At 45.7% G+C, this 50995-nt stretch carries 30 protein-coding genes and 1 pseudogene; 17 read left to right on the plus strand and 14 right to left on the minus strand.

The features are described 5' to 3' along the window. Positions 1–139: 139 nt before the first annotated feature. From RIG66_RS19530 to ppk1, 5 genes and pseudogenes are all read left to right on the plus strand, one after another. Positions 140–571 (plus strand): annotated as a pseudogene (locus RIG66_RS19530) (transposase); the annotation flags it as partial. Positions 572–1186: 615 nt separating this feature from the next. Next, complete coding sequence (locus RIG66_RS19535; RefSeq protein WP_446380409.1) at positions 1187–2293, plus strand: RRXRR domain-containing protein; 1107 nt, start codon at positions 1187–1189, stop codon at positions 2291–2293. Between the two features lie 80 nt (positions 2294–2373). After that, complete coding sequence (locus tag RIG66_RS19540) at positions 2374–7203, plus strand: tetratricopeptide repeat protein (RefSeq protein WP_446380410.1); 4830 nt, start codon at positions 2374–2376, stop codon at positions 7201–7203. A 215-nt stretch (positions 7204–7418) separates the two neighbouring features. After that, positions 7419–8459, plus strand: a complete 1041-nt coding sequence (locus RIG66_RS19545; RefSeq protein ID WP_446380411.1) for an L-histidine N(alpha)-methyltransferase — start codon at positions 7419–7421, stop codon at positions 8457–8459. 316 nt (positions 8460–8775) lie between these two features. Beyond that, entirely contained in the window at positions 8776–10923 is a 2148-nt protein-coding gene (gene ppk1, locus RIG66_RS19550; protein ID WP_446380412.1) for a polyphosphate kinase 1, read from the plus strand. Between the two features lie 147 nt (positions 10924–11070). Here ppk1 and RIG66_RS19555 read toward each other — a convergent pair whose 3' ends face one another. From RIG66_RS19555 to RIG66_RS19570, 4 genes are all read right to left on the minus strand, one after another. Beyond that, a complete protein-coding gene (locus RIG66_RS19555; protein ID WP_446380413.1) occupies positions 11071–12375 on the minus strand; it encodes a pentapeptide repeat-containing protein in 1305 nt (434 codons plus the stop codon). A 216-nt stretch (positions 12376–12591) separates the two neighbouring features. Next, positions 12592–12942, minus strand: a complete 351-nt coding sequence (locus RIG66_RS19560) for a ribulose bisphosphate carboxylase small subunit (protein WP_446380414.1) — start codon at positions 12940–12942, stop codon at positions 12592–12594. Positions 12943–13020: 78 nt separating this feature from the next. Next, on the minus strand, positions 13021–13407 hold the full coding sequence (gene rcbX, locus RIG66_RS19565) for a RuBisCO chaperone RbcX (RefSeq protein WP_446380415.1): 387 nt from the start codon (positions 13405–13407) through the stop codon (positions 13021–13023). 85 nt (positions 13408–13492) lie between these two features. Beyond that, a complete protein-coding gene (locus tag RIG66_RS19570) occupies positions 13493–14923 on the minus strand; it encodes a form I ribulose bisphosphate carboxylase large subunit (protein ID WP_446380416.1) in 1431 nt (476 codons plus the stop codon). A 639-nt stretch (positions 14924–15562) separates the two neighbouring features. Between RIG66_RS19570 and RIG66_RS19575 the strand changes: the two genes are divergently transcribed. Beyond that, the gene (locus RIG66_RS19575; RefSeq protein WP_446380417.1) at positions 15563–16690 is read left to right on the plus strand and encodes a ligand-binding sensor domain-containing protein; all 1128 of its coding nucleotides are present in this window, start codon (positions 15563–15565) and stop codon (positions 16688–16690) included. 194 nt (positions 16691–16884) lie between these two features. Then, positions 16885–17664: a 3-methyl-2-oxobutanoate hydroxymethyltransferase gene (gene panB, locus RIG66_RS19580; protein WP_446380418.1), complete on the plus strand. Its 780-nt coding sequence runs from the start codon at positions 16885–16887 to the stop codon at positions 17662–17664. A gap of 547 nt (positions 17665–18211) precedes the next feature. On the opposite strand, the gene RIG66_RS19585 is transcribed toward panB, so the two are convergent. From RIG66_RS19585 to RIG66_RS19595, 3 genes are all read right to left on the minus strand, one after another. Then, a complete protein-coding gene (locus RIG66_RS19585) occupies positions 18212–19507 on the minus strand; it encodes a hypothetical protein (RefSeq protein WP_446380419.1) in 1296 nt (431 codons plus the stop codon). A gap of 62 nt (positions 19508–19569) precedes the next feature. Next, a complete protein-coding gene (locus tag RIG66_RS19590; RefSeq protein ID WP_446380420.1) occupies positions 19570–19701 on the minus strand; it encodes a hypothetical protein in 132 nt (43 codons plus the stop codon). Between the two features lie 609 nt (positions 19702–20310). After that, entirely contained in the window at positions 20311–21063 is a 753-nt protein-coding gene (locus RIG66_RS19595; RefSeq protein ID WP_446380421.1) for a cistern family PEP-CTERM protein, read from the minus strand. A gap of 558 nt (positions 21064–21621) precedes the next feature. Between RIG66_RS19595 and RIG66_RS19600 the strand changes: the two genes are divergently transcribed. Next, positions 21622–23994, plus strand: a complete 2373-nt coding sequence (locus RIG66_RS19600; protein ID WP_446380422.1) for a zinc metalloprotease HtpX — start codon at positions 21622–21624, stop codon at positions 23992–23994. Between the two features lie 316 nt (positions 23995–24310). On the opposite strand, the gene RIG66_RS19605 is transcribed toward RIG66_RS19600, so the two are convergent. The 3 genes from RIG66_RS19605 to RIG66_RS19615 form a co-directional block, all read right to left on the minus strand. Next, positions 24311–24646: an element excision factor XisI family protein gene (locus RIG66_RS19605; RefSeq protein WP_446380423.1), complete on the minus strand. Its 336-nt coding sequence runs from the start codon at positions 24644–24646 to the stop codon at positions 24311–24313. Positions 24647–24929: 283 nt separating this feature from the next. After that, positions 24930–25313 carry a hypothetical protein gene (locus tag RIG66_RS19610; protein ID WP_446380424.1) on the minus strand — a complete coding sequence of 128 codons (384 nt, stop codon included), beginning with the start codon at positions 25311–25313 and terminating at the stop codon, positions 24930–24932. A 183-nt stretch (positions 25314–25496) separates the two neighbouring features. Next, positions 25497–29348, minus strand: a complete 3852-nt coding sequence (locus tag RIG66_RS19615) for a HEAT repeat domain-containing protein (protein ID WP_446380425.1) — start codon at positions 29346–29348, stop codon at positions 25497–25499. Positions 29349–29521: 173 nt separating this feature from the next. On the opposite strand from RIG66_RS19615, the gene RIG66_RS19620 reads away from it, so the two are divergent. After that, positions 29522–29809, plus strand: coding sequence for a hypothetical protein (locus RIG66_RS19620; protein WP_446380426.1), 288 nt, complete (start codon positions 29522–29524; stop codon positions 29807–29809). 224 nt (positions 29810–30033) lie between these two features. Here the strand turns inward: RIG66_RS19620 and RIG66_RS19625 are convergent, their stop codons facing one another. The 4 genes from RIG66_RS19625 to RIG66_RS19640 form a co-directional block, all read right to left on the minus strand. After that, positions 30034–30606, minus strand: coding sequence for a CAP family protein (locus RIG66_RS19625; RefSeq protein WP_446380427.1), 573 nt, complete (start codon positions 30604–30606; stop codon positions 30034–30036). A 182-nt stretch (positions 30607–30788) separates the two neighbouring features. Further along, on the minus strand, positions 30789–32174 hold the full coding sequence (locus RIG66_RS19630) for an HlyD family secretion protein (protein ID WP_446380428.1): 1386 nt from the start codon (positions 32172–32174) through the stop codon (positions 30789–30791). Positions 32175–32354: 180 nt separating this feature from the next. Further along, positions 32355–33794, minus strand: coding sequence for a hypothetical protein (locus RIG66_RS19635; RefSeq protein WP_446380429.1), 1440 nt, complete (start codon positions 33792–33794; stop codon positions 32355–32357). Positions 33795–34467: 673 nt separating this feature from the next. Next, positions 34468–37863 carry a S8 family serine peptidase gene (locus RIG66_RS19640; RefSeq protein WP_446380430.1) on the minus strand — a complete coding sequence of 1132 codons (3396 nt, stop codon included), beginning with the start codon at positions 37861–37863 and terminating at the stop codon, positions 34468–34470. 195 nt (positions 37864–38058) lie between these two features. Between RIG66_RS19640 and RIG66_RS19645 the strand changes: the two genes are divergently transcribed. The 8 genes from RIG66_RS19645 to RIG66_RS19680 all read left to right on the plus strand — a co-directional run bounded on the left by RIG66_RS19645 (position 38059) and on the right by RIG66_RS19680 (position 50883). Further along, a complete protein-coding gene (locus tag RIG66_RS19645) occupies positions 38059–38778 on the plus strand; it encodes a sigma-70 family RNA polymerase sigma factor (protein WP_446380431.1) in 720 nt (239 codons plus the stop codon). Positions 38779–38938: 160 nt separating this feature from the next. Beyond that, positions 38939–40057 carry a DUF1822 family protein gene (locus RIG66_RS19650; protein ID WP_446380432.1) on the plus strand — a complete coding sequence of 373 codons (1119 nt, stop codon included), beginning with the start codon at positions 38939–38941 and terminating at the stop codon, positions 40055–40057. Positions 40058–40077: 20 nt separating this feature from the next. Then, the gene (locus RIG66_RS19655) at positions 40078–41910 is read left to right on the plus strand and encodes a CHAT domain-containing tetratricopeptide repeat protein (protein ID WP_446380433.1); all 1833 of its coding nucleotides are present in this window, start codon (positions 40078–40080) and stop codon (positions 41908–41910) included. After that, positions 41910–43043, plus strand: coding sequence for a hypothetical protein (locus RIG66_RS19660; protein ID WP_446380434.1), 1134 nt, complete (start codon positions 41910–41912; stop codon positions 43041–43043). Before RIG66_RS19655 ends, RIG66_RS19660 begins: the two co-directional genes overlap by 1 nt. A gap of 268 nt (positions 43044–43311) precedes the next feature. Next, entirely contained in the window at positions 43312–48153 is a 4842-nt protein-coding gene (locus tag RIG66_RS19665) for a CHAT domain-containing protein (protein ID WP_446380435.1), read from the plus strand. 398 nt (positions 48154–48551) lie between these two features. Continuing rightward, positions 48552–49793, plus strand: a complete 1242-nt coding sequence (argJ, locus tag RIG66_RS19670; RefSeq protein ID WP_446380436.1) for a bifunctional ornithine acetyltransferase/N-acetylglutamate synthase — start codon at positions 48552–48554, stop codon at positions 49791–49793. Between the two features lie 140 nt (positions 49794–49933). After that, positions 49934–50347: an IS200/IS605 family transposase gene (tnpA, locus tag RIG66_RS19675; RefSeq protein ID WP_446380437.1), complete on the plus strand. Its 414-nt coding sequence runs from the start codon at positions 49934–49936 to the stop codon at positions 50345–50347. A 260-nt stretch (positions 50348–50607) separates the two neighbouring features. Continuing rightward, a complete protein-coding gene (locus RIG66_RS19680) occupies positions 50608–50883 on the plus strand; it encodes a hypothetical protein (RefSeq protein ID WP_446380438.1) in 276 nt (91 codons plus the stop codon). Positions 50884–50995: the final 112 nt, after the last annotated feature.

The following is a 50995-nucleotide window of genomic DNA, read 5'->3' on the forward strand; positions in this document are numbered from 1 at the left end:
GTTGAGAAAAATGATTATTCAGAGGCTTGAAGGCGCAACACACTGTTCTGTGCAACTAGGGGTGAATAAATGGGCTTAAATCCTTGTCTGGTAAGGTTTCTGCTATTCGCAATCGCGCCTTTCGTGAGAAATGCGGGATTACTACCTGACCAATGTGCAAGACCCCCAATTGCTTTCCCCTCAACAGGTTTGTGAGCTTTACCGCCGTCGTTGGCGAGTGGAGGAGGCTTTTTTATTAACTAAGCGTTTGCTGGGATTAGCTTACTTGTGGGTAGGTGGCTCTAATGGAGTCCAGATTCAAATTTTTGCCACCTGGATATTTTATGCCGTTCTTAATGAATTGTGTTCTCAAGTCGCGGTAGCTCTCAATCAACCCAAAGAGCGTATCTCAGTCGAGATGGTGTTTCGAGGCTTATATCATTTTTCTCGCGCTGTGCTCTGCGGAGCGAGTACCGATGTCGTGAGTTATTTGGTTGATCATTACAAGCTCTTAGGTTTAGTCAAAACTGAGCGCAAGCGGCATCGAGACAATGCCGCTCGCTCAAAAGAAATCTGGGCTTCTTCTGGTTAAGTTGACACCAATGACCGACGTGCGCCCTATCACCAACGTGCGCTTACCCGTTTGTATCATCAGGGATTTTGTTGGGTTTCCTTGCGTTTTCCCAAACTAATATCGCATTAATGTTAAGGTCAGGGCGGGTTTTGTTGAAACGTTATCAGTAATCCAAAAATTAAGCGTCTAAACCCGCCCCTACATCGGATAAAATCGGATAAAACATCGCACAAAAACAGAGAATCAATCGAATTACCAATCCACTCATAATCTTCCCATTATTGCCCAATCCGTTAAATCACTCTGCGCCCCTCTGCGCCAACCTCTGCGTCCTCTGCGTTAAAAAAACATAACACCCCAACACCTCAAAATCATCTACAATCAGACTAAGCATCAGGACGGATTGACCTTCAACAACCCTAATCTAGCTATCGCTTGAGATTAGGGATTGCCAGAGACAGGACTGGCAACGCAAGCGTTGAATAGACCGCGCTCGCCGTTAACTGATACGCACTTCCGAATACTTCCCCAGTTCGGATCAACTGCAAGCCTACTTGTTTAGGCGCTTTAAGAGAGGACATTTTGTTAACGGTGGTCGAGGGGACGTACAACTTACACGAGAGGCTTATATCCATGATTCGTGTACCAGTTTTATCGCCAGACGGTAAACCATTAATGCCAGCTAAAGCTAGCCGCGTTCGGCGGTGGCTAAAAGCTGGTAAAGCTAAAGTCACCCATAACGACTTAGGCATCTTTCAAGTCCAGTTAGTTAACCCGCCATCGGGGGAGGAAACCCAAGATATTGTGGCTGGAATTGATCCGGGAAAGCTATTCACGGGGATTGCGATTCAATCAGCCAAAGCTACTCTGTTTTTAGCCCACCTAAATTTGCCCTTTAAAAACGTGACCAAGCGGATGACCCAACGGGTAATGATGCGGCGCGGGAGACGAGGGCGACGGATTAACCGTAAGGTTTCCTTTGATCAACGCAATCACCGCCAGCACCGATTCGATAACCGCAAAGGTCATAAGATACCCCCCAGCATCCGGGCTAATAAACAGTTGGCGTTGAGGGTAGTACAAGAGTTATCAAAGGTCTACCCATTCACAGATGTGGTGGTTGAGACGATTAAAGCCAAAGGCGACAAAGGGTTTAGCCCCGCTATGGTTGGTCAATACTGGCAGATTGAGCAGTTAGAAGCTAACGGCTATACCGTCCACACGCAGGAGGGATGGCACACATCCAACCTGAGACAGTACCTCGGTTTACCTAAATCCAAGAATAAGGCTGAGTCCTCACCCGCCGCCCATGCCGTTGATGGTATCTGCACAGCCGCGTCTCAGTTTATGCGGTATCGCCAGATCCAGGGCATAAGTGGCACCTTCTTAGGGTCTATCGAAGTTACACCGTGCCAGTTTGCGGTGATTAGTCGCCCTCCAGTGTGTCGCCGCCAACTACACCTAATGATTCCCGGCAAGGGAGGGAAGCGGCGCAGTTACGGTGGCACAGTTACCCGCCACGGGTTCAGGAAGGGCGATTATGTCAAAGCGGTTAAAGCAGATATCACTTACTACGGTTACGTTTCCGGTGACACCAAAACCCAAGTTTCGGTTAGTGACGCTAATTGGAAACGGATAGGAAGGTTCACCACCTCCAAAGTTCAATTGTTGCAGCGAAATACCGGATTGGTGTCAACAGTTGGATTGTCAAACCTTACTACATCGAGTAGCGTGGTTTGACCTCTATCCCCCTCCGGGTTGCTTACGCGCTACGCGCACGCTTTTCGATCGCTGAACCCGGAGTCCCACGAGGTAAAGCGATGGCAATCGACATTCCCCCCATAAACAATCTAAATCAACCTGACCAGGAAACCTTAGACGATTTAGCCACCACCCTAGAATTATCCGACGGGACAACCATTGTCTTTGCCATCGCCCCCGAAAGCGCACCCAATCATCCCGTCGTCGAACAATTAAAATCCGTCCTCAACCCCGATGAATTTCAGGTTGAGAACTTCTTTTATAGTCAAGAGTCTCTGATTGCGTTTCTCTATGCTTTAGACAAGAGAATCCCCGTTAACCCAGACGCAAAAAACGAATCCAAACGTCCAGTCATCATGGCGTTTGGGATTGAACAATTACCTCGCCCCCGGATACTGAAGGAACTGAAACGATTGAATCTGGGGCGAGAGGCGCTGTTTTCACGGGAGATTGTCCTAATATTTTGGCTGAATAAGCGGGATTTTATCGAGACGTTTCGCAGTTATGCGCCGGATTTTTGGGATTGGCGGGAAAAGGTGGTGAAATTTACAACTCGTCCGCCGTTGAATTCCCTACTTTATCCCTATTTAGAAAATTTAATTGCCGAGAATTCCTATCTGAAAATGAGTGGCGTGATGCAAGTACAGCGCCAGGTTGATATTTTTTTAGACCAAGTTTATGTGTCCCTGCGGGCAGAACGTCAGCAGCAGGTGACAGAAATGAAGGGGGGGAGTAAGTTAAGTTTTGAAACACAGAAGTACGCCGAGATTGGCGCAGAGAGTCGCAAGGGGATGGAGTTTGCGCCGTCGGAAATGACGACAAAGACGGTGACACATAAGGTGGATTTGGCGGAGGCGGTGGGGAGGTGTCACTATGGTGTGATTTTAGGTGATCCGGGGGCGGGAAAAACCACGCTTTTGCGATATCTGGCGCTGCATTTTGCCATGGCGCAACGGGATGGGAAGGAGAGGGTTTTGGTGGAAAATGTAGAGACGTACCATGGTACGTCTGGGAATGCAGGAAATCAGGAAGAATTGTCCCAATCTTCAGTCATCAATCCTGAATCATTGGGGAATACTCGTTTCCCGGTGTTTTTACGAGTTGCGGATTATGCGGAACGGTTGGTGAAACAGCCAGAGTTAAGTTTGTTAGCGTTTCTGGAAGAATTTTATCAGCAGTGGGAAGCGGATGTTCGGGATGTGAACGATGAATGTAGAGACGCGCCATGCTACGTCTCTACGCTGCTGTGTGAAAAGATGCGTCAGGGTGAATGTTTGGTGCTGCTGGATGGATTGGATGAGGTTTTTAATCAGACTAGCCGTCAGCAGATTGTTAAACAAATTGAGGCGTTTGTTACCGATTATCCCGATAACAACTATGTGATTACCAGCCGGATTGCTGGCTATCAGGATGTTAAATTAGGCAGTCGCTTTACCCAGTTTACCATTACTCAGATGGAATTTGAGCAGGTGGAGCGATTCCTGCGTCGCTGGTGTCTGGCGATAGAAAAAGCGCAGAAACCGGATGAAACAGAGGAGGTATGGCGACGAGAGGCGGAGAAAGAAGCTGAGGAACTGCTGGAGGCGATTCAAGAGAATGAAGGGGTCAAACGCCTCACCGGAAATCCCCTATTATTAACCATTTTGGCATTAATTCATCGCAATGGGTCGCGCCTCCCGAATCGGCGGGTGGAACTGTATGCGTTGGCGGTGAAAACGTTGATTGAAGATTGGCAATTGAGTAAGAATTTACCGGATGCGTCGCAGGTAGTGCTGCGGGAAAGTGAGGTCATTGAACTTTTAGCACCCCTGGCGTATTGGATGCATGAAGAGAAACCATCCGGGTTAATTACCCAAGCGGAAGCGGAAGCACAGTTAGCGGAAAAATTGGCAGAGTTAAATGATGAAGACGCGGAAGCGGATAGTGTGAAAAAAACCGTACAGGAATTTTTGCGGCGGGTACGGGAAACCACTGGGTTATTTGTCGAACGTGCGCCCAATGTTTATGGGTTTATGCATTTAACCTTTGAGGAGTATTTTGCCGCGCGGTATATTGCTGATAATGACGTGAGTGAGATTTTGGAGATTATCCAGAAACACCAGGATGATCCGCGTTGGCAAGAACCAATTTTATTGGCGTTGGGGTATTTGGGAATTCATAGTCCTAAGCAGGCTAATAAGTTAATCAATATGATTTTTGCAGACATAATTAATTTTCCTGATCTTTTTAACAAATGGTGGAGAATAATCATGAATTTGTCTGCTAATGTTTTTTTTGATAAGAGAGGTAATAGCAGAGAAAAAGTATTGCTTCTTGTGCGTACATTGATATTGCCCTTTATGTTAACTTTAATAAAAAGTGAAAATTATTTATCTTCTAACTATTTAATGTTGGCTTGTCAAAGCTTATCAGAAATAAAATTAAATCCAAAAAATAGTGAAAATATAATCCGAAAGATCGTATTAATTTATTTATTTTTTGGGGGTACTAAATATAACTACAAACAGAAAAAGCGGCTACCGAAAAAAATAATTAAAATAGCTGATAATATTTTTAATGATAATTCGATTTTAATGAATGCCGATCAATTTACGTATTTTTTAAAGCAAAAACCGATCAATGAAATAAGACAGAAGATATTGAAATACATACGAAAAATCGCAGTAGACACTGGAATACCAAAAACCATAAGAAATAGAGCACAAGTCTGTCTAGTAAATATTGCATTTGACAAAAGCGGCATAAACTTAGATGACTATGAACTAAATAATAAAAACTTGTTTTCCGATGAGGACTTTGGATTAATTTATTCCACATTGGGTGAAAATTATTATAAAGCAAATCAATATAAAGAAGCAATACTGTATCATGACCAAAGCCTTAAACTAAATGAGCAATTAGACAAACAGCAGAACGTTGCCACTCAGTGGTACAACTTAGCTGATTGCTATAGAGCTTGGGGACAATATGCGAAAGCAATAGAGTGTCAACAGAAGTGTTTAGCCATTTGCCAGCAGCTAGATGACCAACCCAGAATCGCTTTAGCCTACTGTCAGCTAGGTTTGATGTATCAAAGTTGGAAAAAATATGAGGATGCGATCGCACATCACCAACAAAGCCTTGAACTCTATGAACAATTAGACAAACAGCAGGATGTCGCTAATCAATGGTTTATACTAGCTATTTGCTATCAAAACTGGGGACAGGATGAGAAAGCCATAGAGTGTGAACTAAAAGATTTAGCCATTCGCCAGCAGCTAGATGACCAACCCAGCATTGCTTTAGCCTACTGTCAGCTAGGTTTGATGTATCAAAGTTGGAAAAAATATGAGGATGCGATCGCACATCACCAACAAAGCCTTGAACTTTATAAGCATTTAGACAAACAGCAAAATGTCGCTGATTTGTGGTTATGGTTAGCTGATTGCTATCGAGACTGGGGCAAATATGAACAAGCTTTTGATCATGGTAATAAAGGTTTAGAAATACGTCAGCATCTTGATGAGCAACCGAGTATAGCTAATGCTTACTATCGAATGGGTAGAATATATCAGGATTGGGGTAAATATGAAGAAGGGATCGCACATTACCAACAAAGCCTTGCACTCTATGAGCAATTAGACAAACAGAAGAATGTCGCTAATCAGTGGTACAGGTTAGCTGATTGCTATCGAGACTGGGGACAATATGAGAAAGCGATTGAGTGTGAACACAAGGATTTAGCCATTCGCCAACAGCTAGATGACCAACCTCGTATCGCTTTAGCCTATTATCAGTTGGGTAGAATCTATCAGGATTGGGGCAAATATGAAGACGCGATCGCACATCACAACCAAAGCCGTGAACTCTATGAGCAATTAGACAAGCGAAAGGATGTGGCTGATTCGTGGTACTGGCTAGCCGCTTGCTATCGAGACTGGGGACAATATGAGAAAGCCATAGAGTGTGAACAAAAGGATTTAGCCATTCGCCAGCAGTTAGATGATCCATCAGATATCGCTTTAGCCTACTATCAATTTGGTAGAATCTATCAGGATTGGGGAAAATATAGAGATGCGATCGTACATTACCAAGAAAGCCTTTCACTCTATGAGCAATTAGACAAACAGCAGAATGTCGCTAATCAGTGGAACTGGCTAGCTGTTTGCTATCGAGACTGGGGACAATATGAGAAAGCCATAGAGTGTGAACTAAAAGATTTAGCCATTCGCCAGCAGCTAAATGACCAACCCAGAATTGCTTTAGCCTACTATCAATTGGGTAGAATATATCAAGATTGGGGCAAATATGAAGACGCGATCGCACATCACCAACAAAGCCGTGATTTATACCAGCAAATCGGTCACAATGAACGCACAGCTAGAAGTTACAGATACATTGGCAAAACCCAACGCCTCCTCGCCCAGACTACCCCCGACACCACCGCCGCCCTCACCCTCCTCAGCCAAGCGGAAGAAAACATACGCCAAAGCATACAAATTAATACCAAAAACGACTACAAAAAGAACCTGGGGTATGATTACACCGCCCTCGCCCTCGTCTACGCTGAACGCTTCCATCAACTCCCGGCGGACGATTCTAACTTATCAGAACAAATCAGCCAATTTCAAACCAACTACACCCTCGGTTTAACCCACTTCCGCCAACTCGGACAAACGGTTGATAGTGCGGAAGAAACCCTAGATATCGCCCGCGCTTACTTACGAATTAACCCGATAAAATGGACAGGATGCACCGAATCTAGAGACGAGACATCGCACATCTGGGAACCCCTAAACCAAGCCGAAACTCTCACCCGCGCCGCCCTGGAAACATTCCAAGCTTATAATCGTGGTAAACTGCAAGCCGCCGCGCAGCAACTCCTGGAGGAAATCCACCAGCGAATTTAGTTTGTAGTTGCGCTTTAGCGCCATAAACCTCTGCCGCAACACCTCCCAACCCCAATTGAAGTTCGTAGTCAGAGCTTTAGCCCTTAATTTAAAATAAGGGTGCGTTAGCGAAGCGTAACGCACCCTACGTATCATTGAAATTTTGCTTGCTATTTAATGGTGCAAGTTGTAACGTTGATGCACTAAAGTGCTTACTACAAACCAGGGAAACATCAATGTCTAACTCTCAGCAAAATCCTATCCTTCACACAGCCCAGCCTAGTGCCGAATTTTACTCGATTTTCTCAGATGCCGAAATTTTAGATATCATTCAAACATTAGCCACCCGACGCGAAATTAGCCTCAAATATTCCTACAAAGGTCAAGGCGCAACCATCTGGGATAAATTTTATCTCAACTATCTGCGTCCGCGCTGGTATCGCCCCGTTAATCGGGAAATTGCCCTGTTAAACGATAATTTTGAAATCATCACCCGCAAAATCCCAGCCGTCAACATCACTAATCTCATTGATGTCGGCGCGGGCAATTCCTATCCCGTCAAACAATTTATCCGTCGGCTGCATCGCTTCGGCAAAAACACTCGATATATTGCCTTAGACATTAGCGATGACTTACTCAAACTATCCCAGCGAAATATCAAAAAATGGTTTCCTAATATCGAGTTTATCAGCGACAGGATTGACATCGAAAGTAATTCATTATCCCAAACCTTGTCAAACCATCAGGTTAACCTAAAAACTGATGACACCGCCCAAATCATTTTACATTTAGGTGTAACCATGGGTAATCATCACAATAGAACCGCCGTCCTGCAAAATTTTAGAGATAGCATGGGCAAACATGATATCCTCGTCTTCACTAACGAAATTGGTTCTAACTGCCAATGGGATGGAACGGTGAGAGGGGGATTAAAGTATCATGTGGATCAAGTTTATGCTTGGGTGAAAACTGCGCTGGGGATTCAAGCTGAAGATTGTGAACTGGTGCGAAAGTATGACCCTAAAACTGATAGTATTGTGGCGACGATTAAATTTCGTCAGAACTATCGGATAAATTTTAGGTTAATGGGAGAGGATAAATGTCTTGAAATTGCTGAAGGTGAAGAGATTACGATTTGGGGACAGCATAAGGTTGAAATCCCTGAATTGGTGCGAGAAATAGAACAGGCTGGACTCCAACTTATCCACTACAAAACTGACAAATATTCATCGAATATTATGGTAGTTTGTGAGATTGATAAGCTGTCATGCCTTTAAATTGGGTATTATAGCGCTACGCGCTAGGCTTTCTTGCAATAGGCAATAGTGAAGAAAAACACTGCTCATCAAGGGATTGACCCTTCGACTTCGCTCAGGGTCAAGCGATTTAAATTTTTCTTCTTTTGTCCTAACCTTAGAGCAAGATGCTCAATGTAGTGAGCAAGATGCTCACACTACGTCCTGGCGATTCATCTGGTCGGTCAATCAGAGATTCGACCGTGAGGCTTAGATCCGATAAGCTGATAGTATTTATACTGACATCCTACCCGCGCCAGAAAAGGCGAACGGATGGTGCGCCGTTTCCCTAATAATCATGGCTAAGAAATCGAAGACAACGACCGAGGTTAGTCTGAGAGACCCTAAATACTACTTCAACCGGGAACTCAGTTGGTTGGAATTTAACGATCGCGTCTTGCATGAAGCCCTCGATTCCCGAACCCCACTGCTGGAACGCTTGAAGTTTCTGGCGATCTTTAGTTCAAACCTGGATGAATTTTTTATGGTTCGGGTGGCGGGTTTGAAGCAGCAGGTGGAGGCGGGGGTGACATCCCTAACTGCCGATGGTCGCACACCTAGCGATCAATTGGATGGGATTAACCAACGGTTACTCCCCATGGTTAAGGAACAACATGAACATTTTGAACAAATCCTGCGACCATTATTGGCAAAACAGGGGATTTACCTGCTGGAGTACATGGATTTGAACTCCGAACAGCGGACTTATTTGCAAAACTACTTTGAGGAGCAAATTTTTCCGGTTCTGACACCGCTAGCGGTTGACCCTAGCCACCCGTTCCCCTATATTTCCAACCTGAGTCTGAATCTAGCGGTGGTGGTCAAAGATCCTGAGCAGGGCGAGGAATTTTTTGCCCGGGTGAAAGTTCCTAAAGTCTTACCTCGATTTGTCGCCCTTCCCGAACCGTTGCGAGAACGGCAAAAGGGAAAACCTGCCCTCTGGATGGGCGTTCCCCTAGAACAGGTAATTGCCCATAATTTAGAGTTTCTGTTTCCAGGGATGAATATCCAAGAATATCATCCGTTTCGGATTACTCGCAATGCCGACTTAGCCGTCGAGGAAGATGAAGCAGATGACCTACTTTTAGCCATTGAAGAGGGACTGCGGAAGCGACGCCTAGGGGGTTCAGCCGTCCGCATGGAAATTCATGCGACTGTACCCGGAACCTTACGGGAAACGCTGATGCGGGAGATGGGACTCCAAGACAGTGATGTCTACGAAATAGACGGCTTATTGGGACTAGGGGATCTGATGTCGTTTATGGGATTACCCCTACCGGAACTCAAAGACACACACTGGACACCCGTCATGCCTGTCGAGTTGCGATCGCTCTCTGGGGAAGACGATAGCGAGGACTTCTTTAGTATTATTCGCCAACGGGATTTATTTGTCCACCATCCCTACCATTCCTTTAGCGGTACAGTACAGCGATTTATTACCCAGGCGGCGGATGACCCAAACGTACTGGCGATTAAAATGACACTCTATCGCACCTCTGGCGATTCCCCAATTGTCAATGCTTTGATTAAAGCGGCTGAAAATGGCAAGCAGGTGGCAGTTTTGGTGGAATTAAAAGCCCGTTTTGATGAAGAGAATAATATTCTCTGGGCGCGTAAGCTAGAACAAGCTGGGGTTCATGTGGTGTATGGGATTATTAAGTTAAAAACCCATACCAAAATCGTACTGGTGGTGCGTCAAGACGAGAAGAGGATTCGCCGCTATGTTCATATTGGCACGGGAAACTATAACCCGAAAACAGCCAGAATTTACACGGATTTAGGACTCCTAAGCTGTCGTGAGGATTTAGGGGCAGATTTAACCGATTTATTTAATTTTCTGACGGGATACTCTCGCCAGCGCTCCTATCGCAAGTTATTAGTCGCTCCCGTGAATTTACGCGATCGCATGACGACGATGATTCAGCGGGAAATCGAGCATTGTCGCCAGGGAAACACAGGGCGCATTGTTGCTAAAATGAATTCTTTAGTCGATCCTAAGATTATCGCTACCCTCTACGAAGCCTCCCAAGCTGGCGTACAAATTGATTTAATTGTCAGGGGAATTTGCTGTTTGCGTCCTGGTGTCGTAGGCGTTAGCGATAATATTCGCGTAATTAGTATTGTCGGTCGCTTTTTAGAACATTCGCGGATTTATTACTTCTATAATCAGGGTGATGAAGAAGTTTATATTGGCAGCGCTGACTGGATGCGTCGCAACTTAGATCGACGAGTTGAGGCGATTACACCGATAGAAGATCCAGAGATTATCAAAGATTTGCAAGAAATCCTAGCCATTATGATGGCAGATAATCGCCAAGCTTGGGAATTACAACCGGATGGACGTTATATCCAACGTCAACCGGAGGATGCGAAAGAGCAATGCGCTCAAAAGATTTTCATGGAGATGGCGAAGGAATCAGCAAAGGAGGCGGCGGGAATGGCTTAGTTAAGTAGGTCGGTGGAAATAAACCAAACTATGTTAATTTATGTGAATGTTACTCAAACCCTTACGAATGACGAATGACGAATGACGAATGACGATCTCCGCCGTTAACTTTAATTGTCCCCACCTACTTAGCTTAGTTTTAGTTCTTCAATTCCAGTCTTCAATCGCAGGCAGTAAAATCTTGCTCAGAGGATGCTCAATGTACTCTTGCAGTCTGGTAATTCCGGCGCTTTGTACCGCTTCTATCACCTTAGATTTTAGAGAACGATTACTCTCAATCTGTTTAATCGCGGCGGCGACAGCAATTACTTTTTCTAATGGTGTACTTGTCGGACAAGTTTGGCTCAATTCCTGCAAAAGTTGCTGAATTTCTGCGGCGACTTCTAACCATTTAGGTTGGGAAAGATTCTGATCCAGTTGTTCTAGAATTCGGTGAACTTCCGATACCGCCTGTTGTAGATTCGGTGGGATAGTCGGGCTTTCACTTTGGGAAGGAGACGGGGGACTTGGGTCTGTTCCCTGGGAAAGGCTAGGCGTTACGGTATCATAAACTGGCGGTTGAATGTCTACTTTGATCGGCGGTGCGCCAGTCGTTGCGGTGTAATTGACAGGCGGTTGGTGGGGCTGTTGGATTTCAACTTTTACCTCGGGTGTACTAGCGGATACATTCGGGTTTGGGATTGGAGAAGCTTGAACTGGAGCAACCTCTGGACTAACTTTGACTTGAACAGTGTTAAGATGCTGACGCCATAACTGAGTAAACTCTCCCGGAGCAAAACTACCCTGATTGGGATGGCGTTGTTGTTGACCCGTTTGCAAGTAAATATAATCACAAATTACTTCGTCCAAGTTGGTAGCGCTGTTGATTTGCCAGTCCTGCAAACAGGTTCCCGTTAAGATAGCTTTGTTAAAGTTTGCCGATAAGACTTGGGTTTTTTCTAAATTGGCTTCACTGAGATTTGCCATCCGCAGATTCGCTTCACTTAAATTTGCCACTTGCAGATTCGCTTCACTCAAATTAGCACCACTGAGGTTAGCCATCCGCAGATTCGCTTCACTTAAATTTGCCCCACTGAGGTTAGCAATTCTCAGATTCGCTTCACTCAGGTTAACCGCCGTAAGATTAGCATCAATAAAGTTGACTAAGGTTAAATAAGCTCCGTTTAAATCCGTACCCGTCAGGTTAGCTAGATTTAGGTTAACCCCTCTCAGGTTAGCCCCCCGGAGATCGGCGCTCCTGAGATCTGCACCCTGGAGATTTGCATCACTGAGATTTGCCATCCTCAAGTCAGCATTCTGAAGGTTCACCCCACTCAAGTTTGCTTCATTGAGATTCGCTCTACTTAGCTGTGACTGACTCAAATCGGGTACGAGTTGTGGATTCTCTTCCCGCCACTGATTCCAGGTTTCTACGCCTTGTTTGAGCAAAGCCGCATGTTCTTCATTTGCCATTGACTGTAACCTCTTCACTTGCCCTTTTGTCGCAGCTTAGCTCAAGAAAACAGTAACCTACAAGAGTCTATAGACGCGCCATGGCGCGTCGTTGTGACGTACCCAACGCTGAGCGAAGCCGAAGCGTGGGCTTCTGATGCCTTGAATAAGACGCTAAAAAAAGAGAGGTAATCAAACCTCTCCTTCCTATCTCAGCAGATTTTAAGCCTTTGCGACTTAGTAGTAACCTCGGCTACGACCACTTTCACCGGGCTTATAGATAATAAAGCTCAAAACTTGGCACTGCTTAATGTTATCAAAACCCACAACGCGGATAAAATTGTCGCGATAGTCAGAGCGACAAGCATCTACCTCAGCCATAACTTCTTTAGGCGAAGTGGCGTTGAACAGGGGCAGCTTCCACATTGTCCAGTAGTGCTGTTCGGGTTCAGAGGTTTCGCTAAATTCGATCGCGGGAATATAACCCTGATCCAAAATGTATTCAATTTGGCGGACAATTTGCTGATCGCTCAGAGGCGGCAAATAGGACAAAGTTTCGTAACGACGCTCTTTCGGTAACGTTTGCATGGGGTTTTTCTGTAATGGTTGTGTTTTTGACGTCCGGGTATGCCAACAGGTGACAGAAGTACCCGGTTTAATGGTTAACTAGGTGTCCGAATCAGCTTGCTGTTCGGGTGAGGCTGGGTCAGATAGACTGAGTTGCGTGATTCGTTCCAGATACTGACGGCGATATTCCATATTCGACTGCTGAATGTTACTGCGAACTATTTCTGGTAAGAAGTCTGTCACTTCCTCAGCTAGAAGCTGTCGCACCGTCATAATCCGAAACGCCAGTTCTTGTTTTTCCACCAGGAGTGCTTGGAGATAGGCATCTCCATCTTGAACTCCTTGGTTTGCCGAAAAAGAATGCAGCCACAGCGCCTGGGGGGGGTCAGTTTCACCCAATTGATCCAGGACAATCCGCAGTGCTTGGTATGTCATGTAATTGGTAAGCACTTTGGCTGTATCTTTGGCAACTCGTTTTAGATCCATAGTCTGATCCCAGCCCTCTAACAGTTTGAAGTATCAATGATGAAGTATGAAGTTCTACACTTCATACTTCACACTTCATCAGGTATCAGACGGTATCAACCGCTTCATACTCGAACTTGATTTCTTTCCAAAGTTCGCAAGCGGCGGCTAATTCAGGACTCCATTTAGCGGCTTCGCGGATCACGTCGCCACCTTCACGCATCAGGTTGCGTCCTTCATTTCGGGCTTGGATGCAGGCTTCTAATGCCACACGGTTAGCCGTTGCACCAGGAGCATTACCCCAAGGGTGACCCAGAGTACCACCACCAAATTGCAGGCAGGAATCATCACCAAAGATTTCCACCAGCGCTGGCATGTGCCAAACGTGGATACCACCAGATGCCACGGGCATTACACCGGGCATTGATGCCCAGTTTTGGGTGAAGTAAATACCGCGTTCGCGATCGCGCTCGATATGATCTTCCCGCATTAGGTCAACAAAACCCATGGTGATGCCTTTTTCACCTTCGAGCTTACCCACAACGGTACCAGAGTGGAGGTGGTCACCACCGGACATACGTAAGCACTTAGCCAGCACCCGGAAGTGAATACCGTGGATCTTCTGACGGTCAATTACTGCGTGCATCGCCCGGTGGATGTGCAGCAGTACACCGTTGCTACGGCACCATTTTGCCAAGGTGGTGTTCGCGGTGAAGCCACCCGTCAGGTAATCATGCATGATGATTGGCGTACCCAGTTCTTTCGCGAACTCAGCCCGCTCCATCATTTGCTCACAGGTGGGGGCGGTGACATTCAGGTAGTGACCTTTCACTTCACCAGTTTCGGCTTGGGCTTTTTCAATTGCCTCTTGCACAAACAGGAAGCGATCGCGCCAGCGCATGAAGGGCTGGGAGTTGATGTTTTCGTCGTCTTTGGTGAAGTCTAGACCGCCGCGCAGACACTCATAAACGGCACGACCATAGTTCTTCGCTGACAGACCTAACTTGGGCTTAATCGTGCAACCCAACAAGGGACGCCCATACTTGTTCAACTTATCGCGCTCAACCACGATACCGTGAGGCGGTCCTTGGAACGTCTTCAGATAAGCCACGGGAATCCGCATATCTTCTAGACGCAGGGCTTTGAGAGCTTTAAATCCAAACACGTTCCCCACGATGGAGGTCAGCATGTTGGTAACCGAACCCTCTTCAAACAGATCCAAGGGGTAGGCGACGTAGCAGATATACTGATTATCTTCGCCACGAACTGGCTCTACTTCATAGCAACGACCTTTGTAGCGATCGAGGTCAGTCAACAAGTCTGTCCAAACCGTTGTCCATGTCCCGGTGGAAGACTCTGCTGCTACCGCCGCACCCGCTTCTTCCGGGGGAACTCCTGGCTGCGGAGTCATGCGGAAAGCTGCCAGAATATCTGTATCTTTAGGAGTGTAATCCGGAGTATAATACGTTAATTTATAATCCTTGACCCCGGCATCATACCCAGCTTTCGACTGAGTTTTTGTTTTAGCGTAAGACATGTTTTCCTTCCTTAGGAACTACTGAATGTTGCGACAGGCTAACTCCATAGACATTATTAACGATTTTACGCCCTTAGTTAAGCCCTAAAATCGCTAAAATGACTCTGAAACTTAGCCCCGATTGGGTGCATCCCCACACCCAACCTGCTCGTGTTGGTTTTTGGTCTCTGAATTACCTATTATCCGCCATTTTGGGTCAAAAAACTTGACTGAGCCAAGACATTTTTTTATTAAGCGGATCGGGCAAGAGCTATTATCCCACATCACCAAACAAACGATTGCTTGACGTGGGCTTCTCTTCCCTTCTGGCTTTAGCTAATCTGGCAATTCATTTCACGCCAAGTTAAACAACCATAGCGTGTTAGTGAAGCAGCACGTCATGCAGCTCCTTGCCAGACCCGTTAAATTTTCAGCAACGTTGTTAATATACCAAAGAATTCAATAAGTTTAACTTCAAATATTCTTGAGAATTGTATAAGGTACTGTTATAAATCAACGAAATGTAAATTTATGTTAATTTTTATTACAAATGAACCCATTCGGGACATATTAAGGTAGAGATTCTATAGTCGAGGCTGTACCATCACTCTTTAATATAGATATAGATCTCGAAAAACTACCCAAATCGTCTCAGACACCATGGCGTCTTTGAATGCCCCGATTCGTCTTTTCCTCGGTGCTACTCTGCTAGGGTTAGGGTTGTCTTTGACTAGACTCATCTCTCCTTTAGGGGGGGAACCTGATCCGACCCTAGCGCTAGCCCAAGATCCCCTAGCTCAAACCAACCTGGGGACAGCCCCTGACTATAGAGGAGCGCCCCCTCCTCCGGGTGGCGACCCCTTACCCCCCGAACGCTTGCGACGCGAAGTCGAACCCCTACCCACGGATTTTCGCGTTCCCGCTTTGCAACCCGACTATACAGGAGACCTCTGGGTGGGAACCTACTTAGGATTATCCCGAGTTGACCCGAACACCGGACGATTGAAAGCTCGAATTGATTTACCCAACTACACCATTGACGCCCTAACCCAAGACCGGGTTGGACGCATTTGGCTGGGAACGTATGAAGGGTTGTTACGAGTCGATCCTCGGAGTAACGAAGTTACTGCACAAAACTTTACATTACCCTCAAATCGGGTCTTATCCTTACAAGTTGATCGGCGCGGGTATCTCTGGGTAGGAAGCGATCGCGGTTTGGCATTGATTAGTCCTGACAAAGGATTATTAATGACCACAGTGCAAGAACTCCCCGGCGTTAGCGCCAATGCTTTGACATTAGATGAAGACGGTCAACTGTGGGTGGGTACATTAGCCGGATTAGTGCAAATCGATACCGCCAGCGCTTTTATCAGTCGGCGGGTTGGTAATCTACCCGGAACCATTGTCCAATCCCTAACCACAGGACCCGATGGTAAGCTTTGGGTGGGTACTCCCAGTAGTCTGTTAGTGATTGACCCCAATAATCCCTTTGCTGAACCGCGTTCGGTGACACCCTTACGGGGGCGTAGTGTAACAGCGGTGCGCTTTGCTCTAGATGGGAGTGTTTGGGTGGGTACGGAAAGTGGCTTATTAAAAATCCGAGCGGAAACGGGAGCGGTATTGGGTGAACTGTCGAATCTTCCCTCAGACTATATTCTTTCCCTGTCCCCAGATGTAGGGAATAAATTATGGGTGGGAACGACGGAAGGGCTAGCCTGGGTTAGCCTATCCACGGGTCAAGTCAGACCCCATTTAGCGTTTGTGAAGAATCCGCCAGAGACGTTTTAGTGATTGGTCATTGGTCATTGGTCATTGGTCATTGGTCATTGGTCATTCGTCATTTATTTGGGAAGTCATCATTCATAATTTAGACGGGGCGGGTTTAGTTCCGGTAGTGGTTTGAGTTTAAACATTATCGATAAAACCCGCCCCTACAGACGCGCCATGTCCGACTAGCGAAGCGAAGGATCACAATTCCCCCAATGGTCAATATCCAGCAACTGAAACAATGGAAACAACAAGGGCGTCCGTTGGTCGTCTTGACCGCTTGGGATTATGCGATCGCGCAATTATTAGATGCGGCGGGAGTGGATATTATTCTGGTTGGAGATTCCTTGGGAATGGTTACATTAGGGTATGAGACGACATTACCTGTAACCTTGGACGAGATGCTGCACCATGCTAAAGCCGTGCGTCGGGGTGTAAAACAGGCATTCGTGGTGTGCGATTTACCCTTCTTAAGTTATCAGGAAAGTCTCCAACAAGCCATGCACTCGGCGGGTCGGGTATTGAAGGAAACCGGGGCGCAGGCGGTAAAGTTAGAAGGCGGACATCCAGCCCTAGCCCAAACGGTAGCCCACTTAACGGCGGCGGGAATTCCGGTGATGGGTCATGTGGGGTTGACACCGCAGTCGGTACATCTGCTCGGTTATCGTCAGCAAGGGAAAACAGAAGCAGCATCGGAGCGAATTTTAGCCGAAGCGATCGCGCTTGAGCAAGCGGGTGTTTTTGCCCTAGTTTTAGAGCATATTCCGGCGGATTTGGCTAGGAAGATTACACAAACTTTAACCATTCCCACTATTGGGATTGGTGCAGGAGTCGATTGTGATGGACAGGTATTAGTCACCGCAGATTTACTGGGACTTTCGGAACGTCAGCCACCCTTTGCCAAAGTCTATGCGAATTTGCGGCAAGTGATTACTCAGGCGGTGCAAGACTATAGTCATGATGTGCGAGAGCGACAGTTTCCGGAGGGAAAATAGTTGACTTCTTACTTAGTCCGCGCAGGCGGACTACCCTTCGGGAAGGCTTCGCCTATGTTTGTCTAGCAGCGATTTCAATCGCCTCCTCTTGCTGTTCCCTGTCAGGAATTGTAGCGGTTTGTTCCGCCACCTGTGCGAGTAAGCCTTGAGGGGTGTCCGTTTGCGTCAAACTGGCTAAGGGTAATAGTCCCGGATGTTCCCCTTCGCCAACTAATTTTGGCGTATTGATCAGGCTTTTTTGTCTGGACAGATGAAACAGCGATCGCTACTTCTCGTTTGATATCAAATCCGCTCTGAAACCCAAACAGGAAATACCTCAGCAATAGTTCTACAGACTTAATAATAAAAGTAGTGATCGGGTATAAGGTTTATTCTAGATTGTTGCTTCTTCCAGAAACACGCCACAATTTCGCGCCGCTTCAGCCAGTCTATTATCGATACTTATTTTCTTCTACTTTACCCATGAATGGGACTATCGGATCACTAAACTAGGATTAGGTGTATGTTAACCTACAATAAGGTTTTCTGCTGTCCCTGACATTTTTTCCTAGGATTTCTTTAATTGAACACCATACCAATTGAGGACGGCTAACCATATCATTGATAGCAATCCCGCCAGACTCAAGGTTAATCCACTATAGGGTACAAGTAACCCTAAAATCGGTAACACCATACCCGCGATCGTACATAGTACCGCCGCCAGTGACGCTTGGCGATCGTTTCCTAATCCCCAAACCAATACCAACACCACTAACGAAATTCCTGTCCACGCTAACCTTGCATCAATAACCCGGCTAAAATAAGTCAAGGCTAGCAAACTAGCAAAAAATACACCCCCGGCGATCGCAACATTCCGTATACTCAAGGGTAGGGAGAGATAGAGTAACAATATCCACCATAAAAATAATCCTGGCGCTAATAGCAACAGACGCGGAATTACCCCTGTATTCGTAATCGGATTGGTTGCGGTAAACACACCGAACGGATTGCGAACCGATACATTATCCTCAAACACCCAAGTAAACACTGTCCCCTCTCCCTGATTCTGCATCTGGGTGGGTATAATGCCACTGGCAAAATCCGCTTGGGAAAAATTAGCATCAATGGTGAGGCGAAAATTAGACAGTAACTGTCCCCCTGCATTGTAAACCCAACGTGGTGCGCCTTGGGCTTGGTACGTTACCTGAAATTCCGTCTCTTCCCCCGGTTCTAAACGCAAAGGAAAACTATAATTATTTGGATTCGTTGGTTCGAGTCGCTTCCCCTGCTGTTCGACTCGGAAATTTTGCAATAATGAATAACCGTAGGGTGGCGAAATCTCAAAAAATAGTTCTTGCGTTTCTGCTAGAGTATTAGTAACCTGATACGTAGCCGTAAAGTCAATCTGGTAATGATTCGTCTGATCCTGCCAATTGCGGATTTGATCAATTGTCACCTGAATCTCAGAACCTGCCAAGGCTAACAAGCGACTGACTTTCTGTGTATCCTCCACCCGAACAATTCTGTCATTAATTTGTCGATTGTAGGTAAACGGTTCTTCTACCATATAGCGAACTTGCGGCGCAGATTGTTCCAACCGTTCCCCCGCCACAGTTGCTGCAATTTCCGCCACTTGTGCTTGTTCCCAATGGTGGTAACGATTTCCCAAGGTGGAACAGAGAAAAAATCCTGCCACTAACAGAATAATCACCACGATTCCATGCAGCAATACCCGTAAAAGTTGAGAATAGCGGACAACCCATTCACCAATAAAAATAGCTTGTTCCGGTTGAGTGCGGCGCAATGCAGCACCAATCATGGCAATGACAATTCCTAACGCGCCAACGAGTAAGCTGTCATGCATTTAAATTGGGTATTAGTAGCGAGCAAGATGCTCGCACTACCATCCTTTCGTCATTATTGACATTAAGGTTTAAATGCCGAACAGCTTAAGGCTAGGGTTAGGAATGAACTGAGTAACTGTTCTCCAAACTGAATTAACTCTTGAGGATGAGTGAGATCAGGTAAGCCGGGAATACCTTGGGCAGTTTGATTCATTATTATACAATTCCCACTGTGAGTCGTCATTGGCATCTGGTGCGAAGACGACTGATCCTCCTTTAGAGTTTCTATAGCAGTAGACACATCGATTAGGACAAACGAACTGTTGTAGAGACGTTGCATGCAACGTCTCTACCAAATGATGCATCCTAACCGCTATGGCGATTGCTATACAATAGGAGAATTCATTGGGCGACCCGCCGAATATAATTAACACCACCCAATCCTTAATTAGGGTTTACTGCACAACCCAAAAACCATTAGCCATCAATACTTTGAGTAGCATTGACATTGGCTCATCTTCCAGGAAAGAGAATAAAACTCATCAAAACCCTTGCACCACTATCACCGAAAATGTACCCTTGCTCCCCCGGCTTCCCCGGCTTCCCCGGCTTCCCCCGCTATCCCCTCACCACAGCACTTATTCAGCAGCCCCTAATTATGTCGGGTCGCCCTCCGTCGGTTATCATCTGAAACCGCATACCTTTAGACGGGGGCGAGTCTATATAGGTTAATTCTCGCACCGAACATTTGTGCAGCGACTCGCCCCTACACCCTACAGGTGGTTATGTTTTTACAGCATTGCAGTTAGAATTCAACAATTCCTTATCGAAGATGACAATCTTGACAATCCTCCTCTGCCCAATCCTTGCTACCCCCTGGTGCTACAGTAACCGTATAACCTGTACCGCTCAAATCCTCAAGTCGTTTTGTCCCCGCTAAATCAATACTTTGATACCGGACTCCGAAGTTATCCAGATCAACCGTTTGAGTCGCGGAATTTAAAGTCAGCGTTGTCGAAAAATCACCTATATTTCCCGTAGTTACTCCGCCGCTTTTCCCGCCTCGGCAGTTGCTTTTTTGATCGCTATAGCAGACATCAACGGTTCCATCCCTGCCATCGAACAATTTTTTACCTAAATTTGCCTGTTGAAATAGGGGTTTTGATGCATCGTTAATTGCCTGAATACTTGCACCAATTAAAGTTTCACTGACATCAAATCCAAACCCAGATGTCCGACTTTGCAAAATGTTTGGATCAGATGTATTACTAAGCTGAACGTCGAATGTTACTTCTGTCACCTGCTGGGTGATATTGTTAATCATCCGAGTCACGGTTTCAAAGCCCGCTACTTTAAACAGCGCTTTGGACGACAACCCCTCTGTCTCTTCTCCATCTATCTTACCGCCTAAAAAAACGGTGAAGGATTCACCAATATCAGCCGCACTAATATCTTGAACACGGCTACCGCTAATCGTTATCGCTGTCGCTGAAGGGGTTGCGACTGAAAACGCGGTAGTGGCTGACAGTATCGCGAGACCCCAGAATGCCTTAGGCGCAATATTGAGTAATTTCATTCTCCGTTAACCTCAAACTCTCTTTTACCTTGGGATGTCTGAACTGTTTTGAGCTATCGTCAATAGGGAAATAATGGGAGTGTCTGGACTTTAGCCACATGAAACCTATCTAGGAATTAAAACAAATTCCTAGATTAATCCAGAAAAGCATCTACCCTGAATGTGAAATCTAAAAATGTTTCCTTGTCGGCTAGTTCGCCGTTTAAATCGCTCCCATTTTATGCAGAAATCCAATGAACTAAAATCACGGAATTCAACTCATTAGCGCCCACACAACTATGCTAATTGCTTCAACAGTTTTGAGTATAGCCAGTTTTTTTCTCTAGTGAAAGGGTTAATTGTGAAGTTGCGATGAATCTTGTTAAAATTGATGTAAAGTTAAGGTGAACTTTATATAAAGTTGTATAAAAATACTGACCCAGAAATGATAAACGTGACCCTCGCCCCTACACAAAACTTTACAATGACAGGATAAGTCAACCCCCCGCGATTTATCCCGGATGAAATATTCTCGGCAGGACAGCTTATTGTAAAAGAGCAGGGTATAGTGTAACGATTATGGCTTCTGTTCCCAATCCCTCCCTCGATGCTGGTTTAGCGGCTCTCAAACAGGGCAACTACGATGTGGCGATCGCACACCTGGAAGGTGTCTGCGAATTTGAATTAGATGAAGCCATTATCTCCCGCGCCAGTGTCGCCCTAGTCAAGGCTTATCGCCGCAGTGGTGATATCCCAAATGCGATCGCGCTTTGCCAAACTCTCAGCCAAGATCTCAATCCCAAGGTTCAACAATGGGCGACAAATACCTTATCGGAACTGATGGCGGAATCTCCTCCTCCAGCCAATCAGACGGGGTTTACGCCAGCAGAAGACACTTCAGCGAATCCTACCGGATTTGTTCCCCTCAACTCGCCCTCCTCTAAACCGGGAACGATTAAACAACGGTTAACCGATTCGGCTAAACGTCTATTTACAGGAGGGAAATCACAACAACCGTCTTCGGGAAACGAACCTCCTCAACCCTCATCCCAACTCCCGGTTGCTTTCACACCCCCTTCCGCCCCCTCTGTCTTTTCCCCCAGCCCTCGGTTTCGCAACTTAGGGCGTGCAGAAAACTGGCGTCCCTTCAAACGCCCGAAATTAAGGCGTTTGGGGTTAATTGGGATTGCAAGTGCGATCGCCTTTGCTTGGGTGCTGCGTTTCTGGTTAGAGTTCTTAATGGCAACCACCAATACTATCTTGGTGCAATTGCCGCTATTATCACCGATTCAATGGTTCTACCGTGATCCCACTCAGGCTTTAGCTGTTTTGGGGATTGTGACGCTAATCGTCTCTCCCTGGTTAATGGATTGGCTATTAAGACAGGTGTATGGATTAGAACCCCTCTCCGTCAGCCAACTCTCGGCGCGATCCTCAGAATCGGCTAAAGTGATCCAACGGTTTTGTCGTCAACGCCGTTTACCGTTACCGACGCTGGGTATTTTACCCACAGAAGCGCCGTTAGCGATAACTTATGGGAATTTACCTCACACCGCCCGAATTGTCGTCAGTGAAGGACTTTTATCACAACTGGCTGAAGATGAAGTCGCCACCATTTATGCGACTCAGTTAGGGCATATTGTAAACAGGGACTTTATCTTAAGTTCTCTAGGCACATTAATTCTCCAGTTTCCCTATCTCCTATATATATATGTTGCTCAAGGGGGAGAACAGTTAGCGGAGTGGATTCGGCGCAAATACCCCGCCACCCAACGAGTGTTACCGCCTCTGTGTTTAGGAATTAGCAGTATTATTTCCAGCTTAGGTTACGCCACCTACTGGCTACTGCGCCTCCCCCTGCTGTGGTTTTCCCGGATTAGAATTTACTATAGCGATCGCGTGGCGATAGAAACCACCGGAAATCCCAACGGCTTAACCCGGGCGCTGTTGAAAATTGGCTTAGGGATGAGTGATGCAATCCATCAAGCCGAACAAACCCGCCCCTTGTGGGATAGCTTTGATTTAGTATTACCTGTAGGATACCGCCAAGGATTACTCTTAAGCAGTTGTTCGCCCCATGTCCCCTTTGAACGGGTTTTACAGTGGGAATGTACCAACCCTTACCGCCACTGGTTAATTATCACAGCCGCGCATCCTTTATTAGGCGATCGCTTGCATTTGTGCGCCCGTTATGCTTATGAATGGCGGCTGGGGACAGAATTAGATTTACCCATACCCCCACCACCGATACGGGATAATAAAACACGTTGGTTAAAACTCATTGCCAGTTATGAAGCCTTTCCCTTATTCCAAAGTGTTCTATTAACCGGATTCGCTGTCGGTGTTGTGCTGCGAATTGGATTCTGGTTACTCGGTATTCTCAGTGATTGGTTATCTCGCTGGTGGATAACTGGATTCTGGCGGCTAATCTGGTTACACAATGCTGGGTCATTTCTGGATGCTTGTATCCTAATTGCATTTAGTTTAAGTATTATTCTCTGGATTAATCGTTACTTTCCCGATATCAAACCTGCGGCGATTCGTCACCAACCCAGCTTGGAACAAATGCTAGCTGATCCGAATGCGTTACCCTCTACCCATCAACCTGTGGAATTTACAGGTAAACTTTTAGGGCGACAAGGATTGCAGAATTGGTTAGGGGTGGATTTAATTATTGAAACGGATAGCGGGTTAGTGAAACTGCATTACTTTTCCATTTTAGGCTCTCTGGGTAACTTACTCCCCCTGGGAACTCGCCCCAGTGATTTAGTCGGTGAATCGGTGACAGTAATGGGTTGGTTTCGGCGGGGAGTTACGCCTTGGATTGATGTGGAAACATTGAGTACATCAGACGGGAAAATCAGTCGCGCTCATTATCCCTTATGGTTAGTTATTTTGGCTGTGGTGGCGGCGATAGGGGCATCCTATTTAATTTGGACATTACCTGCATAGATGTTTGTCACCCCCTTTTCCCACGGCGATTAAAATCGGAAGTATGTCATCTTTCTGTTGTAGGGACTCACAATTTCCCCCTTGTCTTCTTTCCTTCCTTGTCCTCCTTGTCTAGTCCCCACCCTAAAATAAAAAACCTACACCTGTCAGTTTTGTAGGGGCGGGTTTAACTACTAACATTTGTTGTCACCCTGATGTAACTAAACCCGCCCCGACTAAGTGCCATAATCCTGGCGACAAAAACCAAGCCTAACGGGATCAGGTTTGAAACTGTTCCCTGTTCCCTCCCCTCATCACAAGACTTATTCAGCAGCCCCTAATTAACAGCATATTCGGTGAATTGGCGTTTAAAGGGGGAGTGAAAGCCGATGACAATATCGCTTTTCGGGATTCCCATTTCTACGAGTTCGGCAGCAATGTCGTTTTCTGTACCGTTGTGTTGAAGCCAGATTTTTCCGTCTTTAATATCAAGATGTAAAATACAACCATAGATCCGTCGTTCGCCCTGCCAACCAATATGCACAAGTTGGTAGTGATCTCTAGTCGTGTCGAAAATAAGTTCGGTTTCAACCTCTTGATCGTTACGACTAAAGGCGGCATAATCTTGCAGGAGTTTCTGCACTATTTCACGGTACTGATCTAGTGTAGCCATTGGTCAATAACCTCCTGTTGTGGGTTGTATACAATTAATTTTAATTGTTGGCTATTAATGATGCCTTATATATTGGTTAAGGTGCGTTACGCTACGCTAACACACCCTACATATAGAGACTTTGCGTAAGTCTTATGTTTAAGGTAAATGTAGATTAACTTACATTTTCCCAGAAGATATATGGCTCATATAGCAAGCGCAATAGCGGTTAGGACACATCTTATGGTATAGACGTTCCGCCGGAACGTCTGGAACAACAGTTCGCTTGTCCTAATCGATGTGTCTACTGCTCAAAAATGTCTGTTCGTTCAATCATAAACCATTCGTGATATAAAATCGCCAAAAAGAAATCTTCATCTTTCACCTTATCGCAAACAGCCATAAAACCGGAGAAAAAGGGGTCATCGTCATAGGTGGTGTCTTTGAGAAACAGGGTTAGGGAATTGCCATCCGCACTCCAAATAGAACGGATAATCGTGATATTAGTATGATGCTCTCGCTCGATAGGCAGAAGTACCCAACGCCCCTCAATTTCCATAAATTCGGGTTCAGAATATCTGAAAACTGATTCCCAATCTTCGGGACCTTCGTGCTTTTCGATAATTCTGTCCCAGCGGACTGATTTAATTTTTTCGAGAGTGTTTGTTGATAAGTTGGCTAGTTTCATAGTCTGGTTAACCTGAAAAAAGGGATATCAATTGGTACATCTGGATTAATTCTAGTGGCGTGGCACACCTAATTTGATAGATTAGCTTGGGTTCGTAGTAAGGGCTTTAGCCCTATCTTTTGTTGGGCTTAGTTCCTCAACCCAACCTACAATCTATACCACCATTTTAGCTGGGTCACGCCACTAGTTTGTGCGTATCCATTCCAGGATGTCTTTGATTGACTGGCTTGGTGTGAAGTATTTTAAGGGAATGTGGTCAATGGGTTGCTCTGTGATCACACAAATTTCACGTCCGAATTTGCTCAAAGCTGTGAGAAATGCCTGGTTATAGGGATGGGTAGATGATGCGTAAAAGACTAAAAAGGGGCGTTTATTGCTGTTGCGCTTGAGGGAGTTCCAATACAGCTTGAGTGCTGGCATTTTTTCGGGTACTGAGTCGCACTCTGGGCAGTTTTGGTCAAGCATCTGGTCGTATATTTCGGTGGGGTTGTCAGGTTCGATGCATTGGCTACTGTCGATGCAAATTAGGTGGATAATTTGGCTTAGTTGAGGGTCGTTGGTAATGGCAGTTTGAAGCCTTTGGGGTAAGTCAAATGGGTTGAAAATTTGGCGGTTGGGAGTCGTTGCATCGTCTACTTCTTCTGGCTGATGCCAAGCTTGATAGAAGGCTGGGTAGGGCAGATTTTGGGCGCAGTTCCAGATGAGTTGAAACAAATAAACAAATCGTTTCTTATTCTGCTGGTATGCATCCTCATCAAAGCATTCATGTAAACTGAGGATAATCCCTATATAATCTGACGTTATTTTCTCTAAGCTCTGAACAGCTTGCCAACAAGTATATTCATTTTCCGTTTTTTTTATCAGATCAATTAGAGTGATAATCGCCATTTGATTTTTTGCTCCAATATCTTCCAAACTCCTAATAGCTTCTATGCGAGTGTCTTCACTCTTAGTATTTTCAATTAGTTTGACTAGAGTGGGAATTGCCGTTACATTCCCTGAGTCAATATAGGCTAACGTACAAACAGCACTTATGATTATAGTTTCGTCCTTACTTTCTCGAATCGTCTGAATTAATTTGGCAACAGCAATTTTATTGCCTGGATCAATCCTCCCTAATGCTTCGGCAACTTGTAAAATAGTCGATTCAGTCTTTACTTTTTTAATTAGCTGTGTTAAAACGGTAATTTCTGTTTGACTACCTTCACTTATTTCACTTATATTTAAAGCCATCCGCCGCCATACAGATTCATCTTTTGTTGTTTTAATTATTTTAATAAAATAAGAAATTACCACTTCATTGCCAGAATCTATATATCCTAAAAAAAGAGCGGCTGTTTCGCGTATTTCTTCGTCTTGGGCTGTTTGAATTAGCTGGATAAGTGTAGCAATAGCTGTTTCATTACCTGGATCAATTTTCCCTAAGCTATATGCCACTTGCAAACGAGTATTTTCATTCTCTACTCTGGTAACCATTCTGACCAACGTAGAAATTACGATGTGATTGTCCTTACCAATTCCTCCCAAGCTAAAAACTGCTAACTCGCGAGTATCCTCATCCTCAGTTGTCTGAGCTATATTAATTAACGTAGAGATCGCCGTTTCATTACCTTGACCAATAAAGCCTAAATTCAAAGCTGCTTCCTGACGAATTTCATAGTTGCCAGCAGTCTGAATTAGTTGGACTAATGCTGCAATAGCTTCTTCACTATCTTTACCGACTTGTCTGAAACCTAAGCAACCCATAGCTTTAAACTTAAACTTATCGTCATCTTTATGGATTAGATTGAGCAAAAAACTGACAACTGTTTCATTACCTTTCCCAGTTTCTTCTAAAAAATAAAATATTTCTTCTTTAATCCAGTCATTTTTTGTTTGATAAAGCAACTCAACAAAAATTTTTGTTGTAAATGTATTTCCAGGAAATATTAGATTTAAAGTGTATGCCGCTTCAAGACTTATTGATTCATTTTCAGATGCTAAAATTATATCTATAAAATATATAATAGCTGTTCCTTTTATATTGTTTTTTGTTTCTAAAAGTGCTTTTCTAGCTTCCTGGTTGATTGGGTGAAAATTCCAAGAACTCCACTTGGCGAGCAATGTGACAATTTTATGCGCCCATCTACAGTCTCTTAACTCTGCAAAGCCTGCGGCTGCCAGAAACAAAGCTCGATACCAATAAAAATTCCCACACCCATCCTGAAAAGTTACTAACTTTTGGATAAACGCCTCCTTCTGCTCCTTTGCCACCTCTTCATGCGGTCGCCCCAGCCACAGCAAAATTACCTCTTTCCACTGCGGCTCAAAAATGCGGTATCTCTCTGAAACTGGCTTAGGATTATCGTTATCGTGGGCGCGGGGTAAGAAAAAGTCCCAATCATCGATCGCCAGCGCCGCAAAATATTCCTGAAACGTCGGATGAAAGAAGGCGTAAACAGGTTGATTAGGATTTGGATTTTTGGCATCTACACCTACTTGATTCAGCCAGCCGATATTGAGCGCCAATTTAAACATAGAACCCTCGCGATCGCCTAATATACCCTCGACAAACTTATGGCGCAAACAAAATCGGTTTTCTTCCTTGTCAATTGCTTCTCGCGCCAACTCCTTTAGCTTAGCGTTGAGTTGCTCTCTCTCTTCAGGTGTTGTGGGAAACTCATCTTTTTTCCACCTGTACACTTCCTCGACAAACTGCTGGTAAAGTTCAGCCTTTGTATCCGGTAACTTGCCCTCTCGCAAATGCCAAGTTGAACACAACAGCGTTAACCGCAGGGGATTTTTTACTAAATCTTTAATTCGCTCTTTTCCGGGTTCGTTTAGCGCCTGCTGCAACTGAATACCCAATTCATGGGCGCACGTCGGTGCGCCCCTACGGTTTTGAAAACAAGTCTGGATAAACTCATTGACTTTTTCTGGGCTAAACTCCAACGTGCGATAGGTTTTAAAGTTATTTAGAGCATAAGGATTGGCTTCCCAAACATTTAACCGACACGTTAGCACCACCGACAAGTGTTGACACCAACCGGGTATCCAATTATTAATGAATGAAAGAGAATTGCCAAAATTGGCAACCATTTCATCCACCCCATCCAGCAACAGCCACACCCTACCAGCCGTCAACAGTTCTTCAAACTCAGTCTTAATTTTCGGCGTGACACTAACAATGGCATCTTCTAGCCAATGATGTAGCAGATAGTCTTTTAACCTTGGCGCAGCCGTCGGCAAAATTCCCAGTGGTATCCAAATCGGCAAACTATTGGTGTTCTCCAATATCCAGAAAGCAATCCTTTGTAGAATCGTGGTTTTTCCCGCGCCCGGTTCACCAATGATTGCAACATTCTTGCTTGGCTCTGATTTCAGGACTTTGGTAAGAAAATCCTTGTACTCAAGTTTTTCAGTTTCCTCGTACTCTGGCTTGTACGATTGGGATTGTTTAGGATTATCATCTCCGTTCCGCTTGTCTGGTTTCTTGCGTTCGACTAATACCAAATCCACGCAAATCTGATTGATATCAAATAACATCTCATCCGCACGCATCAATCGATTAGTCGTTAGTTGCTTCTGCTTTTCCAACTTGGTGCGACATACATCCCGCCAGTCAATCTCAGGCTGTGCAGCTTCATCGTGATCCTTTGATTTCTTGTAAGTCGCCTCTAACGCTTTGGATTTAGCTGTTCTGCTACTATCCCACACTCGATCAAACTCTTCCCGATTTCTTTGTGCGTCTGTACTCCAAAGCTTGAGCGCGAAAGACCCAATTTCTGAACCTTGTCCTCGTTTAAGGCGTCTGTCGTCCCAAATTTGGAGATTTTCTAGGCTTTTGATAACTTCGGTTAATTCATGTTTTTTTAATTGCGCCAGACTCTCAAGGAATCTCCGCCTTGTTTTCACTACAAAATTAGGTCTGCCAGTATCTTTATCAGTTTCCCATTTAATTTCAAAATTAGACGAATTCTCAGCTTGAGTCAGTAGAACTTCTATAAAGCGCCACACGCGCTCTTGCAGAACTCGTCCCTTGGTCGGTTGGCGCATGAGCGAAGTTTATATAGTTCCAAAAAAAGTTTGGGCTACCTCAAACCAAGGATCTACCCCAAACCTATTTTAACCCCGATTTCAAAAGGCTTCTAGCGATGACACAATGGCAGTTGCTTTGCTCTACGACCCCAAAGAGAGCCTTGATTCAACGACATTTCAAGGTTCTCACTATGAACAACTCTCAACGAACCCAATCGACCAATGGCACGGAGATCACAAAAAATGACAAAAGTCAACAAAAACAACAAAGGTTTTTGCGGCGAGTCATCACTGGCGCACTCGTCGCGCAAGCCGCACTTATCGGTGTGGAAGGCAATCTTGATGTACTCTCAGGTCAACCCGTACTAGATATTATCCCAGGGATGATCACTCAGGGTGTTGAACTGATACTCAAAACCCAAGGTGTACAAAAAAGATTGAAAACGCGCGATCGCAACTGCAACTCCTGTTCCGACTAATATCTTTAGGACTTACGCAAAAGCTATATCTGTAGGGTGTGTTAGCGTATCGTAACGCACCTTAACCAATATATATGGTGTGGCTGCGTAAGTCCTGATCTTGCATCTTTGCCAGTAAGCCCCGACACCCGATAATCCAAGCTTTGTAGACTAAAACTCTTATCCAGTCAGCTAAAGCTGACTTTCGCTTTTAGCCTTGGGTTTAAACCCAAGGCGGTTTAATGCTACGGTGCCATAACGTTATTCGGAAACTTTCCAATCACATTACCCGCAGGCGTATATTGGCAAACCACATAGAAGGCATTGTACTGAGTCCCTTGAATCGTTTTAACGCCCCGTGCCGCACCACATTCTAATTGGGTACTATTCTTCCACACCACCTGAGTAAAATGCCCTGTTTCCGAAGAAAATCCAGGATTGGCATAGTCATAGTCTGAAACCTCGTTGTACCAACTTGTAACCGCTTGGTTCGCCAGGGTAGCAGCGTCTACAGAGGATGCTGTCGTGTACGAAACATAGATGTTTTCTCCTGCATCCGAGTTACTGTGTTCAAAAACGCCATTGCTTGCCAGATACTCTGCCCAGTTTTGAGCGCTGTTGTTCAGGGAATTACTCAGAGTCATATCTGGACTATTATGCGTGTTCCGATAGGTATTGTGCTGAGACAAAGCTGTGCTACGCAATGTACCTAAGTTTATCCCTGTCTGCCCATTAACTGGGTTACTGCTGATTATCCCGAAGGGAATCATCGTCGCCAAGCCGAGACAAATACCTTTAATGAATTGCTGCTGATTCATATAGACTACTCCCGTCTGCGGATGGAAAAAATTTGTATATCCAAGCTAACTGAACAATTGGCTTATGGCGTGTTTATTTACAATAATTAATGTTGCAGCGTGAGAGTTTCATTTTTTTGAGGTTATATAACAATTAAAGTGGCGGCGAGATGGGCATCCTGTTTAATTTAATTGGGATATTTTCAGATAAAAATTGGACGCACAACTTTGAGAACTTCATGTTTGAGTTTAGCAAATAGGGTCATCGGTCGAGTTTCTATAGAGACATAGCCCGTCATTCCCGGTTTCATCGGATTGCTATCGTCATTGGTAATCGAAAGTCGTACTGTCCATATCGGTTTAATTTGATTTTCATCGGATTGCAGGGCTGAGGAAATATTTTCTACCGATGTAGTATAAGGTTGCAGTTCTCCTTGTTTGTAGAATTTAACTTGATCGCCTTGGAGGATAAACTTTTCATCTTCTTGGCGAATCTTGGCAATGACGGTTAAGTCAGATAAATCAACAATTTCCATGATTTTCTGACCCGCAGGATGCCAAGTATTTTTCAGCAAGTCCAAGTCTTCGGTGATGATAGTTCCCGTTGTATCTGCGACCAAAATCAGTTGGTCTCGCCGGGATAGTTGACGCTGAACTTCTGCGGTTAATTCTTCGATTTGACGCTGACGATCCTTAACCACAAGTTGGGCGGCGTTTAGGTTTTCCTCGACGGATATTCTGGCGGCGGTGGCGGCGTTTAATTCAGCTTGGGCGAGGGTGAATTTATCGTTAAGTTCTTTGACAAAAGATTGAATTTGGGCTTGTTTTCTGCTAATTAAACTGGTAAGTTCAGCGAGTTCAGCTTTGCGGCTATAGGTATCATCTAGAAGTTCATCAACCCGAATCGCTGGAATTACAGAACTCCCCGCTTCTTGGTTCACAGCTTTAATGGTTTTCAGACGCTGCTGGCGAATTGTGAGACTGGCAGAAAGTTGGTCTTTTTTCTGGTAAAGTCCTTCAATATCCCGTTCTAATGCTTGAATTTGGGGGGGAGAATTGCCTTGGTGAATGCTAGTAAGTTCTTGTTGAACTCGATTCGCCGCTTGACGGGCATTGTCTTCTAGAACTAGCATTTCAGCATGGTTAGCTCGTAAATCTTCAACTAATCGCAAGGCGTCTTGTAGGGCGGATTGGGCTTTTCCCAGTTCAGTTTGGGCATTGGCGATCGCGCTTTCTATTTCCTGGCTTTCTAATTGTACGAGTTTATCACCTTTGCGGACAGGTTGATTGGGTTTCACATAGATTTGTTTAATCACACCAGCCACTTTTAAGGTAACATCTTGGCGGGCGTTGGAGGTAGAGGTGATATCGGCTTCTCCGCGTACTGAGTGAGGAAATTCGGGGATAAAGGTAACGTATCCGACACCTGCCATGATTGCGGTAATTAGGAGCCATTTTTTCAGGTTAACAGAGGTTCGCTTTTCCGGTTTGGGTAAAGCGGAGGAATCTGAGGCTGGTTGTACTGGGGGTTTAGGTTGTGGTGGCACAACTTTGAGTTGATTTTGGCGGGAATTAATGGAAGTGTTCATGATGAGATAATCCTCAATTGAATTTTTTGGTCGGGGCGGGTGTCATTATTATCATTTTTCACCTCACCCAGAATTAACAATAATTTAGAGGTTCTGTAGGGGCGGGTTTCACGATTATCCTTTCGTCTCTCACCCAGATGTGACTAAACCCGCCCTGACTAAACACCGCAGGAATACCAATCATTGATCGCGGGGAAAATAGAAATAAATCGCCCAGAGAACCAACAAACTCATCGCCAGAGTTGGAATATTGGCAAAACTCCAGCCTACTATTCGATAGAGAATAAATCCGAAAACGAATTGCAGATAGAGAAAACTAAACGGGGCATAAGCTGCCAGAATCCAGGCGTCGCGGCGACGCTCTTGAATCGGTTTCCGTCGCAGCAGATTGCCGTAAAACTTAAAGGAACGACTGCGTAAATTATTAATTCCGGTTAAAGCGACGGCGAGATAATAGCCATCAAATTTAGCCAGGGGATTGAGGTTAAGGGCAACGGTGAATAATGCCGCCCCCATTAATAAATAAGTGGTAGTAAATAGCCAACTCCCGGATACAGAACCATTCCATAACCAAAGCGCGATCGCGGCAATAATCAGTTGACAGAGAACCCCAGCGGCGACAACCAGAACTCGTTGATATTGTTTCACCAGACAATAGGCATCGCTGGTGTTTGTATACGCCGCAGGCATAAGAAACATGAAAAATAGTCCCATTTCTGAGACTTGCAGATTTAGGTGAGGAACTTGATTGGCATAATGTTTTAGGGTGAAAGCATGACCGAGTTCGTGGAGGGATACCACGAGTAAGGCGAGAAGAATAAAGGGGAGAAATAAGTTGCTACCCTCTGTGGTGATTAGTTTTTGTCCAATCGCTAAAATTTCCTGGTGCTGGTGGAGTCCAATAATTAGGGAAACGGTTAAAAATAGACCTAATGTGAGAGCAAAATGCTTTGTCCAAATCCAGGACAGGTTATTAACATGACGGCTTAACCAAGGATCAGGATTAAACAGGGGAATGCGGAAGTATAAGAGTTGTAAGGGGGTGAATTTGCCTCGGCGGGGTTTCGGGGGTTTGGTTCCTTCTAGCATGGCGGTGGCGGCGAGTTGTTGCAGGAGAGTTCGCAGTTGGTTGGGAGGAATGTTATAGGTTTGGCAGATAGCATTGGGGGATAGGTGTTCGAGGGCGTTAATTATAGTTTTTGTCTGATTGTTGAGTTGGAGAAAGGTTCTATCTTCGGGGTTACGAAGTATCCAATAGTTGTCGGTGTGTTGAATCCATTGCAGGCTGGATTTGAGATGGGGGTGATTGGGATTTTGGTGTGAGGATGGGGTATATTTGGGCTGGTTTAGGTGGGAGGATTCTAGGGCGAGAATGTTGAGGGTGATTAATTTTTGCAGGAGTTGTTTGACGAAATTGGGTGGGAGGGTTTTGCCGAGTTTCTGTTGGATTTGGTTGACGGTATAATGTCCGGTGAAATAGCGCAGGGCTTGGGCTTCTGGGGGAGAGAATTGGTGGTGATGGTGGTTATCTGGGGTGTGGAGGATGAATTGGTTGGAGTCTCGTTGTTGGCTGAGTTTCCAGTAGGTTGTTATATCGGGACAAATCCAGTTGTTATCCATAGTTTGTTGGTTTCGGATAAACAAATAGGGGTGAGGATCAGGGGGGTTGGTAATATCGCTTGGATAGGATAAACCTAACCCCCCCAGCCCCCCTTCCCTGACAGGGAAGGGGGGAGTATTACTTAATTACTTAATAAATCGGGGAGTATTACTTGATAGTCGGGGACTCTTACTCCCCTCTCCTTGCAGGAGAGGGGTTGGGGGAGAGGTTTCCCTTCTAGTATTGGGAATGTTGGAGGGTAGATACATTGCCTTGATCATAGCTACAACTGATTATGTGAATTTTCTGTAGGGGCGGGTTTAGGTGCTTAATTTTGATGTTATTGATCAGGTTTCAACAAAACCCGCCCGGACTCAAAATGGAGGTGTGTTTTAGGCGATCGCTCTTTTGATCAGGGATTAGCGCTAACCGGGAGGGAGAGGGCGATCACCTGGAAGCCCAGGTATTTGTAGGGGCGGGTTTAGGTGTTTAATTTTGATGTTATTGATCAGGTTTCAACAAAACCCGCCCTGTCTCAAAATGGAGGTGTGTTTTAGGCGATCGCTCTTTTGATCAGGGATTGGCGCTAACCGGGAGGGAGAGGGCGATCGCACCCTGGGGATAGAGAAAGTGCGATCGCGTGTTTTTCGCCAGTTAGAACATCAGAAAAACCTTTAGTAGTGATTAAACCCACTAAAAATCAATATAGTTCCTGGGGTTTTGTGCTGAGTTATTGACACGGATTTCAAAATGGAGGTGATTTCCGGTGGAGTTACCTGTAGTACCTACATTACCAATGTGAGTTCCTGCACTTACTGTCTGTCCAGGACTAACATTGATACTGGATAAGTGTGCATAGCGCGTCTCTAGACCATTACCGTGATCGATTTTGATGTAGTTACCATAACCCGTAGTATCCCAACCAGCAATGACAACTGTACCGCCTTTAGCTGCTTTAACAGGAGGAGTGTTACCATAACCTGTTGCTAAATCAATTCCATTATGGCTCGGTCGTTGCGGATCGTGATAATCTCCTCCTGGTACAATCGTATACCAACTATTACCAAGAGGATGTTGCCAAGATGTAGGTTGGGGTTCGGGGTTAGGAGGAGGTGTAACAGGTGTTCCAGGACCCGTTGTATAACCAACAGGTAAATAGACTGACATCCCAACTTGCAGTCGCGTCGCTTCCGCCTCAGTAAATGTACTACCATCGGCTTTGGTAATTTCCCGCCAGCGACTACCATCGTTTAAGTATCGCTGGGCAATCCCCCAAAGGGTATCTCCAGACTTAATAATATACTGTTGCTGTTCACCCGGACTGGCGGGAGGTTCATTGAGCGAATTGTCGGGGCTACCATTAACAATCGCGGCTGAAATCCACTCATTGCTTCCCTGTATTTTGTACCATTTGTCTGTTGCAGTTCCTAAGCTAGGGAAGGAAATAAACTCACCCGTCGCGACTTGATCAAAGGTAACTATTTCACCATAGTTTCGGGTTCCCACAAGAGAATTACCCGTACTCGGTCCAGAGCGAACATTTGCGCCAATGGTGGCAATGATTCGACCTGTAAAGGAAGTGGGAGTATTATTATCTCCAGGGTTCTCGCTAGGTGGTGGAGCAGGTGCAGAAACTTCCTGGGGAATCTGAATGGTACTACCTGTAGAGATAAAATTGGGGTTAGCAATACCATTGTGTTGTGCAATGAAATTGTAATAAGTGGCAGAACTATTCCCCATTGTCCAAAGAGCAATTCCTGAGAGTGTATCACCGGATTGAATGGTATAAGGAACCCAGTCATAGTATTTACCCATAAAGGGAGTCGATGCTGCCCGTTCCCCTGGTGTAAATTGTCCTTCTCCACTCCAACTTTCAGGAATGAGACTGGAGGGAGCATAATGAGTTTCTGGCTGCGTAGCCTTCGCCAGATTGACAGCCGCCGCCATGTTCAACAACCCTGTACCTGTTTCTGAGTTCCAGTTGGGTGTGCCTAAATCTGTTGCTGTATCCTTGAGAATATCAATCACTTGACGATAACTCAGTTCAGGATTCGCCGCCCAAATTTGCGATGCGGCTCCCGTCACATTGGCAGTTGCTACCGAGGTTCCCGCCATTGTTCCTATACCTTCATCCGTCAATGATAGGGTGGGATTGTCAATTGTCCCCCCGTTAGCCATAATGTCTAAACCATTACCGTAGCTCGAATAATTACTCCGCTCAAATCCTTGCCAAACTGATGTATTCGGGTCAAACTGTTCGGCTGCACCAACCGTAATAATATTGTCAAACTCCTGAGAAGCCTGTCCCAATGCGGACATCACGCCGCCATCATTTCCCGCCGCCACCACTAGCATGACATTATTTTGACGCGCATACTCGATCGCGGATCGTTCTTCAGGCGTAAATTCATAACGAGTGGTAACATTTCCATCCGCATCAATTTGGGTTAAATCCATACTCAAGTTAACCACAGCATTGGGTTGTCCCGATTCTTGAGCCGCATCAACAAATTCCACTAATGATTCTGCCCACTTGCCAGAACCAACAGCACGTCCAACCCAAAGCGGCGCATCATCATTAATCCCTTCAACGCCAATATCGTTATCTTGAGTCGCCCCAATAATTCCTAACACATGAGTGCCATGTTCATTCCCTTCACCAGCTTCCATTAGAGGGTTATTATCGCCATCAATCCGGTCTTGCCCTAAACTGATTCGGCTATAGTCAATATCAGGATTATTGTCACTGAAGCCTGTATCAATAATGCCGACTAACGGCTGATTTTCCTGGAAAAACTCATACTCGATAGGTTCAGCCAGTTCAGAATCTGTTGTCGGTTCGGTGATAATTTCACTGGTGTTAACGGGTTCATCGATAACAACATCCGTTGATTCATCAGTCGTGGGTTCGGTAACGATTTCACCCTCATCGATTGAACTATCATCAGTTAATAGTCCACCATCATCAGGGGTATCTGGAGTAATATAAGGTCTGGCATACTCAATCAACGCTTCACCCATATCCGTACCGCGCCAATCGTGATTGGGGTCAACCACGTCATCCATCAACGCGGCTTTACCTGTCGCCCCCCGCACCTGGAAAACAATATCGTTATAATCCTGGTCATTCCAATCAGCATCTACGCGCAAATCTTCCATGACAAACGTGCTACCATCGCCCGTAACATCGGCGATTTGTCCGCTATGGAAGGCATCTTCTGGATTTGCCGTTGCCATGGAAAATAGGGGACGCACTGCACCCCCCGCATCCGGATTATCAAATACTTGCTGCACTGTACCATTGGGTACTAGCATTACACCAAATTCATCTCCTGGACGCATTTGGACTGTTTTTACACCCAAATAGTCGCCAGCATTGTTATCCGCTTCTCCAAGTTCACCGGAAAAGCGTGCGCCTTCTGTTTGATCCGCAATGGCTATATGACCTAATTCTGAATCACTCAATGCACGAGAGGCGGCTTCCTGGATAAATTCCTCTGAACCGGGTTCAAATTCATTCATGCCATCTAAACTAAAGAGGGCTAATTCTCCCTGATAGCTACCCCCATCAAAGAGGAAATCAATACTCACCTCCCCGGTTTCACCGACGGTGAATGTGCCAGACTCAAAGGTGGGATTGATAAAGGGAATGTCTTCTAGTTGATCCGTTAACAGTGGCGTCTCTGGCGTCGTTTCGGCACTGCTATCATCGGTATCTTCCGGGGTTACATCAACATCCCCATCCATATTACTAAAGGTTTGACTGTCCCCATCAGAGATATCCCACTCCTCACCCAACTCTGGGAGTTCGGGGGTATCAATGTCCATTGTCGCTAAGTCGGGTGTCTCATCGATGCCATCCACTAAACCACTGGGGGTGTACATGGGTTCGAGGATAAACGCCTGTAGCAATACGGGAGACTTGTCATCCTGGGATTGGTGATTAGGCGGTGATTTTGAGCCGAATAAACCATTCCAAAAACTCGTCAGCCATCGGAAAACACCATTGTGCGATCGCGCCTTGGTGCTGGATGCTGGAGACGGTACCGTGGCTGTATGTTTGCTTGTCGCTACATCTAAACGCTTCATAGAATTATTGTCCTTTGCGGTGAAATCCTTCTGTTTACCTGTCATTTACTGGGTCTATCTTTTTTGTCTATAGGCAGTTTTTTTTACAAAACTTCACACTAAGACCCAAAAAATTTGAGGATTCGACAAAAAATTTCCAATTCTCAGGGATAACTAAGAGTAGGGACAGGTTTGCATCGAATCATGAGGCGCGTTATGACTGAAGAGTTCAACCCGTCAACGTCTGATAACCGCTTACCCGACAACCAACCTGGGAATGTAGAGTCGAGTCATCATCAGACTATCGAGGAACAAATGAGTCAGCTTGTTCAGGAAACCTGCAAGCATCCTCCCAATAGCAGCCAGCGACGAAAAGGGTTAAGTCAGCTAATTCGGCTGATTGACAAATCCGGTAAGCTGTGGCGGAAATACACGCCTTACTATGAAGATGCGCTGCAAATGATGTGGCAACATCTGTGCCGGAATCTCTGTGAAGCCCCAAGAGGCGGGCAATATGACCCCAGTCGCGGGAGTGTCACAACTTGGTTGAATTGGTATCTTAAGCGGCGGCTGCAAGATTTGCGATCACAGGCGGAAGCAGAGAAGAAAAGGCGAACCTTTCCCCAATCATCCGATGCACAGGAAACCCTTAATTTTATCGAAAATATAGCGGCTGATCCTGATATTCCCCCGATTCTAGAAGAAACCCGCCATTGGGCAGAAACTGATCCTGATGGGGAGTTAAATGGCGTTCATATTAAAGGACGTCCGGATATAACCTGTCAAGTGTTAATTCTGCGTCGCTTACCGCCAGAAGCCAGTTGGAAAACCCTAGCCGATGAGTTTAACTGTTCCCTGCCAACTTTGGCTGGCTTTTACAAAAAACAATGCCGCCCTCGTTTGCGAAAATTTGGCAAATCTCAGGGGTATTTGTAAATAGTCCTCAAACCCTTACAAAGGACGAATGACGAATGACGAATGACAAATGACAAATGACGAATGACGATTTCTACCGTTAACTTTTATTGTGTTCACCTACTTAAAAGAGTTCAGTTTATTTCTAGTCCCGGAATTCGGGGACGGAGTGTAACCTATTATGGCTAACCTACAAATGCTCAATGAAACAGTCTTACCTATGCCAATTACCCGCAAAGCCATTCAGACGGCTGAACAATTTGCGGCGGCAATTCCCAATCAGCAAAAATCTGAACAGGTTTATTTGAATACCCTGGCAGTACAGGCGGTGCATGACTATTTACAATTAATGGGGATTGACACCAATTTGCAGCAAAGTGATAGCTGGAATCCTGTGGTGCGGATGTGTGAGGATGTGGCTGATTTGATGGTGACGGGATTGGGAAAATTGGAATGTCGTCCAGTTCTCTCAAACATGCTCCCAGACTTGAATACATCCCTTCAATCATCCACTGTGCCACTCTGCCCCATTCCCCTAGAAGTGCAGGATGAACGCATTGGTTATGTAGTGGTAGACATTAATCAACAGACCAAAAAAGCCACGCTGCTGGGATTTACTAAAACGGCGGGAACGGGTGAATTATTCTGGCATCAACTGGAATCTGTGGATGCTTTATTAGACCATCTGGACAGTCTGACACAACCCCAAGTTCGCTTGAGTCAGTGGTTAGAAAATGTCTTTGAAACCAATTGGCAAGATGCAACATCCCTACTAGAAACAACCACCAATCCGGCATCCCCCCAGCGCCGGGATTATCGGTTGAATTTGGGTCAATGGTTTGGGCATATTTTTGATCAGGGATGGCAGGCGATTGAACAGGTATTGGGGGCTAAACCTAATCTTCAACCTCAATTTCGCGGTGGGTTAGCCTCGACAACTTCTAGAGGACAACGGGGACTGCAATTGCTGCCAGAAGCCGATGTGATGCGGGCAAAGTTGCTGGATTTGGGGCTACAGTTGGGAACTAAAATGATTGCCCTGCTGGTGGCATTAACCCAAGAAACGGATGGCAGAATTAGTTTGGTTGTGCAAGTTTATCCGGCAATGGGGGAGGCGTATTTATCTCCTCACCTGAAACTCATTTTACAGTCTGATCCGGGGGAGGTTCTCCAGGAAGTGGAATCGAGAGGTCAAGATATCTGTATTCAATTGCGACCGTTTAAAGTTGAACCTGGAACTCATTTTAGTTTACAACTAATTCTGGGTGACGTGAGTATTACTGAATCCTTTGTTGTCTGATTGTTGCCCCCATTACCGCTATGAGTGAGTTAGTCGTCTTAAATTTAGGACAAGGGGATTTTAATCAGGGATTTCCTTCAGTTACGGCACGGTTGGGACAACCGGGAAATCTGGGGATGCAAATGAGTGGTTCTTTGCCGCCAGCACCGGAAATTCCGCAACTGTACACCAATTGGCGACTCCTTTATCAGTTACTTTATCGCCAGAATAAACGTTCCCCTATCGAAGTTGCTCCCTCTGGGATTACCAATATTTCTGATGGCGCGTTTGGTGAGATTACTCAGCGGTTAGAAACCAGTATTAATGGGTGGTTGGCGGCGGCGGGATTTCAGGGGATTGAGTCGCAACTGAGAACTCAATTAAGTCCGAGTCAACAGATTCAGATTATTGTTGAAAGTGATAATGATCAGGTATGGCGACTCCCTTGGCATCTCTGGAACTTGGCAAAACAGGATTTCCCTTATGCTGAAGTTTGTTTGAGTAGTTCTAACTATCCCGCCCCAATTCGGCAACGGTTTAAGCCTGCGGGTGCGGCGGTAAAATTGCTAGTGATTCTGGGGGATAGTCGCGGACTTAATCTTAAGAAAGATTGGCGTCTGCTACGACAGTTGCCGGGGGTAGACGCGAAGTTGCTGGTGGAACCGGAACGGGAGGAATTAAATGATCAACTGTGGCAAGCTGGGTGGGATATTGTAGTCTTTGCTGGACATAGTGTGAGTGATGAAAATGCCCAAAATGGACGGATTTTTATTAATCAAAATACACAGCATAATAGTTTAACCATTTATGAGTTACAAGAAGCCCTGAGTCGGGCAATTGAGCGGGGATTACAGTTGGTTATTTTTAACTCCTGTGATGGGTTGGGATTGGTGCGAGATTTAGCCGCCGCCCGAATTCCTTTACCGCCAACCATTGCCATGCGGGAACCTGTTGTTGATGCTGTGGCTCAAGCGTTTTTACAGTATTTTTTGCGCGAATTTGCTTGGGGAGAACCCTTTCATTTGGCAGTAAGACAGGCGCGGCAACGATTGAAAGGGTTAGAGGATCGATTTCCGGGGGCGAGTTGGTTGCCTGTGATTTGTCAGCATCCGGCGGTGATACCCCTAACGTTGCCGGAATTGCGGGGTTCTGGGCAGTTGCCGAGTCAGGTTTCTGGTGCTGCTATTACTCCTAGATTCCGATTTATTCGTCTGACGTTAAATCGGTTAATTAAGTTTAGCCCAATCCTGGTATTTGGCTGTATTAGCAGCTACGTTTTAGCCGGGGATTGGATAGCAACGTCTCTGGATCAATTGGGCGTAGAAAAGCACCAAAACGGGCAGCTTTGGCAAGCTCAAATTTACTACCGCACCGCCACCTGGTTTAATCCTAGTTATGCCAATCCTCACTATAATTTAGCCTATCTCTGTGATAAAGACCTAAATGATGTGAATTGTGCCTTTCAAGGATACCAACAGGCAGCGCTACGGGGACTACCAGAAGGCTATGCTCAAGTGGCTCGTTTGCAGATTATTGATGATAACCATAGAGAAGCGTTATCGGCGATTCATCAATGTTTACAATTGACGGACTATGATGCCGTCAAAGCCGCCTGCTTTAAAAATTTAGGTTGGATATTATTAAAAGAAGAGAATTTAATCGCAGCGGAAAAAAATCTGCGCCAAGCGATTGAATTAGAAGTCGATAGCCCGCATTCCCACTGTCTCTTGGCTCAAGTTTTAGACGCTAAGGGGAGAGAACAAGCGGCGCTGACAGCCTGGAAGAATACACTGAAGTATTCACAACATCGGGTTCCGGAACAACATGACTGTATTAGTTGGGCAAACCAACGTGTAGAAACCGGGGGAAATTGATGAAATCTCAACAGTTTATGGCAATGAGTCTGAGTTTACTGGCGATGATTGGGTTAACAGCGCCACGTTGGAAAATGGGCATCGCTTTAGCCACATCCCGGAGACTTGCCAATGGACAAATTATTCAAATTCAAGGTGAGGTACAGATAGAGCGATCGCATGGTAGTATCTTATCCCCAAGTCCGGGAACCTATCTGTATCCTGGAGATCAACTGCTGACAACAAACGGGGCGCAGGTTTTGGTGTACTGTGCGGATTCAACCCAGTGGGTGGTATCGGCGGGGGAACAGCAGTTGAATCGCTGCGCCAGGGAAACTGAGGAGGATAAATGTAACAGCAGTTTGGTGGATTGTCCCGATCGCGGTGATAAAATTGCTTGGAGTAATGCGCCTATCCCTTACCTGATCAGTCCCCGTCGCACGGCGTTACTGACTCAGCAACCGACGCTACGCTGGAATCGGGTACCGGGGGCGACGAGTTACACCGTCACCGTAGAAGGGGTGACGCCGAAGGGTGAGATGGTGGCAAATTGGACAACTGAGGTAAGTGAGACGCAAGTAGCTTATCCGGGGGAGTCACCTCTGAATCCCGGTGTTGAATATTTAGCCATCATCCAAGCTAACCCAGGGGCGTCATCCTTAGACGAACCCTCTCGACCGGGAGGACTTCATTTTACTGTACTCGATCCCGCTCAAGCTGAGATTGTTCGCGACAAAGCCGCCGAAATTAGCCAACAAGACTGGGAAGACTCAGCCAAAGCCCTAGCACAGGTTCAGCTATATGCAGAGAACCACCTGATTGCGGCTGCGATCGCGCTTTTGGAAGAGTTAGTGGCTAGTGGGGTGGAATCAGCCCCGATTTATCGCCGTTTAGGGGAACTCTATTTGGATGAGTTGGCGCTAGTGCCCCAAGCTAATACTTACTATACCAAAGCGGTGGCGTTAGTCAATCCAAATGATTTAGAAGAACAAGCCGCCGGATTAGAGGGGTTGGCACAAACCCAGTTGGCATTAGATCAAAACGATGCCGCGATTCGTTCGTTTAATTTGGCTTTGGATGTCTATCAACGGTTAGGAGATGGGGAACGGGTGAAACAGTTAGAAACCACGTTGGAGGAATTAATCAATGAATGATAATTTTCACATCTCAAATTGTTCCAGACGCGCCATGGCACGTCTCTACCCCAAGGTTGTCGCGTTCTTTTTTCTGATTCATGAAATTAAATTATGTCCGGACTCTCTTGCTCCCCTCTTGCTCCCCTCTCCCAAGCTTGGGAGAGGGGCTGGGGGTGAGGGCTGGGGGTGAGGGCTATAGCTTAAGTTGACACAGATGAGGACTCATATCCCCTGATAAATTGACCAACCGTCCTATTGAAAATAGTCTTAAAAAGAGAGGCAAACTATGTTTATAAATCAGGTATCGCATTTACTCAGAAACAACCACTCAGCCATCAAAACCATTAGCCGATGGATAGCCGCCATTGCTCTGTTCACACCCTTTAGCGGTGAATGGGTACAAGCCCAATCGATTACAGCAGAAACCGATGGAACTGCGACAACGATTACCATTGATGGCAATCAATTTAATATTGAAGGCAACACGCTTTCGGAAGATGGGGCGAATTTATTCCATAGTTTCCAGGAATTTGGATTAGAGTCGGGTCAAATTGCTAACTTTTTATCGAATCCTGACATTCGCAATATTTTCGGGCGGGTGGTTGGCGGTGACGCTTCAATTATTAACGGATTGATTCAGGTAAGCGGGGGCAATTCTAATTTATTTCTCATGAATCCGGCGGGGATTGTGTTTGGGGAAAATGCGTGGTTGAATGTCCCGGCGGATTTTACAGCAACGACAGCCACAGGGATTGGTTTTGGTGAGGGGAATTGGTTTAATGCGTTTGATGGAAATGAGTATCAGACTTTAGTGGGAAATCCCAGTAGTTTTGCCTTTGATTTAGCGCAACCGGGAAGCGTGCTTAATGCGGGGAATTTAGCGGTAACAGAAGGGCAGAATTTAACCTTACTAGGGGGTACTGTTATCAGCACTGGGGAATTGGCTGCACCGGGAGGAAATATTACAGTTGCGGCGGTTCCGGGGGAAAGTTTGGTCAGGATTAGTCAACCGGGACAGTTATTGAGTTTGGAAATAGCACCGCCACGGGATAATGAGGGGATGTTGCTTCCGGTTGCGCCATTGGATTTGGCGACATTGTTGACAGGGAGTGATGAAACAGGGGAGACAGGGTTAACAGTTCCAGAGGAAACGGTACAGGTAAACGATACAGAATTCAGCGTCGGAAATGGAGACGCGATCGCTAACAGTATAACAGCCCAAACCGCGACATTATCGGCGTCTAACAATTTAATGTTAGTTCCCGTAGGGGCGCACCGACGTGCGCCCTCTTTGGTAACAACAGGAGATTTAAATCTTTTAGCTGAGAATACCGTCTTTGCGCGGGATAATGCGACGAATCGTTTCATCGCCCAAGCTGGCGGGAATTTATACATTCAGGGGAATCAGGGGATTGATATTTGGGCGCTGAATCATCCCCAAACACCGTTTGTGAGTGGCGGAAACCTCAGTTTAGTCAGTAATGGGATTATTTCAGGGGATGCTCATTTTAGCAGTGGGAATAACGTCTCTATTCTAGACTTATCAGGAGAACCTGCTGATTTTGTTAGTTTAAATGATCCAATTTTTACTCAGCCTGGTGACTATATTTCTGGGGGATATACAGGGGCATCCCTTAAGGTAGATACAACTTCAGGAACGGGAAATATTATATTTAATGGAGATGTTGATATCAATGGTAGAGACGAAAATTTTGCAGGTGCTATCCCCAATACAGATGAATTTATTTTGGCAAACTTTCGAGCATTAATTTTACGCTCAGGAGGAAACATTCAGGTAGAAAATATTAACCAAAATCAAACAGCAGGAGGCGCTCCACGTACCGTGATTTTTGAGGCTGTAGGCAACATTTTCACAGGTTCCATTTCAGCCAACGTTTTTGAGAATAATACAGGTGAAATAAAACTGAAGGCAGGAGGCGATATTATTTCAACAGGAAGAATCAGTAATATAATTACATCTGTTGAGGGAAAAAATAGCGATATTACTATAGAAGCTGGCGGCAGTATAACCTTAATAGGGAGCGGTCCAGCTTCTTTCTCAAACAACGGCGGTGGTAATATCAAACTTATGGCTACAGGTGATATCACCATTGATTGCCCTAACTCTTTTTGTATAGAGAGTTTTGCTGGAGGAACTCCAAACGTAACAGCTGTAGGTGATAGTGGCAACATTACCATCATCAGCAAAGAAGGAGCGATAGAGATTAATAACGATGATGGTGGATCTCTAAATGCCTCAAATAGCGGTGATAATCCTGGAGATGTCACTCTCTCTGCTCACACCAATATTACTGTGGGTTCAATTAATACCAACCAAAACACTATCGGTAATGGCGGCACAATTACTATTATTAGTAGAGAAGGCTCTATTGATACCAGTTCAGGTAATCTAACAACTCTTTCTCAGAGTGGGAATGGCGGTAGCATTACTCTTGAGGCTCCTGGCGACATTAAAACCGCTGGTATTGATACGTCTGGTAGTGCCAATGGGGGAGATATCATACTTACCAGCGGTGGTGCTATTGATACATCAGCAGGTATTCTCAATGCCGCAGGTGGTGAAAATGGCGGGAATATAACTCTTTTTGCCCCCCGCGATATTTCCACAGGTGAAATCACCTCATTCTTGAGTGGTTTTAGTGGCAATAGTGGCAACATTACCATTACTAGCGAAAATGGGAATATTGATACCAGCCAAGGCGCACTCATTACCTCCTCGGGTTTGGGAACAGGTGGTAATATTACCCTTAACGCCGCAGATAGCATTACCTCTGCTCAAATTGACGCTATTTCTCAAACAAACCAAGGCGGAGAAATCCAACTTACCGCACCAAACACGATTACTCTCAGTGGCGATATCACCACCAATCAAAATAGCCTAATCTTCAACGGTTCAGTTATCCTCGCTGACGATATTTCTATCACCCTATCGGGTACTGGTGATATTACCTTCCACGACACTATTGATGGAACTCAAAACCTGACTCTCGAAACGGAAAACGGTATTATTGAATTTAACGATATTATCGGTGGCTCAACCCCTCTCAACAATTTAATCATTCAAGGCAATATTACCGATAACCCAATCGGGGTTAACATCACAGCTATCAATAACATTATTACCGATAATCTCACCTCACCCACAGCCATTTCTTTTACCAGTACCCGTGGACAAATCAAAACCGGAGATTTAACCTCACCCGCAGGTATTTCCCTTACCAGCAATAGCGGACAAATTGAAACAGGTATTCTTGATTCCTCTAACCTTAATGATGGCGGTGATATTACCCTCAACGCCCGTGGCAATATAAAAGTCAGCCAGATTAACGCTCAAAGTCTGGGTGATGGCAGAGGTGGAGATGTCGATATTACTACCCCCAGTTATTTCCAAGCCACCGACTCCTTCATCGACCAAAATAACATCAACGCCAGTATTTCTGTCGCTGGGCGTGACAACGGTGGAACCATTATTATTCGCCACGGCGGAGACGGTGAGATTCCCTTTATTGTCGGTAATCCTGATATCAATGGCACAGCAGGCGCGATTACCAGAGATGATGATGCGGGGATACAGACGATTGAACCCACCAGAGACTATTTCTTTACCCACAAACGAGATAGGAATCGGATTCAAATTATCTCAATATTAGGCGAGATTCCCCTTCCCTCTACACCGATACCTGTTCCCGAACCCACACCCAAGCTGGATATTAACCAAAACCCCATTGAATCATTAGCCCTGCGGGTGGGGAATATTATAGAAGCCGATACGGATATTAACCAAAACCCAGAAACTGGCGATTATAGTATTAACTGGACAACCTCTCATAATCCCACCCATACTCTATCCCTAAACGTTAACAACCCCCTACCGCCACTACAAGCCAACCAACAAGATGACATCATTGCTGAAATCGACCAACTCTTTGAAGACCAATATGAAGACTACTTCGGTGAAAACCTCACCGATAAAAACATCACCGCCGAAAGCTTACGCGAAACCCTAAAAACCATCGAAAGTCAAACCGGACAACGAGCCGTCGTTATCTATGTTCGCGCCTTTCCCGACCAACTGCAACTCGTCTTAGTCACCCCCGACACCCCACCCATCCCCAAAACCATCCCCAATATCAACCGCAAAAAACTAGAGCAAGAATTAAAAAAATTCAACCACGCGATTAACAATAACACCAGCCACGCCTACTTACCCACCGCTCAAACCCTCTATAAATGGCTACTTGCTCCCCTAGAAAATGAAATCGAACACCTAGAAATCGATACCCTCATCTTCTCCATGGATGCCGGATTACGCCTAATTCCCCTCGCCGCCCTCCACGACGGACAACAATTCCTAGTGGAAAACTATAGTATCGGGTTTGTTCCCAACTTCAGCCTCACCGATACCAGTTATCAAACCCTAAAAGACGCTCAAGTTTTAGCCATGGGAAGAGACGACTTTTCCAATTCCACCCAAGACGATTTACCCTCTGTTCCCCTAGAATTATCCACCATTGTCGGCAACTTATGGACAGGGGAATCCTTCCAAAACCAAGACTTTACCCTCGATAACCTCCGCACTCAGCGCCGCCAAAAACCCTACAGTATCGTTCACCTCGCCACCCACGCCGACTTTCCCTTAGACGGCGGTAAAGGCGCTTACATCCAACTGTGGGACGAGAAACTAGGATTAGAGGAACTCAGACTCGTCGAATGGTACGCCCCTCCCACCGTCGAACTCCTAACCCTCAGCGCCTGTAAAACCGCTGTCGGCGATGAAAATGCCGAGATGGGATTTGCAGGTTTAGCCATACAAGCCGGGGTCAAATCCGCCCTCGCCAGTCTCTGGAAAGTCAACGATGCTGGCACATTAGCCCTGATGACGGGATTTTATTCCCAACTACGCAAAGACGAAATTACCATCAAAGCCAAAGCCCTGCAACAAGCCCAAATTGCCATGCTGCGGGGAGAGGTGCGGATTGAATCGGGTCAACTGGTGGGAACAGATATAACCGTAAGCCTACCGCAACAGTTGAAAAACCTGAATGATTCCGAACTATCCCATCCCTATTATTGGGCAGGATTCACCATGGTTGGCATTCCTTGGTAATTTCCACGATTTTTTAGGCATAGTTGCACTTTTGGGTCAATGCCTAAGTCCTAATCTGTCTGCCCATTAACCTGAAGATTTAGGCACGATTGTTAACCTGAAGCCCCCGTGCAGATGTACTACACCCAGGCTAAAGCCTTATTCCGTAGTCGTTTGAGGACTAAACCCCCTCAAAAGCTGTACCCATGTAGGGCGGCTAAAAAAGCGCGGAAAGCCGCACGGTGAGGCAGTTTTGATTTCTGGGCTGGGGGAACTTCCGTTAGCAGGGGGGTGTATTCGTTGCACGATTCGAGTGAAGAGAAATAGTATTACAGCACAAAAGTGAAATTTACCGATTATTGACCCTGAGTGTTGATATAATCGCTACTCGAACCACTACCAGGTTGAGGGAAAAAATCATGTCAGACTGGCAGGAAATTACAGGTGGCGTCACAGCACCTAGAGGATATCGTGCATCTGGAATAGTAGCTGGACTTAAGCCTTCAGGACTGCCAGATTTAGCATTGATTGTATCGGATATTGAGGCGATCGCAGCCGGAGTCTTTACCCAGAATCAGGTTTGTGCTGCACCTGTTACCTATTGTCGTCAGCGTTTGCAAAAAAAAGCCAGCGCCCGTGCCATTTTAGTGAACGCTGGTCAAGCGAATGCGGCAACCGGGGAAGCCGGGTGGCAAGATGCTTTGGACTCGGCGAAGGCATTGGCACAAGCCTTGAATATTGCTCCAGAGTCTATCTTATTAGGCTCCACGGGTGTAATTGGACAGCGTATTCGCATGGATGCCCTCCTCGCCGGAATTCCTCAATTGGTGGAAGGCTTATCAGAACTGGGTTCCAATGCTGCTTCCCAAGCGATTATTACGACAGATTTGGTGACAAAATCCATTGCCTTGGAAACCACGATTGACGATCGCCCGGTACGAATTGGCGGGATTGCTAAGGGTTCAGGGATGATTCACCCGAATATGGCAACCCTGTTGGCGTTTGTTACCTGTGATGCGGTAGTGTCTACACCGTTATGGCAAAAAATGTTAAGTCGGGCGGCAGATAAAAGCTTTAATCAAATTACCGTCGATGGCGATACCAGTACCAACGATACCCTGATTGCCTTGGCGAATGGTCAATCCCGCACCTCAGCGATTACAGAAATGGGACCCCATGCCGAAAAGCTAGAGGCGATGCTGACGGCTGTATGCCAACATTTAGCCAAGGCGATCGCACGAGATGGCGAAGGGGCGACGTGTTTGATGGAAGTACAGGTTACAGGCGCACCCAATGATCAAGCCGCCCGTCAAATTGCCCGAACGATTGCGGGTTCATCCCTGGTGAAATCTGCCATATTTGGTCGTGATCCCAACTGGGGAAGAATTGCAGGCGCGGCGGGGCGTGCAGATGTCCCTTTTTCCCAAGAAGCCTTGCGGATTCAGATGGGGGATTTTGTGCTAATGGATAAGGGTCAACCTTTACCCTTTGACCGAGATGCGGCGAGTGCTTATTTGAAAAATGCCGCGACTGGGGCGTATTTGAAAGAGGATACCATTTTAATTTCGGTGAGTATTGGCAATGAGCCGGGTACGGGTAAGGCGTGGGGCTGTGATTTGAGTTATGACTATGTGAAAATTAATGCCGAGTATACGACGTGAGCAGAACATAAGTCCAGATTATCCAGTTCGGGGCGATTAAAATCGCGGAACCACACAAACAAAGGGGCGATTGAAATCGCGGCTACACAAACGAAGTCCGCCTTCGCGGACTGGGTTATAATATCAGGGGTTCAAGAAATATGAGGTCTAATTTTACGCAGTTGTATCTGCATTGTGTTTGGGCAACTTGGGATAGATTGCCTTTGATTACGAGCGATATCCAGGAGGCAGTTCATGCAGCAATTATTGGGGAATGCCAACAGCTAAAATGTACAGTTATTACCTTGGGCGGTATTGAAGATCATGTACATCTATTAATAAGTTTTCCCCCTACTCTAGCGGTTTCCGACTTAATCAAACAAATTAAAGGAAGTTCTTCTCATTTAGTTACACATGAAATTAAGTCAGGGGAATTCTTCAAATGGCAAGGCAGCTACGGCGCGTTCAGTGTTAGCCATGATAATCTTGACCAGATAGCTAACTACATCAGAAATCAGCCGATTCACCATCGACAGAAATCAATAATTCCTACTTGGGAATTAATGGCTAACTGATTAATTAAATCATTCCTCGTAGTGATAAAGCGCGTTGATATAGCAACCGCCACAACGGTTAGGACACTAAACGTGCATCGACGCAATAAGCGGCATTCATCTGATGTCCTAATGACCCTGGCGACTGCTATATGTAAAAAACTGCTTCTATTCGTTTCCGATAAAGTGCAAGTTGTAAGTCCGCGAAGGCGGACTTTGTTTGTGTAGCTGCGAATTCCATTCGCCCAGCTTATTTACTCTACCACCACCCCTCAATTATCATGCTCAAGAAAATCGGCATCATCTGCCTAGCATTCCTGATCGGAATTCTCATCTTTCCCCCTTTAACCTCCGCCCAATCCACCGCCGCTTTAGCCTCACGCCTCTCGCGCCTAGAAACCGAGAACTTCCAGTTGCGATCGCAAATAAACCGCATTGAGTCTCAGCTTGCTACCTTAACTCGGCAAGTTCCCAGCCCAAATCGCCCTCTCAACCCCCCAACGCCAGCACCATCAGTCCCCCCCGGAACCCTGACAGGTGTAGGTTTTTTATTTTAGGGTTGGGACAAGACAAGGAGGACAAGGAAGGAAAGAAGACAAGGGGGGAAAACCGTACAGAATTCGGTTCGGTCAAACTAACTTCTAAAAGCCGAAACGCCCTATTTTTCGT

Origin of the sequence: Coleofasciculus sp. E2-BRE-01, assembly GCF_040221695.1 — a bacterium.
GTDB lineage: Bacteria > Cyanobacteriota > Cyanobacteriia > Cyanobacteriales > Coleofasciculaceae > Coleofasciculus.

Coding starts and splice junctions, on each gene's coding strand:
- RIG66_RS19585 (WP_446380419.1), bottom strand. CDS start 19,507: ATGCATGACAGCTTACTCGTTGGCGCGTTAGGAATTGTCATTGCCATG.
- RIG66_RS19660 (WP_446380434.1), top strand. CDS start 41,910: ATGAAATCTCAACAGTTTATGGCAATGAGTCTGAGTTTACTGGCGATG.
- RIG66_RS19545 (WP_446380411.1), top strand. CDS start 7,419: ATGTCTAACTCTCAGCAAAATCCTATCCTTCACACAGCCCAGCCTAGT.
- RIG66_RS19540 (WP_446380410.1), top strand. CDS start 2,374: ATGGCAATCGACATTCCCCCCATAAACAATCTAAATCAACCTGACCAG.
- argJ (WP_446380436.1), top strand. CDS start 48,552: ATGTCAGACTGGCAGGAAATTACAGGTGGCGTCACAGCACCTAGAGGA.
- RIG66_RS19595 (WP_446380421.1), bottom strand. CDS start 21,063: ATGAAATTACTCAATATTGCGCCTAAGGCATTCTGGGGTCTCGCGATA.
- tnpA (WP_446380437.1), top strand. CDS start 49,934: ATGAGGTCTAATTTTACGCAGTTGTATCTGCATTGTGTTTGGGCAACT.
- RIG66_RS19630 (WP_446380428.1), bottom strand. CDS start 32,174: ATGAACACTTCCATTAATTCCCGCCAAAATCAACTCAAAGTTGTGCCA.
- RIG66_RS19655 (WP_446380433.1), top strand. CDS start 40,078: ATGAGTGAGTTAGTCGTCTTAAATTTAGGACAAGGGGATTTTAATCAG.
- ppk1 (WP_446380412.1), top strand. CDS start 8,776: ATGGCTAAGAAATCGAAGACAACGACCGAGGTTAGTCTGAGAGACCCT.
- RIG66_RS19570 (WP_446380416.1), bottom strand. CDS start 14,923: ATGTCTTACGCTAAAACAAAAACTCAGTCGAAAGCTGGGTATGATGCC.
- RIG66_RS19575 (WP_446380417.1), top strand. CDS start 15,563: ATGGCGTCTTTGAATGCCCCGATTCGTCTTTTCCTCGGTGCTACTCTG.
- RIG66_RS19680 (WP_446380438.1), top strand. CDS start 50,608: ATGCTCAAGAAAATCGGCATCATCTGCCTAGCATTCCTGATCGGAATT.
- RIG66_RS19620 (WP_446380426.1), top strand. CDS start 29,522: ATGAACAACTCTCAACGAACCCAATCGACCAATGGCACGGAGATCACA.
- RIG66_RS19600 (WP_446380422.1), top strand. CDS start 21,622: ATGGCTTCTGTTCCCAATCCCTCCCTCGATGCTGGTTTAGCGGCTCTC.
- RIG66_RS19625 (WP_446380427.1), bottom strand. CDS start 30,606: ATGAATCAGCAGCAATTCATTAAAGGTATTTGTCTCGGCTTGGCGACG.
- RIG66_RS19535 (WP_446380409.1), top strand. CDS start 1,187: ATGATTCGTGTACCAGTTTTATCGCCAGACGGTAAACCATTAATGCCA.
- RIG66_RS19605 (WP_446380423.1), bottom strand. CDS start 24,646: ATGGCTACACTAGATCAGTACCGTGAAATAGTGCAGAAACTCCTGCAA.
- RIG66_RS19590 (WP_446380420.1), bottom strand. CDS start 19,701: ATGAATCAAACTGCCCAAGGTATTCCCGGCTTACCTGATCTCACTCAT.
- RIG66_RS19650 (WP_446380432.1), top strand. CDS start 38,939: ATGGCTAACCTACAAATGCTCAATGAAACAGTCTTACCTATGCCAATT.
- RIG66_RS19610 (WP_446380424.1), bottom strand. CDS start 25,313: ATGAAACTAGCCAACTTATCAACAAACACTCTCGAAAAAATTAAATCA.
- RIG66_RS19615 (WP_446380425.1), bottom strand. CDS start 29,348: ATGCGCCAACCGACCAAGGGACGAGTTCTGCAAGAGCGCGTGTGGCGC.
- RIG66_RS19640 (WP_446380430.1), bottom strand. CDS start 37,863: ATGAAGCGTTTAGATGTAGCGACAAGCAAACATACAGCCACGGTACCG.
- RIG66_RS19560 (WP_446380414.1), bottom strand. CDS start 12,942: ATGCAAACGTTACCGAAAGAGCGTCGTTACGAAACTTTGTCCTATTTG.
- RIG66_RS19555 (WP_446380413.1), bottom strand. CDS start 12,375: ATGGCAAATGAAGAACATGCGGCTTTGCTCAAACAAGGCGTAGAAACC.
- RIG66_RS19635 (WP_446380429.1), bottom strand. CDS start 33,794: ATGGATAACAACTGGATTTGTCCCGATATAACAACCTACTGGAAACTC.
- RIG66_RS19645 (WP_446380431.1), top strand. CDS start 38,059: ATGACTGAAGAGTTCAACCCGTCAACGTCTGATAACCGCTTACCCGAC.
- panB (WP_446380418.1), top strand. CDS start 16,885: ATGGTCAATATCCAGCAACTGAAACAATGGAAACAACAAGGGCGTCCG.
- rcbX (WP_446380415.1), bottom strand. CDS start 13,407: ATGGATCTAAAACGAGTTGCCAAAGATACAGCCAAAGTGCTTACCAAT.
- RIG66_RS19665 (WP_446380435.1), top strand. CDS start 43,312: ATGTTTATAAATCAGGTATCGCATTTACTCAGAAACAACCACTCAGCC.